General features: G+C 67.7%; 31 protein-coding genes and 2 pseudogenes. 23 read left to right on the forward strand and 10 right to left on the reverse strand.

Features of this window, described 5'->3' with window-relative positions; translation table 11 throughout:
- Positions 1-2,060 (reverse strand): HEAT repeat domain-containing protein (locus G6O54_RS27700; RefSeq protein ID WP_250847125.1); only part of this gene is annotated, 2,060 nt, incomplete at its 3' end.
- A 24-nt stretch (positions 2,061-2,084) separates the two neighbouring features.
- Here G6O54_RS27700 and G6O54_RS38105 point away from each other — a divergent pair.
- Positions 2,085-2,252, forward strand: coding sequence for a hypothetical protein (locus tag G6O54_RS38105; protein ID WP_250847127.1), 168 nt, complete (start codon positions 2,085-2,087; stop codon positions 2,250-2,252).
- A gap of 117 nt (positions 2,253-2,369) precedes the next feature.
- Here the strand turns inward: G6O54_RS38105 and G6O54_RS38935 are convergent.
- Positions 2,370-3,203: pseudogene (locus G6O54_RS38935) on the reverse strand (HEAT repeat domain-containing protein); the annotation flags it as partial.
- A 104-nt stretch (positions 3,204-3,307) separates the two neighbouring features.
- On the opposite strand from G6O54_RS38935, the gene G6O54_RS27705 reads away from it, so the two are divergent.
- Both G6O54_RS27705 and G6O54_RS27710 read left to right on the forward strand, forming a co-directional pair.
- Positions 3,308-4,465 carry a glycosyltransferase family 4 protein gene (locus tag G6O54_RS27705; protein WP_165230748.1) on the forward strand — a complete coding sequence of 386 codons (1,158 nt, stop codon included), beginning with the start codon at positions 3,308-3,310 and terminating at the stop codon, positions 4,463-4,465.
- 240 nt (positions 4,466-4,705) lie between these two features.
- Positions 4,706-5,728, forward strand: coding sequence for a hypothetical protein (locus tag G6O54_RS27710; protein WP_165230751.1), 1,023 nt, complete (start codon positions 4,706-4,708; stop codon positions 5,726-5,728).
- Positions 5,729-5,877: 149 nt separating this feature from the next.
- Here the strand turns inward: G6O54_RS27710 and G6O54_RS27715 are convergent, their stop codons facing one another.
- Entirely contained in the window at positions 5,878-6,300 is a 423-nt protein-coding gene (locus G6O54_RS27715) for a hypothetical protein (protein WP_165230754.1), read from the reverse strand.
- 43 nt (positions 6,301-6,343) lie between these two features.
- The gene (locus G6O54_RS27720) at positions 6,344-7,417 is read right to left on the reverse strand and encodes a DUF1559 domain-containing protein (RefSeq protein ID WP_165230826.1); all 1,074 of its coding nucleotides are present in this window, start codon (positions 7,415-7,417) and stop codon (positions 6,344-6,346) included.
- A gap of 1,110 nt (positions 7,418-8,527) precedes the next feature.
- On the opposite strand from G6O54_RS27720, the gene G6O54_RS27725 reads away from it, so the two are divergent.
- From G6O54_RS27725 to G6O54_RS27740, 4 genes are all read left to right on the forward strand, one after another.
- Complete coding sequence (locus G6O54_RS27725; protein ID WP_165230757.1) at positions 8,528-8,788, forward strand: hypothetical protein; 261 nt, start codon at positions 8,528-8,530, stop codon at positions 8,786-8,788.
- Positions 8,789-8,827: 39 nt separating this feature from the next.
- Positions 8,828-10,330, forward strand: coding sequence for a heavy metal-binding domain-containing protein (locus tag G6O54_RS27730; RefSeq protein WP_165230760.1), 1,503 nt, complete (start codon positions 8,828-8,830; stop codon positions 10,328-10,330).
- Positions 10,327-14,226, forward strand: coding sequence for an efflux RND transporter permease subunit (locus tag G6O54_RS27735; protein WP_165230762.1), 3,900 nt, complete (start codon positions 10,327-10,329; stop codon positions 14,224-14,226). Before G6O54_RS27730 ends, G6O54_RS27735 begins: the two co-directional genes overlap by 4 nt.
- A 66-nt stretch (positions 14,227-14,292) precedes the next feature.
- A complete protein-coding gene (locus G6O54_RS27740; RefSeq protein ID WP_165230765.1) occupies positions 14,293-15,327 on the forward strand; it encodes an aldo/keto reductase in 1,035 nt (344 codons plus the stop codon).
- A 66-nt stretch (positions 15,328-15,393) separates the two neighbouring features.
- Here G6O54_RS27740 and G6O54_RS27745 read toward each other — a convergent pair whose 3' ends face one another.
- The gene (locus G6O54_RS27745; RefSeq protein WP_165230768.1) at positions 15,394-16,842 is read right to left on the reverse strand and encodes a sigma-54-dependent transcriptional regulator; all 1,449 of its coding nucleotides are present in this window, start codon (positions 16,840-16,842) and stop codon (positions 15,394-15,396) included.
- Positions 16,843-17,010: 168 nt separating this feature from the next.
- Between G6O54_RS27745 and G6O54_RS27750 the strand changes: the two genes are divergently transcribed.
- Positions 17,011-20,916: a PAS domain S-box protein gene (locus tag G6O54_RS27750; protein ID WP_165230772.1), complete on the forward strand. Its 3,906-nt coding sequence runs from the start codon at positions 17,011-17,013 to the stop codon at positions 20,914-20,916.
- A gap of 113 nt (positions 20,917-21,029) precedes the next feature.
- Here G6O54_RS27750 and G6O54_RS27755 read toward each other — a convergent pair whose 3' ends face one another.
- The 4 genes from G6O54_RS27755 to G6O54_RS27770 all read right to left on the reverse strand — a co-directional run bounded on the left by G6O54_RS27755 (position 21,030) and on the right by G6O54_RS27770 (position 23,778).
- Entirely contained in the window at positions 21,030-21,836 is an 807-nt protein-coding gene (locus tag G6O54_RS27755) for a phosphatase PAP2 family protein (protein WP_165230774.1), read from the reverse strand.
- A 6-nt stretch (positions 21,837-21,842) separates the two neighbouring features.
- Positions 21,843-22,406, reverse strand: coding sequence for a CHAP domain-containing protein (locus G6O54_RS27760; protein WP_439650281.1), 564 nt, complete (start codon positions 22,404-22,406; stop codon positions 21,843-21,845).
- 79 nt (positions 22,407-22,485) lie between these two features.
- The gene (locus G6O54_RS27765) at positions 22,486-22,662 is read right to left on the reverse strand and encodes a hypothetical protein (RefSeq protein ID WP_165230780.1); all 177 of its coding nucleotides are present in this window, start codon (positions 22,660-22,662) and stop codon (positions 22,486-22,488) included.
- 162 nt (positions 22,663-22,824) lie between these two features.
- Complete coding sequence (locus G6O54_RS27770; RefSeq protein WP_165230783.1) at positions 22,825-23,778, reverse strand: L-lactate dehydrogenase; 954 nt, start codon at positions 23,776-23,778, stop codon at positions 22,825-22,827.
- A gap of 227 nt (positions 23,779-24,005) precedes the next feature.
- Here G6O54_RS27770 and G6O54_RS27775 point away from each other — a divergent pair, with 227 nt between their 5' ends.
- From G6O54_RS27775 to G6O54_RS27790, 4 genes are read left to right on the forward strand one after another with little or no spacing between them, the layout of a single operon-like run.
- A complete protein-coding gene (locus tag G6O54_RS27775; RefSeq protein ID WP_165230786.1) occupies positions 24,006-24,566 on the forward strand; it encodes a GNAT family N-acetyltransferase in 561 nt (186 codons plus the stop codon).
- Positions 24,567-24,585: 19 nt separating this feature from the next.
- The gene (gene hisC, locus G6O54_RS27780; RefSeq protein ID WP_165230789.1) at positions 24,586-25,629 is read left to right on the forward strand and encodes a histidinol-phosphate transaminase; all 1,044 of its coding nucleotides are present in this window, start codon (positions 24,586-24,588) and stop codon (positions 25,627-25,629) included.
- A 31-nt stretch (positions 25,630-25,660) separates the two neighbouring features.
- A complete protein-coding gene (gene hisB, locus G6O54_RS27785) occupies positions 25,661-26,257 on the forward strand; it encodes an imidazoleglycerol-phosphate dehydratase HisB (protein WP_165230791.1) in 597 nt (198 codons plus the stop codon).
- The gene (locus tag G6O54_RS27790) at positions 26,257-27,387 is read left to right on the forward strand and encodes a lysylphosphatidylglycerol synthase transmembrane domain-containing protein (RefSeq protein WP_250847124.1); all 1,131 of its coding nucleotides are present in this window, start codon (positions 26,257-26,259) and stop codon (positions 27,385-27,387) included. Before hisB ends, G6O54_RS27790 begins: the two co-directional genes overlap by 1 nt.
- A gap of 10 nt (positions 27,388-27,397) precedes the next feature.
- Here G6O54_RS27790 and G6O54_RS27795 read toward each other — a convergent pair whose 3' ends face one another.
- Positions 27,398-28,156 carry a CAP domain-containing protein gene (locus G6O54_RS27795; protein WP_165230794.1) on the reverse strand — a complete coding sequence of 253 codons (759 nt, stop codon included), beginning with the start codon at positions 28,154-28,156 and terminating at the stop codon, positions 27,398-27,400.
- A 187-nt stretch (positions 28,157-28,343) separates the two neighbouring features.
- Here G6O54_RS27795 and G6O54_RS38940 point away from each other — a divergent pair.
- The 11 genes and pseudogenes from G6O54_RS38940 to G6O54_RS27845 form a co-directional block, all read left to right on the forward strand.
- A pseudogene (locus G6O54_RS38940) lies at positions 28,344-28,631 on the forward strand (hypothetical protein); the annotation flags it as partial.
- A 39-nt stretch (positions 28,632-28,670) separates the two neighbouring features.
- A complete protein-coding gene (locus G6O54_RS27800) occupies positions 28,671-29,516 on the forward strand; it encodes a WD40 repeat domain-containing protein (RefSeq protein ID WP_165230797.1) in 846 nt (281 codons plus the stop codon).
- A 204-nt stretch (positions 29,517-29,720) separates the two neighbouring features.
- Positions 29,721-31,253 carry an amino acid permease gene (locus G6O54_RS27805; protein WP_165230800.1) on the forward strand — a complete coding sequence of 511 codons (1,533 nt, stop codon included), beginning with the start codon at positions 29,721-29,723 and terminating at the stop codon, positions 31,251-31,253.
- Positions 31,254-31,295: 42 nt separating this feature from the next.
- Positions 31,296-35,387 (forward strand): HEAT repeat domain-containing protein, encoded by a 4,092-nt coding sequence (locus G6O54_RS38580; protein WP_165230803.1) that lies wholly within the window; start codon positions 31,296-31,298, stop codon positions 35,385-35,387.
- Positions 35,388-35,738: 351 nt separating this feature from the next.
- Positions 35,739-36,035, forward strand: coding sequence for a hypothetical protein (locus G6O54_RS27815; protein WP_165230806.1), 297 nt, complete (start codon positions 35,739-35,741; stop codon positions 36,033-36,035).
- Between the two features lie 330 nt (positions 36,036-36,365).
- Positions 36,366-39,374, forward strand: coding sequence for a S8 family serine peptidase (locus G6O54_RS27820; RefSeq protein ID WP_165230809.1), 3,009 nt, complete (start codon positions 36,366-36,368; stop codon positions 39,372-39,374).
- A 49-nt stretch (positions 39,375-39,423) separates the two neighbouring features.
- Entirely contained in the window at positions 39,424-41,253 is a 1,830-nt protein-coding gene (locus G6O54_RS27825; RefSeq protein WP_165230812.1) for a UbiD family decarboxylase, read from the forward strand.
- A 127-nt stretch (positions 41,254-41,380) separates the two neighbouring features.
- Complete coding sequence (locus G6O54_RS27830) at positions 41,381-42,535, forward strand: YecA family protein (RefSeq protein WP_165230815.1); 1,155 nt, start codon at positions 41,381-41,383, stop codon at positions 42,533-42,535.
- A 74-nt stretch (positions 42,536-42,609) separates the two neighbouring features.
- Positions 42,610-43,926: a right-handed parallel beta-helix repeat-containing protein gene (locus G6O54_RS27835; RefSeq protein WP_205679063.1), complete on the forward strand. Its 1,317-nt coding sequence runs from the start codon at positions 42,610-42,612 to the stop codon at positions 43,924-43,926.
- A gap of 381 nt (positions 43,927-44,307) precedes the next feature.
- The gene (locus tag G6O54_RS27840) at positions 44,308-46,287 is read left to right on the forward strand and encodes an alpha-L-arabinofuranosidase family protein (RefSeq protein ID WP_165230821.1); all 1,980 of its coding nucleotides are present in this window, start codon (positions 44,308-44,310) and stop codon (positions 46,285-46,287) included.
- Between the two features lie 218 nt (positions 46,288-46,505).
- The gene (locus G6O54_RS27845; protein ID WP_165230824.1) at positions 46,506-48,320 is read left to right on the forward strand and encodes a sigma-70 family RNA polymerase sigma factor; all 1,815 of its coding nucleotides are present in this window, start codon (positions 46,506-46,508) and stop codon (positions 48,318-48,320) included.
- The last annotated feature ends 375 nt before the right edge of the window (positions 48,321-48,695 follow it).

A 48,695-nucleotide genomic window follows, 5' to 3' on the forward strand; every position in this document is an offset into this window, starting at 1 on the left:
GAGAGTTCGCCCAGGGCCCGGATCGCCTTGACGCGGACCGACGGGTTGAGATCGTCCGCGGCCCGGATCAATGCGGGTACGGCAGGGCGGGCCGCCTCGCCGAGCGAGCCGAGGGCATCCGCGGACCCTCTTCGGACGGGGCCGCCTTGCGAATCCTGGACCGATTCTTCCTGGTCGAAGGGAAGCCCGACCAGGTCGCCCGACTCGGCCAAGGTGTGGCGCAGGGCGGAGGCCGCGGACGTGGCCTTCTCTCCCAGCATTCTCAGGGCCTCGACGGCAGCCCGGCGCACCAGCGGATCGGCGTCAGTCGTCGCGTCGACCAATTCGGGAACCGCGAAGACCGAGGAGGGGGACTCCTGGAACCGGCCCACGCTCTCAGCCGCGATCGTTCGGAGCAGAGGTGCGGTGGCTGTTCCCGCGATCTGCGTGACCGGGAGCCCTATGGATCGATCGAACGGCCCGAAGTACCAGGATCCAGGGCTTAATCGCGAGGTTCGGTCGCGAACCACGAACCGCAGTTTCGCGATGGCCTGACCGTCGTAGGGCGGCTTCAGAGATGGCGAGTCGAGAGCGGAGGCCGCGGCCCATCGCACCTGTGTCACCGGGTCGTCGAGAAGGGCGATCAGTCGCCCCGTGAGCAACGGCACGGGTTCATCCCCGGGCTGCGTGCTTCGTGCTTGTTCGACCAGGTACGCCGCGACGGTACGGATCTCGGGGTCGGGACTGCGAAGTCCTTCCGCAAGCAGGGACGTCGAGTTGCCGGCGTCGTACTCCCTGAGATGGACACGAGAGCCGACTCGCAGCCGCATTCGGCCATGGACGTCCAGGACGAGTCGAGTCCGGGCCTTCGGGTCCCGCTCCAGTTCCGTCAATTGCATCAGGGCTGAGTTACGGAGCTCGTCGTCGGCCTCCAGATCCTCGACGAACCGGCGCAGGGCCGGCACGATGACGTCCGTTTTCAGGCCCTCGATGGGTGTCCTCGCATCATCGTGGACCAGCGTGAGCCTCTCGTTGCTGAGAAGTTCAACGATGGCCTTCCGCTGACTCTCGGGTGAAGTCGGATCTGCCAAACGTTCGCAAAACCAGCGAATCAGTGGCGGATCGAGTGACGAGAGTGCCTCGAAGGCCGCCGCACGCACGTTTGACCGCGGATCGTCGAGAAGGTCGACGAGCCGAGCGTAGGCCCTCGGGGCCTCCCGTGGACAAATACTCTCGATCGCGACTCGTGCGCGCCAGGGAATGAGCCGCTTCTCGGAGGACGTCTCACCGGCGTCATCGAGCCGCTCGAAGAGGGCGGGCAGTGCCTCCTCGGCGGCCTTGCCGAGATGGCCCAGCGCAGAGGCCGTGGCCTGACGAATGTTCGGAGCCTCGTCGCGCAGGCAACGAAGAAGTCTCGGCAGGTCCGCCGCATCGCCGGGCAGAACGGTCAGCGCCTCGAGCGCGCCGATTCGGACGCGGTTGTCGGTATCGTCAAGGGCAGCCCGGAGCGCCTCGCCGGCATGCGGGATGTTGACAAGCAAGGGATATAGGGGTTTCCTTGGGACGAAGCCGACGGGAATCGGCGAGGGAGGTCTTTTCTCCTCCGTCTCGGCCAACCTTGTCATGACCGCGGCACGGACTGCAGAGTCGTTGTCACCCAGTCGAGCGAGCAATTCACGAACCTCGGGCGCTGGACTGTCCGCCCAGGCCACCAGCGCCGCTCGGCGGACCGTGGGCTGCGGATCGTGGGCGCAGCGATCAAGGTCCATTGTGATGGTTTCATCCGTTCTGTGGTCGCGTGTCAGGGCCTCGATCGCGGCGACACGGACCGACACGTCGGCATCGAAGAGGAGCGGACGAATCTCGGGGTGCGGCTCGTCCATGGGCCATGGAGGTCGGCACAGGGCTCGAATGGCGTGCAGTCGCACTCGGGCGTCGGAGTCCTTCAGGGCCGCGAGTAGGGCTTGTTGGTGACCGGGTGAAAGTCGTGAGACCAGCGGGGTCATCCGGCCCAGTGCCTCCACGGCGTGGAGGCGGAGCACGGGATCGCGGTTCTTCGTCGCCGGGACAAGGCTGGGCACGGCGATCCGTGCGGAGTCGCCGAGATGGCCGATGGCGATCGCGGCGTCGATGCGACATTCCGCCTCGACAGGCTGGTGGACGAGCGCGGGCGCGGCGACGGCGCCCGCTTCGCGAAAGGCCGAGATCGCCTGCATCGCGAGTACCCGGTCGCGGCGGTTCGGCCGGTCGAGCCGGGCGACGAGGGCCTTTAGCGCGGGCGGTCCAATCGCCACGAGTGCCGCATGATAGCCGGCAGGCAAAGGGATTTCCGGATCTTGCCAGGGAGGCGGCTTGCGTCCGGACGGACGGGGATCGTCGGGCGGAGTCGCATCGGCGAGGGCATCGATCAGGGCTGGAATCGCCGCCGTCGCGCGAAAAGCCATCAGCTCGATGGCCCGTGCGGCAACTCCTCGCACCTTTGGATCCGGATCGCGAAGGGCCTGGACGAGCGGCTCGATTGCGGACTCTCCGCATCGAGCCAGCGCCCGCGCGGACTCCTCGCGTACCTCGCGCTCGGGCCGAAGACCAGCCTTGATCAGGAGCCCGATCGCCGTTGAGGACGAGGGTCCCAACCGCTGCAGGACCTTCACTCCGACGAGGAACCGCGTCGTCTCCTTCTCCTCCAGCATCAGCAACGCCGCAGGCAGCGCAGCCATTCCCGCGCCGTCCAGAAGCTCAACCCCGACGTCCTCAAGCCCATCCGGATCCTTGCGAACCGCGGCGACAATCGCCGAGATCAGCCGCGAGGGTTCGGCGGGGATTCGCTGCAGCGCCTCGGCCGCCTCCCGCCGCACGCGGCGATCGGGATCGTCAAGGCGCCCGAGCAGAGCATCGGATGCGGCCGAGGCGTCGGGGCCGATCTGGCGGAGCAGCTTCGCCGTCACCGCCCGGACGCGGGGCTCCGGATCTTCGATCGCCGCGATCAGGTCGGGAACAAGGGGGACGGCTCGCCAGCCGAGGCGGCTGATCTGGTGCAACGCGTCGAGCTTCGTCTTCAGGTCGCCGGTTCGGAGGTTCGCCACGGCGCGCGAGGTCGCGGCGTCCGCTGGTTCGTCTGCAACGGCCGGGAATGGGAAGAGACCGAACGCCGCGATAACAAGAGCAGGAAGCCAGGCCATCAGGAGTTTCATGCGGGCACCCGCTTGATAGCCTATTCTCGCCATCTTGCCTGGTCCAATCGGGGTTCGCGCCGGAGTGGAATGAAGCTATTCTCCTGACGTCAAGGGACTTCACACCATTCGATCGATCCGCGGACGGAGCCGCCACGATGCGCGTCCTGATTGTCACCTCGTTCCCGATCCCCGGCGAGTACGACGGCACGGCGATGCTGCCGATCAAGATCCTCAGGGCCCTCAGGAGTCGCGGCATCGAGGTCGCCGTGGCGTACCTGCGGCTCCGCCCCTCGAAGGGGCTGGCGACGGTCCGCGAGGACTTCGAGGGCACGCCCGTCTTCAACATCCCGCCCGTCGGCTGGGTGGGAGGCTCCGCGCTCCTGAAGATCGCCCGCGAATGGCCTTTCGACGTCGTCCACGCCCAGCACTACGGCGGAGCCACCCGGGCCTACGCCGCCTGCCGTCGGGGACGCTGGCCGCTCGTCTACGAGATCCACTCCCTCCTCGGCGAGGAGGTCGAGCGCGACCGCCTGGGCCGGGGACCGGTCTTCCGGACGTACATGGCCGTCGAGAAGAAGGTCTTCCGTCACGCCGCGCAGGTGATCGCGCTCGGCGAACCGGTCAAGCAGGTCGTCGTGGAGAAGAAAGGCGTGCCGGAGGAGCGGGTCAGTGTTATCTATCCCGGCATCGACCTGGGCGAATACGAGCGGCCCGGCGAGCCCGCGACGATCCCCGGCATCACCGCCCGACATGAGGTCATCATGTACGTGGGCAGCATCGTCCATCCCAACCAGGGCGTGCCGATCCTCGTCGAATCGCTGCCAAGGATCTTCGACGCCCGCCCCGATGCCCGCTGCGTCCTGGTCGGCGGGCCGGCCGATGCCGGCGATCGCTACCGAGCCCAGCTCGGCGAGCACGGCGACAAGCTGATCGTCCTCACCGGCCGCACGCCGGAGCAGGTCGTTGCGCTGACCCGTCGCGCCGACGTGCTCGTGCATCCTCGGCTCGCCTGCGTGGAGAATTACTCCGTCCAGAGCAAGCTCGCCGTCTATCTCGCGGCCGGGCGGCCGATCGTGGCCACCGACTTCGGCGATTACCGACAACTACTGGGCGACACCGGCGCGGGGCTCCTGACGGAGGTGGCCCCGGGTGCCATCGCGGACGGTATCCTCCGCGTCCTCTCCGATCCCACACTGGCCGCATCGCTCGCGGCCGCCTGTCCATCGGTTGCATGCGATCACTTCGCCATGGATCGCAACATCGATCGATACCTGAACGTCTACGACAGGGCCATGGTGGCCGGACCTCGCTGAAATCTCGCACGGATCGGCCAGGTTAGCAGACTTCGAGAAACTGTGCGGATTGAATCGGATATCCAGGCGTTGCCGGGAAAAGTGCGACGCGTCGATCAAGAGAAAAATATCGGACCTCCGATGAGTTCCTACGTTTCCTGAGATGCGGGGTGGGCCGGCGAGGAGAGCCACCGCCCCGTACGAAGGAGCCGACAGGGGGATCGAAGTCGATCCCCTGAATAGGATCAGGAGGATCCGCTCATGAATTTGCTTGTTCTTCTCGCGGCGTCGCTTGGACAGGTGATGCCGTCCGCTCCCGCACCGGCGGCCCCGGTGGCCGTCGCGCCCAGTACACTCGAGGCCGTGGCCGCCGATGCCGCTGCCCCCGATTTCCGATTCGCGGCACCTGCCACCCCCGCCGTCCCCGTCGCGGCCCCGTACGGCGCAGCCGCCGCCGAGTTTGCCGAGGCTCGTGGCCTGTTCGAGAGCGACCACGCCTTCGACGGCTTCGTCGGCCCGATGACCGATCCGATCCAGGCAAAGGACGCCCGTTCGCTCACCGAGGCCCGGTTCATCTTCCTGAGCAACTGGGCCCGCCCCGGTACGCCGGTGATCGGCCGAGGGACCTACCAGGTCTACGCCTTGCAGCTTCGCCTGGCCCTGACCGAGCGGCTGCAGCTCTTCGCCGACAAGGACGGGATCGTCCGCTTATCGCCCAATCCGGGGCGGTCTGTGACCGGCCTGGCCAACCTGGCCGCCGGTGCCAAGTACGTCTTCATCCGCGACGTCGAGAACCAGTTCCTCTTCAGCGGTGCCGTCCAGTACGAGGCCCCGACCGGCTACGCCAACATCTTCCAGAACCAGGGCTCCGGCCTGCTGGGCGTCTACGGCATCTTCGCCAAGCAGTTCGGCGACAGCTTCCACATCCAGGGGCAGTTCGGCCAGAACATCGCGATGCAGAATCAGCAGAACGGCTACTTCTACACCCACCTCCACACCGACTATCGCCTGGGCAAGTTCGTCCCCTTCTTCGAGGCCAACTGGTTCTACTACAACCAGAGCGCCCATTACCTGCCGGCATCGATCGGCATGGAAGGCGCGGGCTTCATCAATCTGGGGACGTCCGGGTTCACGGGTAACAGCATCGTCACCCTGGCCCCCGGCTTCAAGTACGACTTCAATCAGCACCTCGAGCTCGGGACCTGCTATCAGTTCCCGGTCAGCCCGGATCACAAGTCGCTCTACGGCGACCAGTTGATCGTCGACCTGATCCTCCGGTACTGATCGTCTCCGACGGAGAGGAACCTCGAGTCCGAGGCGGTGACGGGAATCCCGCGCCGCCATCGGCTCCTTCCATTTCCTGGCGGTACTCCAGGAACAGGTCGCCCGCGCGTGATGATTGGATGACAAGGCATGCGGTCGACCGTCGTCGATCAACGGCGCTTGCCCTGAGGCTTGGCCGTCGCGGGGGCATTGTCCATGTTGAGGGTGCGGTTGTAGTCCTCGTCGCGGAAGACGTGGATCGGGTCGAGACCCAGCACCATGTACTGGACCTTTCTTGGCCCCTTCGCGTCGGCGGTCGTCAGCTCGACGGTGAACGTGTGGGTCTCGGAGTCGGCCGAATCGGAGTCCACCAAATAGCCCACCAGCTTCGTGCCGGCCTTCCACTGGTAGTCGACGAAATCAACGGCGGGCTTTTCCTCTCTGAGCGGCGCGGCCGACCGGCCCGCCTTCCACGCCTCGAGGCCGAGCTCGAGCGACTTACGTGCCTGCTCGGCCGACGACAGCGGGGCGCTCGGGTTCCCGCATCCGCCCAGGGTGATCGTGATGAGTATCGCGGCAATCCTCGAGCGCATGGAACGTCCTCCCGTGAGACGTGAACGACGAAGCCTGACGGAGTCAGAACGAGTCCGAGGAGACCACTTCGCCCCCGTTCCGCGTCCCGATCGCGCGCCATGTGCCTAGCGACACGCTGTCCTTGATAAAACGGACCGAGCCGTCGCCCATCATCGCGTTGACACCGCCGGGATGGAGGCTGGAGGGCGGGACCTGCATGGGCATGTTGGCCATCGTTCCCGCGAATCCGACCCCGGCGCAGGTCTTGCCGTTGGGGACGCCGACGTGGTTGTACGACGTGCAGCACATCTCTCCCATCACCCAACTCATCCCCTGCCGACGCGTAAGCCGGGTCGTGGTCTGGGGGCTGAGCGCCTCGCAGTTGTTGTGAGTCGGCTCATAGCCGGAGGGCGACGGGGTGATCGTGCCGGACATGATGAGCGAATCCGACCGCGCGTTGTTGTCGTTCCTGTCCGATCCGCGGATCTTCTCGCTGAAGAAGGCGGTGTTGGTGAGGCCGTCCGTGATGCTGGCCAGCTTGACCGCACTCAGGTAGTAGAAGACCCCCGAGGGCTTGGCGAACGGGTCGGGGACATCCGTCGGGAGCGACTCGCTCATGTCGCAGGCCCAGGAGTTCAGGTTTCCAAGGTAGTTATTCCCCCCGGGCCACAGACCCAGGAGCGTCTCGTTCCCGTCCGAAGGGCAGAGGAAGGTAGAGACCTGCGTCAGCGAGCACGTCTGGTTCTCGCGGTTGGGATTCTGATAGGGGGGCATGAAGGGGACGTCGCCCGCCATCCCGGGCGTCTCGGGGGGAAGGCTGAAGTTGATCGCATTGAACAGGTTTCCCTGCTCGAGGTACATGAGGAGCTGACTGTGTACCGACCATCGAGCATAGGCCGCCGCGCCGGGAAGGACGCTCACGTAGTTCTTCCCCTTGCCGAAGGGAAGGACCTGGTACGTGGACACGTAGTTATGCGTGGCGATTCCGATCTGCTTGAGGTTGTTCACGCACTGAGATCGACGGGCGGCCTCGCGCGCGGATTGCACGGCGGGCAGCAGGAGCGCGATCAGGATCGCGATGATGGCGATGACGACGAGCAGCTCGATCAGCGTGAAGCCACGGCGCCGACGAATCATGCGGATATCCTCCCTCTCCTTCGAGAGTCGAAAGGGCGAAGCGGATGGATGGATGAAGATTCAGATGGACGGATCGTTGTGCCATTCGAACGGACGCGCACGGCCGAAACCACGATACGACGATGCAACCGCCGCGGGAGACCCGCAACGGGGCTGTTTCCCAGAGGAGCCGAGAGGGCCCGCCGCAGGCGATTCGAGTAGCCGGAATCTCCCTCCGGACCGCACGCATTCCGAGAGTTGGCGACGTTTCCCAGGTGCCCGCCGATGCGCCGGCCGGGGTCCGCGTTCCGCTCAGCACGCGGCCTTCGGCGGGGGGTCGACTTCTGCGGCTCGTAAGGTCGAATGGAAGGATGGGCTGGGCCGGATCAGCCAGAGAGGGATTTCCGAGCGGGAACGGGCCGGGATCGAATCGCAGGCATCGATCCGACTCGATGCCTCCGGGATCGGAAGCGGCGGGGGCTGATCGGATGGCACGGAGCAATGGGGCCCGTCGCACCTCAAGGGTGGCCCCCAGGGCGCATCATCGAGGAGCTCGATCGAATTTCGCACCGTGGGCGTGATTCGTTGCAAGGTCTGGACGTGAGGGATGGCCAGATGGCTACCGCACCCGGCTCGGACCGAGGCGGGCAATCCCGCGAAAGCGAGAAGGATCAGGAGTGAGAAGGCACGGGATCGTGGATCACGATGCCCGGACGGCAAGGGATTCATCCCGCGAGGAGTCTCGATTATCATCGTCCGGGACGAACGCGCATCCCCGCGTGCGCGCGCCCCGAATCGCGGCCAGGAGAAGATGGAATAAATCTACCAGTTCGGATCGGGACCGCACAAGGTCCCATTCGCGCGGTCAAGTCGGGGAGCCTGCGAATGGGAACTCCCAAGCCGATCGCTGGACGCGGAAGCGAGACGCTCGCCCCGATCGTTCCGGCGGCCCGGTTCCTATCATGCTGCCTTACCGCCGTGGCACTGATCGGCTGTCAGGCCCGGCCTCCGACGCAACTCAACCTAGTTCCCGATTCCACGACGGCGCAATGGGCCGTGGAGCGTGCGCTGGAATTCTGGAAAGAAGGGCGACCTACCGGCGCGGTCGAGCCCACCGAGCCTCGCATTCAGGTGGTCGATTCGAACCGAGAGGCGGAGCAGAGGCTGGTAGAATACCAGATCCTGGCGCAGACCTCCTCGTCACGCAATCGGACGCTCAGCGTCCGGGTGCGATTGGAGAATCCGGCCGAGGAGTCGATCGTCCGCTTCCTGGTCATGGGTGCCGACCCGATCCTGGTCTTCCGCCAGGAGGATTACGACCTCATGATGCACTGGGAACACAAGATGGATCCGGAGGCGGAGGAGCCCGTGCCGCTGAAGGGGCCGCAATAAGACGGCCCGGCGGATCGCGTCCGGGGATCGGAGACAATCGTGACGACAAGGTCCCCAACCGAGCTCGGGTCGGCGGAGAGGCCGCGGGCCGAGGCCTCGAATGACCTCGCGGCTCGTGCGCTCCGCATGGCCGGCTGGTCGGCGAGGGCGGCGTGGGTCCGGGCGCGATTCCTGATCGCCCTGGCCGTGGCCTTCGTGGTCGTCGGCCGGTGGGACGTCCTGCGGACTTACTGGGACCGCTGGACCGCCCCGGCGGCCCGAGAAGCCGCGATGGGGGCGGTTTCCGCCGACACCGAGTATTTCTGCCCGATGGAGCCCGGCGTCGTTTCCGACTGGCCGGCAAAGTGCCCGATCTGCCACATGACGCTGGTCCGTCGCAAGAAGGGGGACATGGGCCCCCTCCCCAGCGGCGTGATCGCCCGCGTGCAGCTCTCTCCCGAACGGATCTTGCTGGCAGGCGTGCGCGTGGCCCCCGTCCGCTATGCGCCGCTCGCGCGATCGATTCGCCTTGTGGGGCCGATGCCGCCGGATCGGCCGCCGCGGCGGCTGGCGGCGCAGACAAGTCCGGAGGAAGCCTCGTGGTTGCGGCCCGGACTCGAGGCCGAGATCGTGCCCGAGCCGCCGGACGGATTGCCTGCAAGGAAGGCGATCATCGCCGCGGTCGAGGACAACGAGCGGGTGACCTTCGACATCCCCGACTGGGTCGGGCCGATCCCTCGACTGGCCTCGGCCACCGTGAGGATCCCGATGGCCGGCCGCGAGCCGTTCCTTTCCATGCCCCGTGGCGCCCCCTCGATTCGGGCCGGCGACCCGAGGACGATCTACGTCTGCGGCGAGCATCCCGCGTCGACGGCGCTCGAGGCGGGCCGCTGCCCCCAGGACGGCAATTCGCTCATGCGGACCCCGCTTGCCTCCAACCAGAAGGTCGGATGGTGGTGTCCGATGCACCCCGAGATTCGGGCCGACGCGGCCGGCGGCGAGTGCGTCCAGTGCGGCGGCATGAAGCTCGTGCCCCGCGTCGTCAGCTACTCCCCCCCCGGCATGGTCCTGTCCGTGCCGGAATCGGCCGTGATCGACACGGGCCTGCGCCGGATCGTCTACGTCGAGAGCATGCCGGGGATGTTCGACGGGATCGAGGTCCAGCTCGGCCCCCGCTGCGGCTCGTCCTTTCCGGTGGTCCGTGGTCTCGAGGAAGGCATGCGTGTCGCGGAGGCCGGCGCGTTCCTCGTCGACGCCGAGACGCGGCTCAATCCGGGCCTGGCCGTCGCCTACCTGGGGGCGAACCGAGGCCGGACGACCGCCGCCGAGGAACCCGTCGAGCTGGGCGCCCTCTCGCCGCCCGATCGGGCCCTGGTCCTCGCTCAGAAGACCTGCCCCGTGACCAAGAAGCCCCTGGGAAGCATGGGCAGCCCCGTCCGGGTCGAGGTGAATGGGCAGGTCGTCTTCGTCTGCTGCTCAGGATGCACCGGTGCGCTCGAGGCGAGCCCGGAGAAGTACCTGGCCCGGCCGTCCTCGCCCCCTCATCCCGCGCATCCCCAATGACCGATCGCATCATCGAATTCTCGATCCGCCGGCGAGGCACGGTCATCCTCATCAGCCTGGCCCTCGCCGTCGCGGGCGCGGCGGCGGTTCGCTCGACGCCCATCGATGCGATCCCGGATCTTTCCGAGGACGGCGTGATCGTCTTCGCCGACTGGCCGGGCCACGCCCCGCGAGAGGTCGAGGACCAGGTGACCTATCCGCTGACTCGAGAGCTGCAGGGGCTCCGGGGTGTCCAGTCGGTGCGGTCCTCGAGCGACTTCGGCTCGACGACCATCCACGTCATCCTCGACGGCGGGGCCACGCTGACCGAGGGCCGACGCGAGGTCGGCGAGCGCCTGGTGCGGGCCGGCCCGTCCTTGCCGACGGGGGTCATCCCCAGGCTCGGGCCGGACTCCCCGGCGACCGGGCAGATCTTCTGGTACAGCGTCGAAGGCCAGGGGCAGGATCTCGGCCGGCTTCGCGCCATCCAGGACTGGTATGTCAAGCCGCAGCTCGGGTCCGTCCCGGGGGTGGCCGAGGTCGCGAGCGTCGGAGGTTATCCCATCGAGTACGCGGTCTCGGTGGACCCGCTCCGCCTGCGAGCGCTCGGTGTGACGCTCCGCGACGTGGAGTCGGCCGTGGCCCGCTCGAACTCGTCCGTCGGCGGCCATGCCATCCAGAAGGGAAATGCGGAGTACCTCGTCAGCGCGACGGGCTGGCTGGGGGGAGGCCGGGAGGATTCGTCCGCGGCGGTGGTCCGGGACCTGGGGGCGGTTGTCCTCCCCGCCCCGGGGGGCAAGGCCGTTCGACTTGCCGAGGTCGCCGACATCACCGTCGCTCCCGGCCCCCGGCGCGGGATCCTCGAGAAGGACGGCAACGAAATCACGGGCGGCGTGATCCTCATGGCCTCGGGGGAGAATCCTCTGGAGGTGACCCGGAGGATCGAGGAGCGAATCCACGAGATCGAGCCGGGACTCCCGCGGGGGGTGACGATCGTTCCCTTCTACGATCGGACCCCGCTCATCGAGGGCGCGATCAGCTCGGTCCGAGGCACGATCCTGGAGGCGATGCTCACGGCGACGGCCTGCGTCGTCCTCGTCCTCCTCCACATCCGAACCTCATTCGTGATCGCGCTGACCTTGCCGCTGGCCGTCCTCGGCTCATTCCTGGCGATGGCCATCCTGAGATGGATCGGCGTGCTCGAGGTGCAGGCGAACATCATGAGCCTGGCCGGAATCGCCATCTCGATCGGCGTCCTCGTGGACTCCTCGGTCGTGATGGCGGAGAACGTGATGCACCGTCTCCGCGAGCGGTTCGGCGATTCCCCGGCAAGGGGTGACCTCCGAGGGGTCATCCTGCCGGCCTGTCGCGAGGTGGGCCGGCCGATCTTCTTCTCGGTCCTGATCATGATCCTCTCGTTCCTGCCGGTCTTCTCCCTGGGCGGCATCGAGGGCAAGATGTTCCGTCCCCTGGCTCTCACCAAGACGCTCGCCCTGGCCACGGTCGCGGTGCTGTCGGTGACGCTGGTTCCGGCCCTCTGCACGATCTTCATTCGCGGGCGGCTTCGCGGCGAGACCTCTAGCCCGCTGGTGCGGGGCGTGATCGAGGTCTATCGCCCCGTGCTCGCCTACCTCCTCGACGCTCCGGGGGGGATCGCCTGGATCATCGGCCTGACCTTCGTGGTGGGGCTGGCCCCGATCGGGAGTCGCCCCCTCCTGCTCGGCTGCCTGGCCGCGTCGGTCCTCGCCGTCGGGATCGTCGTGAAGGGCCGCGTCGCCCGGGTCGCGGCGATGCTCTCGCTGACGGCCGTGGCGCTGGCGGCCGAGTCGGGGATGACCCCGATCTCTCGCGAATTCCTCGTCCCGCTGGACGAGGGGATGATCATGGACATGCCCATCACGGTCCCGCGAGCCTCGGTCGCGGAGTCGGCCGACGACCTCAAGGCCCGCGACATGATCCTCTGCCGGTTCCCCGAGGTGGACATGGTCGTGGGCAAGGCCGGCCGCGCGGAAACCCCCACCGACCCGGCGCCGATGGACATGATCGAGACCATGGTCAATTTCCGTCCCAGGGAGCTGTGGCCGCGCCGATCGCTCGACGCGGCGGACGCCAACCGCATGGGCGCGAAGGTCCTCGGACGGCTCATCGCCGACGGCCTAATCCATCCCCCGGCCGCCCGCTCGGCCACCGTCGAGGAATGCGTCTCCGAAATCATGCCTCGGGTGGACGCTCAGTTGCGCGAGTTCGCCTACCTCAGGAACGTCGAGTTCCAGCGCGAGTCGGCCGCCGCACTCGGGTCGGCTTCCCACGGCGGCCCCTCGGCCGGCTCATTGAGACTCTGGCGCGAGCACGTTCAACACCTCGACGCGGAGCTCATCGAGCGGGCCGCGGAGGTCTTCACGAGGCTGGCCGTGGAGGACCTGCTCTTGCGGGTCGGGTCCATCGATCCGGGGATCGCCGCCGCCATCGAGCGGATCCGCGAGCACCGCGCGCGTCCGGCGACGGTCGTCGTTCCTCACCACGCGGGGGGCTCGCATGCGATGAGTCGACCGCTTCGGGCCCCCGACCTGCCGCCGATCCCGCAGCTCGAACCGATCCAGGACGAGCTCGCCACGGAGCTTCGGCCCGGCCTCGTGCTGTGGCGAAAGCAGCCGTCGGATCTGGTCGGATTCCGCGGCGAACTCGACCGAGCGGTGCAGGTGCCCGGATGGTCGAACATCTGGACGATGCCGATCCAGAACCGCGTCGACATGCTGGCCACCGGCGTGAATACCGCGATCGGCGTCCGGGTCCTGGGGCGCAGCCTGGACGAGGTGGTGGAGACCTCGGAGGCGATCGCGGCGGTCCTCAAAGGTGTCCCGGGCGCGGCCGACGTCGTGGCCGATCCGATTCGTGGCAAGGGGTATCTGGAGATCCGCCCCGACCGCCAGAAGGCCGCCCAACGGGAGGTCAGCGTCGGCGACATGACCGACGCGATCGAGATCGCCCTCGGCGGACGAGTCGTCACGACGACCGTCGAAGGTCGCGAGCGTCACGGGGTCCGAATCCGCTATGCGCGTGACTTTCGCGAGGACGAGGCCTCCGCGCGGAAGATCCTCGTCCCGGCCGTCAATCGCGATCCGAACGGCTCTCCCCGATTCGTGCCCCTGGAGGAGGTGGCGGACATTCGGATCGCCGACGGGCCCGCGACCATCAAGGGAGAGGACGGCCGGCTCCGGAATTACGTCCGCCTCAACGTGAAGGGGCGGGGCGCGGTCGATTTCGTGGAGGAGGCCCGCCGGATCGTCGCGGAGAAGGTCGCCATACCCACGGGCGTTTCCGTGAGCTGGACGGGTCAGTTCGAACACGAGATCCACGCCCGCAGGACCCTGGGGCTCATGCTGCCCGCCGTGCTGGTTGTCATCCTGGGAATCCTCTACTGGACCTACCACGACCTGGTTGACGCCGCCCTGATGCTGCTGGCGGTCCCCGGGGCGATCGCGGGCGGGGTCTTCTTCCAGTGGCTCCTCGGTTTCCCATTCTCCGTCACGGTCTGGATCGGTTATCTCGCCTGCTTCGGGATGGCCACGTCGACGGGGATCATCATGCTCGTCTACCTCAGGGAGGCGGTTGCGGCCCGGGGAGGGCTCGCGGGGATGACCGTGGACGACCTGCGGGGGGCGGTCATCGAGGGCGCCGTCCATCGGCTCCGCCCCAAGCTCCTGACCGAAGGGACCACCATCCTCGGCCTGGCGCCGATCCTCTGGGCCGACGGCCCGGGCGCCGACGTCATCCGGCCCATGGCCGCACCGGTCCTGGGAGGGCTCCTGATCGCGGACGAGGTCATCGATCTGCTCTTGCCGATCCTCTTCTTCCACGTCCGGCGCCGACGCCTGGAACGACTCGATGGCACGGTCACGGCCCAGCCGGCACATTGATTGCTCTGACGCAGGGCCTCCCGGACCGGAACGGACCTCGAACCACATCGATCGGAGATTGCGACCATGGAGTTTCGACAGCTTGGCGGTTCGGGCCTGAAGGTTCCCGTCCTGACCCTTGGGACCGGGACCTTCGGCGGCGGCACGAAGTTCTTCAAGGCCTGGGGGGAGACCAACGTTGCCGAGGCCACCCGCATGGTGGACCTGTGCCTGGAGTCCGGCGTCACCATGTTCGACTCCGCCGACATCTACTCGGACGGCCTGGCGGAGGAGGTGCTCGGGCAGGCGATCAAGGGGCGCCGCGACGAGGTCCTGATCTCCACCAAGGGGACGTTCCGCCACGGCAAGGGTGCCAACGACGTCGGTTCGTCCCGATGGCATCTGACGAGGGCCGTCGAGGGGAGCTTGAAACGGCTCGGCACCGACCGAATCGACCTCTACCAGCTCCACGGCTTCGACGCCCTGACGCCGGCGGAGGAGGTCATGGGAACGCTCGATGACCTGGTCCGCGCGGGCAAGATCCTCTATGTCGGGTGCTCGAACTTCTCCGGCTGGCACCTGATGAAGTCCCTGGCGGTCTCGGATCGACACGGCTGGACGCGCCACGTCGCCCATCAGGTCTACTACTCGCTCATCGGTCGCGACTACGAGTGGGAGCTGATGCCCCTGGCCCTGGATCAGAAGGTCGGCGCGGTCGTCTGGAGTCCCCTCGGCTGGGGACGGCTCACGGGCAAGATCCGCCGCGGTCAGCCCCTGCCGAAGACGAGCCGACTCCACGAAACCGCCCAGCTCGGCCCGCCCGTCCCGGACGAGTACCTCTACCGAGTCGTCGATGCCCTCGACGCCGTCGCGCGCGAGACCGGAAAGCTGATCCCCCAGGTCGCGCTCAACTGGCTGCTCCAGCGTCCCACCGTCTCCACGGTCATCATCGGCGCCAGGGACGAGGAGCAACTGAAGCAGAACCTCGGCGCGGTGGGCTGGAACCTCACGCCCGAGCAGGTGGCGACGCTGGATGCCGCCAGCAAGGTCACGCTCGCGTATCCCTACTGGCATCAGAAGGGGTTTGCCGAACGGAATCCGTTCGCGGTCGACCAGGGCTGAGCGACGGCGCCCGCGGGGTCGGGCATCGGCAAGGCGGGGCACGATCCGCGCGGGGGCTGGGCAAGCTTACCCGCCCCCGTCCTCCTCGTCCGTCGAGGGATGGTCCGCGGGGTGGATGCCGAGCTGGCGGAGTTTCTGCCTTAGCGTCTGGCGGGCGATCCCCAGGAAAAGAGCCGCCTGGTGCTGGCTCCCCCGGGCGAATTCCATGGCCCGTGGGAGCAGGATCCGATCGAGCTGCCGGTGGAGCTCCGAGTAGAGGTCCCGATCGTCGGGAGAGAACTCGCCGAGGAGCTGCACGTTGAGCGCACCGCCGCGGATGACCGCCGGCCTCGAGGCCTCCTCCGTCCGATTGAGCGAGGCCGGCAGGAACTGCTCGAGCAGGATCGGCCCGCTGGCCTGGAGCAGGGCCTGCTTCAGCACGCTCTGGAGCTCCCGGATGTTGCCCGGCCAGGTGTGGCTCCGGAGTCGCTCGAGCGCCTCCGGCGCCACGTCGCGGACCTCGCGCCCGAGCTGGGGATTCAGCCGCCGGAGGAAGTACCGGACGAGCAGCTCGAGGTCCTCTCCCCGCTCCCGGAGCGGCGGCAGTTGGATCGTGAAGACGCCGAGCCTGTAGTACAGGTCGGGGCGGAATTTCCCGTCGGTCGACCAGGTCTTGAGGTCCCGATGCGTCGCCGCCAGCAGGCGGACGTCGGTGGAGACGGTCTCATTCCCGCCGACCCGCTCGAAGACCTGATCCTGGATCAGGCGGAGCACCTTGGCCTGAAGGGCCAGGGGCATGTCGCCGATCTCGTCGAGCAGCAACGTACCGCCGTTGCACTGCTCGAACTTGCCGATCCGGCGGCGATCGGCGCTGGTGAACGCGCCCTTCTCGTGGCCGAAGAGCTCGCTCTCCAGCAGCGTCTCCGGGATCGCCGCGCAGTTGAGGGTCAGGAAGGGGGCCCGCGCCCGCAAGCTGTGCTGGTAGATGGCGCGGGCCACCAGCTCCTTGCCGGTCCCGCTCTCGCCGGTGATCAGCACCGGCACGTCCTGCGATGCCACGCGGCCGATCGCCTTGTAGACCTCGATCATCGCCGGGCAACTCCCCACGATGACCCCCTCGGCGTCGAGCTCCGCGCCCCGCTCGGCGATGATCGCCGGCTCCCGCATCCTGCGGCCGACCTCCACGGCCCCTTCGATCACCTTGCGGATCTGGTGCAGGTCGATCGGCTTCAGGAGGTAGTCGTAGGCCCCGTGCTTCATGGCCTCGATGGCCGCGTCGGCCTTCCGGGCCATGGTCACGAAGATCACGGGGATGCGGGCGTCGCCGCGTCGGATCGCGTCGTAGACCTCCAGCCCGGATCGATCCGGGAGGCGGAGGTCCAGCAGGATCACGTCCGGGGCGTCGCGACCGGCCTTCAGGATCCCCTCGGCCCCCGTCCGTGCCTCGTCCAGCGAGTGATCCGGGGGCGGGAAGACCCGCCGGATCTGCCGGGCGATCAACTCGGGATCGTCGTCGATCAGGAGGAGGTGAGCCACGTCCTGCCCCACGGAGGTTAGGCCGCTTTCGAGCGGCCCTGATGGTTTGGTATTGTATTCGCTAGGAGGTCCGTGAGGAACCCGCGACCGCGGCCGGCCATGTCGCGCGGGATCGGCCGAGTCCCCCCGCGCCGCCCCTGACGTTGTGGTCGAAGCCTCGAGGTCGGAATGCACGACACACCGCGATCGACCTGGCGTGCCTACGGCCTGGCGATCCTCGCACCGCTGATCCTCGTCGCGATCCGCTGGCCCCTCTGGCCGATCCTCGGCAACCGACTGCCCAACCTCTGGTTCCTGCCCGCGATCATCCTAGCCGCCTACGCGGGCTCGATGCGGGGTGGCCTGATCGCCACGGTCGTCAGCGGCATCGCCTCCGCCTTCTTCATCCTCAGCCCGCGCTACGCCCTGGTCGGCAAGGACGGAGAGGACCTGATCGCGCTGGCCTATTTCATCGTCATCGGCGCCATCCTCAGCAGCATCATCGGCTCGCTCCACGAGACCCGTCGCAAGCTGGTGGCGCGGGAGCAGGAGCGGGCCGTGGCCACCGTGCGAGAGACCGAGGACCGCTTCTGCCGCATGGCCGAGACGATCCGCGAGGTCTTCTGGCTCTGGGACCCCCAGCGGAGCTTCTCTTACGTGAGCCCGGGCTACGAGGCCATCTGGGGACGGTCGTGCCAGAGCCTCCGCGAGCATCCCAGGTCCTGGCTCGCCGGCGTCCACCGCGACGATCGCGAGCGGCTCATGAAAGGCATCCGGGCCTGGCGGTGCGGCTCGTTCACGGACCAGGAGTTCCGCGTCATCCGGCCCGACGGCTCCCTCCGCCATGTTCGCAGCCGGGCCTATCGAATCTGCGGACACGAGGGCCGGAACTCCAAGCTGGCCGGGATCGCCGAGGACGTCACGGAGCGGAACCAGGCGATCGAGGCCCTGCGGGTGGAGCGGCACCTGCTCCACACCCTGATGGACAACCTCCCGGACTCCATCTACTTCAAGGACGACGCGGGCCGTTTCCTCCGCATCAACCGGGCGCTCGGCGCGTGCTTCGACCTGGCGGACCCGTCGGCGGCGGTGGGCAAGAGCGACTTCGACTTCTTCGCGGAGGAGCACGCCCGCCCGGCGCTCGAGGATGAGCGGAGGATCCTCGCCACCGGCCAGGCCATCGTGAACAAGGAGGAGAACGAGCTCTTCCGAGACGGCACGACCCGGTGGGTCTCCACCACCAAGATGCCCTACCGGAACGCCCTGGGGCAGGTGATCGGCACCTTCGGCGTGGCCCGCGACATCTCCGCGGTCAAGGCGGCGGAAGAGGCGGTTCGGCTCAGCGAGCGGCGGCTGCGGACCCTCGCCGAGTCCCTCCCCCAGCTCGTCTGGACGGCCCTCCCCGACGGCTCCTGCGACACCTTCAGCACCCAGTGGACCCAGCTCACGGGGAAGCCGCAGGAAGAGCTCCTGGGCTGGCGATGGATGGAGGTCCTGCACCCCGACGACCGCGAGCCCACTCGCCGACACTGGGAGGAGGCGCTCGCCGGACGGGCCCCGTATGACGTGGAATATCGCATCCGCGACCGCGAGGGCCTTTACCGATGGTTCAAGACCCGCGGCGTGCCGATGCGCGACGCCGATGGCCGGATCACCCGGTGGCTCGGAACCTGCACCGACGTGACCGAGGGGAAGCAGCTCGAGGGCGACCTGCGGCGGGCCAATGCGCGGCTCGACCTGGCGATGCGCGGCTCCAACGTGGGCATCTGGGAGATCGACCTGTCGGCGGGCGGTTACGAGGGGGGCAAGGTTCGCTACCTGAACGTCTTCGAGCAACTCGGCCGCGCCGACGGCCCGTCGGAAACCGATTTCGCCTCCTGGAAGGCGCTCTGGCATCCCGAGGACCGGGATGCGATGGAGGCCGTCCTCCGCTCCTGCCTCGAGGGGAAAGCCAGGGAGTCCCGCGGCGAGGGGCGGATCCGGCACGGAGACGGGACCTACCACTGGATGCTCCTCCGCGGCACGGTGGCAAGGGACGGCGACGGGAACGTCGACCGCCTCTCCGGCGTGCTCGTAGACGTGGACGACCTGAAGTCCGCCGAGGCGGCCCTACGCGAGAGCGAGATCCGGTTCCGAGGCACGTTCGAGAATGCGGCGGTCGGCATCGCGCACCTGGACCTGGGGGGACGCTGGCTCCGCGTCAACGAGATCCTCTGCGAGATCCTCAACTACGACCGCGAGGAGCTGGCTCGCCGGACCTTCTGGGACGTGACCCATCCCGGCGACCTGGAGGGGGAGCTCAGCGCCTTCGCCGCGCTGGTGCGCGGCGAGAGCCCCTGCTATTCGCTCGAGAGCCGATACCTGAGGAAAGGAGGAGGCACGGTCTGGGTGGACCTCAGCGTCTCGCTCCAGCGCGATTCGGCCGGCGAGCCGGCCTACGCGATCGCGGTCATCGAGGACATCTCGGAGAGGAAGGCGCTCGAGGTTGAGCTCCGTCGCGCCAAGGAGGCGGCCGAGGGGGCCAGCCAGGCCAAGGATGAGTTCCTCGCCAACGTCAGCCACGAGATCCGGACCCCCCTCAATGCGATCCTCGGGATGACGGAGCTGGTGCTGGATGCCCCCCTTTCCGACGATCAGCGCGAGTGCCTGGGCGCGGCCCGGTCGGCGGCGGAGAGCCTGTTGGGGATCGTCAACGACCTCCTGGACTTCGCCAAGATCGAGGCCGGCAAGGTGGAGCTCGACCATTCGGGGTTCGCCATGCGGGCCACGGTCGGCGACGCCCTCAGGGTGCTGGCCGCCCGTGCGACCATGAAGGGGCTGGACCTCCGCCTCGACGTCGAGGAGGGCGTCCCGGACGCGTTGCTCGGCGACGCCGGCCGGCTCCGCCAGGTGCTCATCAACCTGGTGGGAAATGCCGTCAAGTTCACGGAGGCCGGCAGGGTCACGGTCCGCATCGGCACGATTCCGTCGAGTCGAAAGCCTGCCCACGATGATCACGTCCACCTCAAGTTCGAGGTGATCGACACCGGTATCGGCATCCCGCGCGAGGCCCAGGAGCGGATCTTCCGCGCCTTCGAGCAGCAGGACACGTCGACCACCCGACGATTCGGGGGGACGGGCCTGGGACTCTCGATCGCCTCACGCCTGACCTCCCTCATGGGCGGCAAGCTCACGGTCGAGAGCGAGCCGGGCCGCGGCAGCACCTTCCGCTTCACGCTCCCGTTCGACCGGCCGAGGAACCTTGAAGGGCGGCGGCACCTTGCCGGAGCCGGGGCGACGTCGCCGGCTCTCGCCCGGTCCTCGTTGCGGATCCTGGTGGCGGAGGACGACGAGTTCAACTCGCGATACCTCGACCGGCTCCTGACGCGCCGCGGGCATTCCGTCCGCCAGGCCGGCAACGGCCGCGAGGCGCTCGAGCTGGCCCTCGAACGCCCCGGCGAGTTCGACCTCATGCTGCTCGACGTCCACATGCCCGAGCTCGACGGCTTCCACGTCATCCGGGCGATCCGGGAGCGAGAAGCCGCCGCCGGGGGGCACCTCCCGGTGATCGGCTTGACGGCAAGGTCGCGGCGAGAAGACCGCGACCTCTGCCTGGCGAGCGGGATGGATGAGTACCTGTCCAAGCCCATCAGGACCGACGACCTGTTCCGCGCCATCGACCGGTCGCGAGAGGCCGGACGCGGACGGTCAACGGCCGTGCCCCATCCCTCGGGCATCAGCTCGGTCCTCTCGCCGGGCCCACTCCTTTCGGCCTGCGGCGAGGACCAGGCGTTGCTCGACGAGATGTGCCGTTTCTTCCAGGAGGCCGCGCCCGCCCGCCTGGAGGAGCTGACGGCGTCCATCCGGCGGAACGACGCGGCGGCGATTCGCGAGGTCGCGCATCGGATCGCCGGCATGGTTTCCGCCTTTTCATCGCCCGCCGGCGACCTCGCCTGCCGGATCGAGGAAGAGGCGGCCGAGGGCCGGATTGACGGCTCGCGCGCCGCGGCGGATCGACTCGGGACGATGTTCCGCGAGATCCTGGCCGGCGTGGACGGATTGACCGTGGAATCGCTCGAGCAGCGGGCGGGCATCGGGACGAAAATTCATGATTGACGCGACCGGGTCGGGACGGAGACCGGGGTCCCTGGACGGGGGGGCCGCGCCGGCCTGACGGACTTCAGGAACGGCCTCTTTCGGGTCATCCCCAAGCCTCCTTCCGGCCCCGCTCATCCCAATCGCCGGCTCGAAGCGTCCTGCATACTGGCGCTTTCCACTCCATCCGGAGACGGTCCAATATCGGTCCGGGAGACGGAGCGATCCGACTGCTGATTCGTCGGTATCCTCTGCCGCCGAATCAGTAGCCAGACGGCCACCATCCACGTCACGCCCGCGGCCCAACCCGCGAGCACATCCGTCGGGTAATGGACGCCCAGATAGATCCGCGTCAGGCCGACGACGAGTGTGAGGAAGAACGCCAGGACCAGGAAATAGGCGCGTAGGCGTGCGCTCGTCATCAACCTCGACAGGATGAGGCCGATCGTCAGGTAGACGACGGCGGAGTTCATCGTGTGCCCGCTGGGGAAGCTCGAGAAGTAGGCCGTCGCCAGGCGAAGCGAGGGATCGGGCCGGGGCCGGTTGAAGACGGCCTTGAGCGCCACACTTGCCAGCAGGCCGCCGATGGTGGCCGGAAATAGGATGGCCAGCGCGAACCGTTCCCGCCGAATCCAGAGATAGCCCGCCACCGCGCCGACCACGAGGGTCAGGATCGAGATGCTCCCGAGCGAGGTCAGGTCCCGGACCGCATCCTCGAACCAGATCGGACCGATGGGCCGGCTCGGGTCGTCCGGATGCCTCAAGCGGAGGATCAACCAGTCGTCGAACCGCCGCGTGGACCCCTCGGCAACTCCGTCCGCGATCTCCAGAAAGCCCCAGACGGCGAGCATCCCGACGAGGAGCGCGGCCAGCATCAGCCAGTCTGCCGCCGCCAGGCGAGCCCGCAACGAGTGGACGTGCTTACGGACAATTTGGCCCACGTTCCACTACCTTTCGTCGTCCCTCGCGGGGGTCGATCTCCGTGCGCGGGGACGATCCTGCGCCTGGTCCTCTGGCACAATTTCCGCCGCCGGACGGTACGCGCGAAGAGTCCCGGATCGCATGGTGGCGAGCTCGAGCGAGCCTTCCTTGACGAGTCGCCGCGTCTCCTCGTCCTCGCCGTCCACACCGGTGTTCTGGTGCAGGATCGTCAGGACGCACCTCGAGCCTTTCCCCTGCACCTTGACGACGATCGCCGTGTGGTGGGGGAACGTCAGCGTCTGAGTGAGGATCGCACCGTCGGCGCGACGGCGCCGCTTGAAGAAGACGACGTCCTCGAACTGGAGGATATCGCCGGGCTGGACTTCCTTCAGCGACGGGACCTCGTCTCCCCAGATGCCGCGCCTCGCGTCCGGGCGTCTCGCACCGGATCGGCGAAGGGCCTGCACCGCCAGCGTGGTGCACTCGCCGTCGCCCACCTTCTTCCCGAGCTGGGACCGTGCATATTCCACGACCCGATCCGAGACCGACGGCGAGTCTGTCAGGAAGAGAACGAGAAGAAGAGTGAACATGAACTCGCCCGGAGCCTGGAGCCGTCAAGCGGGGATCTGGCCGGCGTTCGCGAGCCCCCGGGCGCCAGATGGCAATTCGTCAGCACGCCGCGAAGGCGGCCGGCGCGACGCCCGGAGACTCCGTATTCTCAAGAGTATCACAGACGATCCCGGCGATCAGCCAGATCAGGGAGACACCGCGTTCGTCGGCCTCTCGCTCGAGATGGCTGAGCAGGTCGCGAGAGAGGGTCACTCGAATCTCGGGCTTCGTGCTCATGGAAATCGACCTCGAAAGGGCTTCCGGTTCTGTTGCCGCCCAATCTCCTTGCAATTTACATGCCGCACTCGAACCGCCGTCCAGGCCCTCTTCTTGACGAGATCTCGCGATGTAACGGGCGGCGACGACGCGGATGCAGGCATCGTTGCTGCGAAATCCCGCTCACGCTCGGACCGACTCGTACATCTCCCTGAGGATCGAGGCGGACTTGCGGAGGAGCTCGATCTCGGCGGGGCTGATGGGGCTTTGGAGAACGGTCTCGGCGCCCCCGTGGCCGACGATGGTGGGGAGGCTCAGCGAGATGCCGTCGATGCCGAAGAGTCCCCGGATCGGGCTGCAGACGGTGAGGACGGTCTGTTCGTTCCGCAGGACGGCCTCCACGACGGTGCGGAGGGCGAGGCCGATGGCGTAGTATGTCGACTTCTTGCGCTGGATGATCTCGTAGGCCGCGTCTCGTGTCTGTTCGTAGATCCGCTGCATGACCGTTGCGTCGGCACGCCGGCCGTCCCGGCCCAGGAAATCGGCGATCGGGATGCCGGCGATCTTGGCCATGCTCCAGGCCGGCACCGCGCTGTCGCCGTGCTCGCCGAGGATGTAGGCGTGGACGCTCTGCGGGTTGATGTCGAAGTAGTCGCCGATCAGGAATCGGAACCGGGCCGTGTCGAGCGTGGTCCCGGAGCCGAAGACATGGCCCGGGGGAAGTCCGGCGACCTCCGCGGCGATCTCGGTGAGCACGTCGACGGGGTTGGTCGCGACCAGGATCGTCCCCCTGGGATTGGCGGCCACGACCTTCGGCACGATGTCCCGGATGACCCCCGCATTCTTCTGGATCAGCTCCAGCCGCGTCTGGCCCGGTCGCTGGTTGGCCCCGGCCGTGATCACCGTCAGGTCGCAGCCGGCGAGCAGGTCGTAGCCGCCGGCCCGGATCCGCATCGGGCTGACGAACGGCATGCCGTGGTTGAGGTCCATCGCCTCGCCCTCGGCACGGGCCTCATCCGCGTCGATCAGGATCAACTCGTTGGCCACGCCCGACTGCATGAGCGCGTAAGCGAATGACGCTCCGACCATCCCCGTTCCCACGAGGCCAACCTTGTTGCGAGGCGGCAATCCGGTCATGTCCTGGGTCCCATCGGGAGGTGGTGGTCGATTCGCCGGCCACTATACGCCTCCGAACGACTCGACGGGAAGTCCGCATCGATCCCTCGCCGGCTCCAATTTGTCCCGGCGCCCGGTGACCTCGCCGCCGAGGAGCCGGTATGATGGCACCGCGTCCGAACGGCTCCGTCAGGCTCGTGGTCGTCGCTCGCACTCCTGGCCGCCCATCCGAAGAGGAAACCCGCGCGATGGACCTCGATGTTCCCGATCCGGTTTCGCCGGGGGTGCCCGATTTCGCGATCCGCCCCGCGCGGATCGAGGACGCGGAGGCCCTGGTGAACCTCGTCCGCGAGCTGGCTGTCTATGAGAAGCTCGAGGAATTCGCCGTCGCGACGCCCGAGTCGTTCCGCCGCAACCTCTTCGGATCCCGGCCCTACGCGGAGACGTTCGTGGCCGAGGTGGGGGGCGTCGTCGTCGGGCTGGCGATGGCCTTCCCGACCTTCTCCACCTTCCGGGCCCAGCCCGGGTTGTACCTGGAGGACCTTTACGTCCAGCCCGCCCACCGCGGCCGTGGGATCGGCAAGGCCCTGCTCGCGACCCTGGCCAAATTGACCCGCGACCGCGGGTTTGGCAGGCTGGAATGGTCGGTCCTCGACTGGAACGCCCCCTCGATCGGCTTCTACCGATCGCTCGGGGCGCGGCCAATGGACGAGTGGACCATCTACCGGATCGACGACGCAGCCCTCGAACGCCTGGCGACGACGGCGCCGCCGATCGCTCGAGGCGAAGAAGGCCATCGGGCCGATTGATACGAAGGATGACTTCGGAATGAACGCCTCGCTCCAGCCGCACATCCTGGACCTCGCGGGCTACGTGCCCGGCGAGCAGCCCCAGGGGGGCGGTTTCATCAAGCTGAACACGAATGAGAACCCCTATCCGCCTTCTCCGCGGGTGATCTCGGCCCTCGCCGACGCGATCGGGGATCGGTTGCGGCTCTACCCCGATCCCCTCGCCACCGAGTTCCGCCGCGCCGCCGCGGATCTCCACGGCGTCTCGCCGGACATGATCATGGCCGGCAATGGCTCCGACGACATCCTGACCATCCTCACGCGGGCCTTCGTGGGCGTGGGGGAGATCGCCGCGTATCCGACCCCGAGCTATCTCCTCTACTCGACCCTGATCCGGATTCAGGACGGCCGGGAGCACGTGGTCCCGTTCTCCGCCGACTGGAAGCTTCGCCCGGCGGACGTCGCTCGTGCCGGGCTCAAGCTCGTCTACCTGGCCAACCCCAATAGCCCATCCGGCACGGCGCTCTCGCGGGGCGAGGTTGCCGACCTGGCGGCCGCCCTCCCCTGCCCGCTCGTCGTCGATGAGGCCTACGGCGACTTCGCGGACGAGCACGCCATCCCCCTGGTCCGCGATTTCCCCAACGTGATCGTCACGCGGACCTTCAGCAAGGGTTACAGCCTGGCGGGGATCCGACTCGGTTACCTGATCGCCCGGCCCGAGATCGTCGAGCAGCTCGTCAAGGTGAAGGATTCCTACAATTGCGACGCCCTGAGCCTGGTCGCCGGCACGGCCGCGCTCCGGGACCAGGACTATCACGACCGGATGCGCGACCGGGTGGTCGCGACGAGAAGCCGCCTGACCGCCGCCCTGCGCAAGATGGGCTACTCCGTGCCCGACAGCCAGGCCAACTTCGTCTGGGCCACCGGCGGGCCGCCGGCCGAGCCGACCTTCGCCCGATTGAAGGAGCGGAAGATCCTCGTCCGCCTGATGAAGTATGAGGGAATGGAGCCGGGCCTGCGGATCAGCATCGGGACCGACGCGGAGATCGACCGCCTGCTGGAGGTCTGGAACGAGACGGCCTGACCGAAACGTGTGACCAATAGGATCGACTGCCTTGAACGAAGTCCAACGTACCGCGGAGATCGTCCGCAAGACCCGCGAGACCGACATCCGCCTGACGCTCGACCTGGACGGCCAGGGCCGGTCCGAGATCGCCTCGGGCGTGGGGTTCCTGGACCACATGCTCGAGCTCTTCGCCCGGCACGCCCTCGTCGACCTGACGGTCGCCTGCAAGGGCGATACGCAGGTGGACGACCACCACTCCACCGAGGACGTCGGCCTCTGCCTGGGACAGGCCATCGACCGGGCCCTGGGCAACCGGGCCGGGATCCGCCGATACGGACACGCGATCCTGCCGATGGACGAGACCCTGGTCACCTGCGCGGTGGACCTGGGAGGCCGGCCCTTTTTCGCCTGGGACGCGACGTTCCCGACCGCGAAGGTCGGCACCTTCGACACCGAGCTCGTCGTCGATTTCTGGCAGGCGGTCTGCACCCAGGGTCGGATGAACCTGCACGTCTTGCTCCACTACGGGCGGAACTCGCACCACATCAGCGAGGCGATCTTCAAGGGGCTGGCGCGGGCGATCCGCCACGCGGCGGAGCCGGACCCGAGGTCGGCCGAGATCCCCTCGACGAAAGGCGTGCTCTGATGCCCGAGGACCTGAGCGGGATGTTCGAAGCGACGAGCCTGCCGCTCGGGGACGACGTCCCCGGCCCGGTCGAACCGGAGAGGCGGCCGGGACGTTCCCATCTCGGGTCGGCGATCAACGCCGGCCTGGTCGTCCTGGCCTTCGCGCTGCTGGGCCTGGTCCTCTGGCGGAATCGCGAGAAGATCTCGCAGGTCTTCTCCCACCCGCTCGACTATCGCCTCCTGGGCCTCGGGATCCTGATCTTCCAGCTCAGCCTGATCGTCACCTACGTTCGCTGGTATCTGCTCGTCCGCGTGATCGAGCCGCGATTCAAGCTCCGGTCGACGATGCTGCTGGGCTCCATCGGCTATGTCTTCAATCAAGTGATCCCCGGCGCGGTCGGCGGCGACCTGATCAAGGCCGCCTATCTGGTCCGCATGCACATCCGCAAGACGCAAGCCGTGGCCTCCATGATCATCGATCGGATTGTCGGCCTGATCGGGCTGTTCGTCCTGGCGACCATCGCGGGCGCCGTGTTCTGGGGCTCGGCCCCGGTCGAGATCCGCCGCCTGATCGTCGCGGCCTGGATCGCCACCGGGGCGGGCTTCCTGCTCCTGGTCGCGGTCCTTTTCGGCGTCTTCACGCGAATGGCCCGCTCACGCACTTCGGAAGGCGAGGCGCAAGGCCACGGCAAGCTCGCGGGCATCGCGACGGAGCTCAGGTCGATGTCATCGACCTACCGGACCCGGCTGGACGTGGTCGCGGCCGGCATTCTCCTCTCGATGATCGGACACTCGTTGAACGTCCTGGCCTTCTACCTGATGAGCCGGATGCTCTTCCTCGACAGCCTGCCCACCACGCTCGGGCAGCACTTCCTGATGGTCCCCCTGACGCTCTTCACGATGGTCGTCCCGCTGCCGTTCGGCGCGCTCGGCCTCAGCGAGGGTGTCAGCGACCAGATCGGCAACCTCGTGGACCACCCCGGCGGCGCGCTCGCCATGCTCGGCTTCCGGGTCCTGATGTATGCCTGCGGGCTGATCAGCGCGTGCGTCTACCTGGCGAACATCCGCGAGGTGAAGGGGCTGTCCGCCGAGGCCCATCACCTCGAAGAGGAGATCGAGGACGGGACCGTCGGTGACGAGGTCCCGTAAGACCCCGATCCTAGCCGGCCTTGCGGATGGCGAGCAGCTTGCCGTCCTTCTTGCCGACGACGTAGCGGTCACCCTTCGCGGGCTCGAAGGACTCCGCCTTGCCCACCGACTCCTTCCAGCCGAACTTCAGCGTCCCGGGCCGGCAGAGTTCATGGGTCCTCGTGTACCGCGGCTCCAGGGTGAAGTGCTCGCCGTCGAGCTCATATTCGAACGCCTCTCCGGCCTCGTTGGCGACCTCGAAGGAGGAGGCCGCCGACCGCGGCCGCGCGAAGACCTGGACCGCGTAATACCTGCCCGACTTCTCTCCGTGTGCGACCGCCATGCCGGCCTCGGTGGCGTCCGGGTCGAGCATGTTCTTGCGATGACCCGGGGAGTTCTTCCAGTTCTCCACGAAGCCCTTCGCCAGGGCCTCGGTTTCGAAGCCCTCCGAGTTGAACTCGTAGGCGATGTTCTCCGCCAGGACGCAGAATTCATATTCGTGCTTCTTGACGCGTTCGCCCGGGTTGCTCCCGTCGGCCTCGTGGCCGTACTTGTCGTCCTCGGCCATGAACCGGGCGAAGTCCCGGGCCGTCGCCGTCAGCTTGTCATCTCGCTTCAGTTCCCCCTTCCCCTGCTCCTTGCGAAAGCCGTTGGTCTCCTTCAGCAGGAGTTTCGCGACCTGATCCAGGTCGGGCTTATTCGCCGGCTCGTCGAAGTCCCCCGCGCGAGCCGATACATGGGCGCCTTCAGAGAGCACGAGCACCGCCGCGAGCAAGGACGTCGTCAGCATGGGGACTGTTCTCCGAAATCGAGAAGGGTGAGGTGCCGCTGCCAGACGACGGAATGGAGGATCGACCGTTGCGGATCTGCTACACTTGCGAGCGGCAGGGGCCTCCGCCATGACGGCCCCGCCGAACCCAACTCAGCGACGTGGGGGTAGCGTGAGCCCTCCGGAATCGACGCCAGCCACAAGTCGAATGATACCATCTGCGCCGATTGCTGTCGTCATCACCCTCGAACGCCGCCGGTCGGCACGCGGGTCTGGAAACTCACTCGCCAGGCTCGTGCTCCTGATAGGAGTCCCGCTGCTCGGTTGCGTCCCGGCCGAGGAGGCCGGCCCGGTCGCGACCGTTCGCAAGGCTGATCCCGAGCCCCGGCAACGGCTGCTGACTCTCGACCTCGGTGAGGACGGTACGAGAGTCTTTGCCTTCTCTCCCGACGGCTCGAGAATCGCTACGGCATCCCGGCGCGGGACGATTCGGGAATGGGATCTCGCCTCGGGTGCAATCGTCCGCGAGGCGGCCGTGGGGATCTGGCTCCCGACGTCGCTGGCCTACTCTCCCGATGGTTCGACCGCCGCGATCGGACTTCACCGCGAAGCGATCGACGCGACCACGGCAGGCGACGGGCCCCGGGATCGATGGGGGATCGGCCTGATCGACTGGTGCCGTCAGGCCGTTCGGACGGTGATCTCCGATAGGTTCCATGAAGGGGCACGCCTCGCCTTCACGCCGGATGGCAAGACGCTGATCTCCTCGCACATGGGAGGGATCTTACTCCTCGACCCGTCCAGCGAACGAAGGACCGAGATTGCGTCCGACGAGTTGCGGACGGCGAACGGCGAGCCCCTGCCCTTCGTCGAGCACATGGTGATGCCGACGCACGGCGATGGAATACTCATCGGTGACGACCGCTGGCTCGTGGCGCTGGACCTCGCCACCCACAAGCCTAACAGGTCATTCCGCCTGGGAGGCGATTCGCTCTACGCATTGTCATCCGACCCCGATGGCTCGACTCTCGTCTCGGCGGGCCGTGACCATCGTGTGATACTTCGTGACGGCATCACCGGCGCCGTTCGGGCGATCCTATGCGGGGAGAATCATGGGCAAGATTTCCATCGTGTGCTCGACGCCCGATTTGCGGGTCGGCAGATCATCACGGCGCACCTCGATCGCAGTGTGAGATTCTGGGATCCGGACGGACGCCGACTCATCCGGACCGTCGTGTTGCCGATCGACGACCATTGGGCCACCATATCCATGCGGATCGCCCCGGACGGAGGCTCCGTCGCGGTCGTCGGCTCGGTTCTGGAGGACGGGATTCGATACGAGGAGCCGGGCTGTCGAGTCATCCTCGTCATCCGGCTCTGAAGCGAAGGTGACGCGTCGGGGAAACTCAGCCCGAGTCCGATCCGACGATCGCATCCCTTTACCCCCTCGCGCGGAATGTCGTACTGTGGCTACCTACGTCCCCGACCCGCCGCGATGCGTACGACGCCGCATCGCCGCTCCGGTCCGCCTCGATCGAGGCCGCCGGCTGGGCTGCGCTCGGGGATGCAGCACAGGATTCGCGGAATGCCACGTCTGTTCGCGCAGTTGTTTCAGCGCAAGCCCGTCGGCGAGCTCATCAAGGAGCTGGACTCGGGGGATCGGCTCCATCGGCGGCTCGGGCCCTTCGAGCTCATGGCGCTGGGCGTCGGCGCGACGATCGGCGTCGGGTTGTACGTCTCGACGGGGGAGGTGGCGCGTGAATTCGCCGGGCCGTCGATCATGGTCTCGTTGCTGCTGGCCGCGGTGGGCTGCGGCTTCGCCGCGCTCTGCTACTCCGAGCTCGCCAGCATGGTCCCGGTCGCCGGCAGCGCCTATACGTATGCCTATGCGACTCTCGGCGAGCTCGTCGCCTGGATCATCGGCTGGGACCTGATCCTGGAGTATGCCATCGGCTCCTGCTACGTCGCCAACGGCTGGTCCAACTACTTCGATTCTCTGCTCCGGAATGCCTTCCACCTCCACCTGGATCCTCGATTGCTGTCGCCGCCCTGGGACTTCGACTTCGCCACCAGGAGCTTCGTCCAGAAGATGGTGACGCTTCAGGATGGAACTCAGGCCCTGGCCTGGTTCAACCTGCCTGCGGTCCTCATCACGGCGATCATCACGGCCATCCTGGTCGTGGGGATCAAGGAGAGCGCAGGGTTCAACGCGGGCATGGTGCTGGTCAACGTGGCCGTCGTCCTCACGGTGATCGGGGTCGGGTCGTTCTACGTCAACTCCGACAACTGGCAGCCGTTCCTCCACAAGGATACGGGGATGAGCGGGATCGCCCTGGGCGCCGCCCGGATCTTCATCGCCTACATCGGGTTCGACTCGATCTCGACGCATGCCGAGGAAGCCCGGAGGCCGCAGCGGGACCTGGCGCTCGGCATCCTTGGCGCGCTCGTGGTCTGCACCGTCCTCTTCGTCGGTACGGCGGCCGTGCTGACGGGCATGATCCCCTATCAGCAAATCTCGCAGTCCGCGCCGCTGGCCTCCGCGCTCCAGTCCAAGGGGCTCCTCTTCGCGGGCGGGCTCGTGACGGTCGGGATTCTCGCGGGGATGACGACCTCGCTCCTGGTCGGCAACCTCAGCCAGGCGCGGGTGCTGATGGCCATGGCCCGCGACGGCCTCCTCCCCACCTCGTTTTTCGCCGAGGTCCACCCACGCTTCAAGACGCCCTGGAAATCGACGATCCTGGTCGGCGTGATCGTGGCCCTGGGCGGGGCTCTCGCGCCCCTCGGCTTCCTCGCGGATCTGGTGAGCATCGGCACCCTCTTCGCCTTCGTCATCGTATCCGCCGCGGTCTGGATCCTCCGCGCGACCGACCCCGACGTCCCGCGCCCGTTCCGCGTCCCCTACGCCCCGTTCGTCTCGATCATGGGCGTGCTGGTCAACGGCGGCCTGATGTTCTGGCTGGGCCGGGACAACTGGATCCGCCTCCTCGCCTGGCTGGCCGTCGGGCTCTGCATCTACTTCCTGTACAGCCGGAGGCACTCGCTGCTTGGCCATCGGCTCAGGGAGCCGCAAGCGAGCTTGTTGCGGGAGGAACTCCCCGAACCCGCGATGCCCGATTGATCCGCCTCCCGGGGGAGCGAACAATACCCCGCGAAGCACCCCATGACGTCACCACGCGCGATCTCGATGATGGTCCTCTTCGGACTCTTGCCGACCGTCTCCCCGGCGGCAGATCCCGGCGACCGCATGCCGCTCTCGGTGCGGCCCGGGGAGACGATCGAACGCTCGCTGGGGAGAGTCTCGGCAGGGCACACCTACCGGTTCGGGGCCTCGATCCGGGCCCCGGCCGATCCCGTGGAAGGCACGCGGGTTCAGCTCCGCCTCGCGGGGACGGTCGCCCTGGACAAGGTCCTCCACGCGGGCGATCCCGACGTTTCGATCCACGTCCGGCCCCGAGGCGAAGGCGATGCGGCGCTTCGGATCCGTCGGACGGCTCCTGGGGATCGTCCCGCGCTGGAACTCGGCGTGGATTGGGGAGAAGTCCCGCTCACCGAGGCCGAACGTCCCGCCATCGAGGCCGAGCCCAACAACTCCTGGCAGGAGGCGAACCGTCTCGACCTCGGCCGTGACGTCTACGGCAGCGGCGACGACGTCGATTACCTGGCCAGCTCGCTCGACGGGAAATCTGGCCTCGACTGGTTTCGATTCGAGATCGCCGGCGACCGGCCGGTCCTCGCCTCGTTTCACCTGGATCTCCTCGATCGCGACGTCTCGGCCAATCTCCGGCTCCATTCGATCGACCCGAGGACGAATTCCCCGGTGCCCTATCTCCCGGGCAAGGACCCGATGGAGATCATTCACGATCGTGAGAAGGCGAGATACTCGATCCACATCACGCGGACGTTGACGAGAGGGACGTACTACCTCGAGGTCAACGCGAATCACCCGTCCTACATCCTTCGCACCCGGACAATGTCCGTGCCCCCGTACGAGGATCCCGGGCAGGCGGTCGAGGCCGGTCTGCATTACATCCTCGGCGCGGGGGATGCGTGGTTCGCGCAGGTCCCGCGGGCCGGAAGCATCGACGCCCGCGTCGACAACATCCACGACACCGGCACGCGCTGCACGGCCTGCCACGCCGCGAGCTTCCCGCTCGAGGCCGGCCTCGTGGCCCATCGGAATGGGTATCCGATCCGCGACAGGGAAGCCTTCCAGTATCTCGCGGACCGCCTGGCCTCGTCGGTTACGCCCCTCTACGGACCGGACGGGCTCTACTGGCAGCGATACATCGCGTCGCCGCTCCAGAGCCAGGGTTCGCAGGGAGGGATTCTCGCCGATATCGACCGCGAAATCACGGGCGAGGATTCACCGGCCGTGCTCCGATTCGCCCCCTTCCTGAAGGCCGCCTGGCTGGATCGGAGGGAGCTGCCCGAGGACGAGGCGAATGCCGTCGTCCCCGTCGACAGCAAGTTCGGTGCGGCCTGGCGGGACTGGAGGGTCCTGAAGGAGGCCGCGCGTCGGACCGGCCGCAAGGACTACGCGGAGGCGGCTTCGAACCTCGCGGCGGTGGTCGGCAGCCAGCGGTCGGACCTCCGCGCGGAGAACCTCCAGGACCGCATCAACCGACTCATCGCCTGGTCGCTCATGGATCGCGACGGCAACGCCGCCAAGATCCGCCGCGAATCGAACCGGCTGATCGCCCTCCAGAATCCCGACGGCGGCTGGCACGAGTCGTCGGACGGCCCTGGCCCGAGCGCCGTCTATGCGACCGGCCAGCTCGTCGACGCCCTCATGACCGCCGGATTCCGCGCGGATCACCCGGCGATCGCGCGGGCACTCCGCTACCTCCTCTCGCAGCAAGGCGACTTCGGTGGCTGGTTCCAGACGGAGACGCACGAGAACTTCCGCACGCCCATGCGAGAGACGCTCTACGCCGTGACGGCCCTGGCGCGGGGATTTCCCGCCGCGGGCGGTCCCGGCAAGTCGTGGGGGAACCGCAGCGGCGGGGCCGCGCGGCTTCCGCGAGACGCCTCGGTCGTCGGGACGCTCGATGCACTGGAAGATCTCTGGGACGTGCCCACGGAAGAGCGAGCCAGGTTCGCCCGAGAGATCGCGAGGTCCCTCGACCATCCCGATCCGATGGTCCGAGCTTCCGCGGCCGCCTGCCTGGGCCGGCTCGGGTGCGCCGAGTCGTCCGCGCCGCTGGCCCGGTCGCTGGGCGATCCTTCCAAGCTGGTCTGGCGTGCCGCCGCCTGGGCGATCCGCCGGATCGGCAACCGGGGCGGAGGGATCGACGCCATCCGCGCCGCGTTGACCTCGCCCGACCCGGCGACTCGCCGCGGGGCGGCGAGGATCTTCGCCTACCAGCTCGCCGGGCTCGATGAGCGCGTGGACCTCGGAACGACGCTGCTCGATCGGACCGGCGACGGCGACCTCCTGACGCGTCTCCACGCCGTCAAGTCCCTCCGCCAGTGGTTCTATCGCACGAACGACGACCGGCTCCGGCGCCGGATCGTCGCGACCTTCCTCGCCCGGATGGGAGAGGCCCTCGATCCGGTCACGCGCAAGAACCTGGTGGAGGGACTCTACATCGTGCTCGACGAGAACCTGGGCGGAGGGATCAGCCTCCAGCGGAGCATCGCGGTCCTCCCCCCCGAATTTCGCAACCGGATCCTGGCGGCCAGGGTCGAGGTCGAGCGAGAGGCCCTCCTGACGCCGATCCTGGCGGCACTCGAGGGGGGCGACGCGCGGCAGCGATCCGCCCTCCTCGCGGCGTTCGACGGGTCGTTCCTGGGCGGCCGCGGCTACGCACGGCAGCCCGAATCCGCGCTCGACATCGGCAACGACCGGGAGTTCGGATTCCTGTACGAGATCCCGGCCCGGGAGCTCGATCGGGCTTTCCAGGCCCTGCTCGCCGATCCGGGGCTGGATCCGGTCTCGAGGCGGCGGCGCATCGAGCTGTCGGCGTTCTTCAAGCTCCCCGCGAGGACGACCGATGGAGTGATCCAGACTCGGATCCTCGACACCCTCGAGGACGAGGACTCCTCGGTTCGCGAGGCCGCGCGCGGAGTCGTCTCACGCGACCTCGCCCTCACCGGCGCGGAGGACGATGCGAAGCGGATGGCCAGGCTCCTGGCGTTCCTGAAGTCGGGGAACTCCGCCGAGTCTCGCGCCGCGGTGATCGCCGCCATCGGACGGAACTTGCGATTGGGGAGTCTCCCGGAGATTCGAGACGCGATCCGCGCGATGGCGAACGATCCGTCGGTCGCCGCCGATCTGCTGCCGATGATCGGGCGAGCGGATTTCAGCCGCGACGAACGACTGGGGATCATCGATCGGGCCTGGCCCCGGGCCTCGAAACAGCAGAGGCTCGACTCGCTCGATGTCCTCTTCAGCCAGCCGGACCCGCCGGACCGTGCCGAGCCCGAGGCGATGGGGCTGTCGATCCTCCGCCGCGCCTCGGTCGACGCGTCCCCCGAGGTCCGGGAGCACGCCCTGGAGGCCGTGGGCCGCCTCCGGACGCTCAGGGGAGGGCCGGCGGGGACGCGGCTCATGCTCGGGGCGCTGGCCGACGATACGCCGGAAATCCGACGGTTGGGCCTGGTGCTGACGTCGTCCTCCACCGCGTTCTGGGACCTCCCCGACGCGCAGGAGCACCTTTGCCGCCTGCTCCTCGATCCCGATGCGATGGTCCGGTCCGATGCGCTCGACCTGGCCCGGCACCATCGCCTCGCCGCTCGGTTCCCGGCCATCGCCCGCCGCGTGAAGGCCGTCTCGGCCGACCCGGCGCTCGCGGACAGGGCGCTCTCGATGCTTCGCGCAGCCGGCGCCGATCCCGCCCGCATCGAGGCGGACGTCAATCTCGCGGCGAGCCCCCCTCCGGACCTGGAGACCTTTCGCCTCCGGATCAATCCCCTGCTCTACCGGCCGTCGGCGGACGGCCAGTCCTGTGCAAGCTGCCACGGCAGCCACGCCGTGCTTCGGATCGTGCCGCCCAGGGACGGGGGGGGACCGGACGCGGAAGGGCTGATGATCAACTATCGTTCCGTGCTCAAGGTGATCAATCCGGGCCGGCCGGAATCCAGCCTGTTCGTCCGCAAGCCGCGAAGTCCCGCCGGTGTCGGGCTCCCGGATTCGGCCAGCCCGACGGGCATGACGCATGCGGGCGGCCGTCGCTGGGACGGCGAGGACGAGTCGATTTCCGGGTCGATCCTGGACTGGATACGAAACACGACCGGCACGAAACGGCCATGACGGCGGGGAGCCGCACGGTCGAAATCTCGTCAATTCGCGACGGACTCTGAATTCCTGTAGACGGAATCATGAAGAGTTCTTATGATTCGCCTCATGCTCGTCCCGGCGCACACCTCATTGCCCGGGTCGGGTCAGTGAAGGGCTCTTCCCTCCCAGATCCCCGGGACTCGGCCTTCCCTCCCGGTCCGGTTCCGCATTTAAACGCTATCCCCCGCCACCGATCCCGGGCGTTTGCAGGGCCGCGGGATGGACTCACCACGGGCTTCGTTGCGTCCCCGTGCGGCGGGCAGGCGACAGAAGTGACGCGTCGGGCCTCTCGTTACATCGCATCGAGACTTGGGAGCCGATGGGATGACCGATTTCTGGCTGCTGGACCGGATCCGGGCACGAGTCTTCGTCGTCGATCTTCCGGGCCTGACCCGTAGCCGAGAGCGTTTTCTGATCAGGAGCTGCTGGCGGCTGGCGGTGAGGGCCCGACGCGCAGGGATTCCCTTCGGTACGGTCTGGGGTCAGATCGGCAACGTCGCCAATCTCACGATCCAGAGGATGCGAACCGAGCAGGAACGAGAGACCTTCTCGGCGATCATGCAGCGCCTTCGCATGGAGCTTTCCGACGCGTACCGCATGCCCGTTCGAAAAGCCGGTTGACCGATCCGAGCTCGACCGCAATCGCATGATCTGCGCTCGGCCATAGATAACTGGAGTCGCCGCTTCCAAAGGATAGATTTGCTTGCATGTCCTTCGGTGCATCTCATCCGCCTCCCCTCCCGGCCACGAGTCGGTGCGAGAAGGCCGTCGCGGAGCGACGGCAATTTGGTGGAATCGGGTTGAAAGTACGGCCAGCGCAGGCGAACATGGCTGGTCCTGATCGCCTCGTCTCAACCCCGAATCCACCAGAATTCAAGACCACGCACCACCAACGATGAGCGGCTCCGGTCGAGCCTCGGCCGGAAACGGTCGACACCGAAGAGGTCTTTCATGCGCCTGCCACGACGGCTCGTCATCGATCGCACTTGCAGGAGAGGATGGCGGTCGTCGTCTGATCGCCCTGTCGCGAGATCCCTCATCCTGAACCTCGATGCCCTGGAGCGGCGGGAGCTGCTGACCGCAAGCTCCAGCTCGGCGTATCCGCTGCTCGTGCAGCTCGACACCCTGCCGGCCGCGACCCTCACGGCGTGGCTGGCGGACAAGGACGTCTCCGTGTCCCAGTCCGGCCTGCCGCAGGTCATGAAGGTGACGGGCCCTGATGACGTCCTGACTCGGATGTCATCCTGGCTTGCCGGGACCCGGGGCCTCGGGTACGTGGAACGGGCGAGTGCGCTGAGCATCGATCAGTCGGCCAACGACCCGTCCTTCGCCAATGGCTCGATGTGGGGGCTCAGCGGCACCTATGGCATCGGCGCGACCACGGCCTGGGATACGACCACCGGGGCCACGTCGGTCGTCGTCGCCGACCTCGACACCGGGGCGGATTACAATCATCCCGACCTCTATCAGAATATCTGGATCAACCAGCAGGAGATCCCCGCGACTCGACTCGCGAACCTGAAGGACTTCGACGGCGATGGGCTGATCACCTTCTACGACCTGAATTACACGGCCGCGGACGGGTCGCACCCGGACCAGGGAGCCGGCAAGATCACGGACATCAACGGCGACGGCCGGATCGACGCATCCGACATCCTGGCGCCGATGCAGAAGAATGCCGACGGAACCGACAAGGGCCTGGGGGGGTGGGCCGACGGCGTCTCGCAGGACGGAGACACCAGCCACCTCGACGACCTCGTCGGCTGGAACTTCGTGAACAACACCAACGATCCCTTCGACGACAACGGCCACGGCACGCACACGGCGGGGACCATCGGTGCGATCGGGAATAACGGCACGGGCGTGACCGGGATCAACTGGCGGGTCCAGATCATGCCCCTCAAGTTCCTGGACTCCACCGGCAACGGGTCGGACTTCGCCGCCGCGTCGGCCCTCCAGTATGCCGCCGACCATGGGGCCAGGATCTCGAACAACAGCTACGGCGGCGGCGATGGGGGTTCCATCCTGAGCACGGCGATCACGTACGCCGCCGGCAAGGGGGACGTCTTCGTGGCCGCCGCCGGGAATTCCGGCGCGAATACCGACGTCACGCCGAACTACCCGTCGGGCTACTCCAACGACAACATCATCTCCGTGGCCGCGATCGGGAGCGACGGCACGCTCGCGAGCTTCTCGAACTATGGCGCGACGAGCGTCGACATCGCCGCCCCGGGAGTCGGCATCCTCAGCACCTACCCGAATTCTCGCTACGCCAGCATGAGCGGCACGTCCATGGCGACTCCGCACGTCGCGGGCACCGCGGCGCTCCTGCTGGCCCTCCATCCGACCTGGACGTACTCCCAGATCATCCAGCGAATCCTCACCACGACGACGGCCGACTCCGCCGTCGTCGGCAAGACCGTGACCGGGGGGATCCTCAATGCAGGGGCGGCCCTGACCGACCCGTCCGCCGGCAGGGCCACGTATACGTCCACCGACACGACGACGAGCGGGAACTGGCAGGGGACCTACGGCCAGGATGGCTACTCGTTCCCCGCCGGCTCGACCTCCTACCCGTCGTACGCCACGGTGAGCGTCCCGGGCTCTTACCTCTACACCTGGGCCGGCTCGACGACCGACACCAGGGCCCCACTCCTACCCGGCTCGACGAACCGCAAGGCGTCGACCTGGTACAGCCCCACCACATTCAGCTTCGACGTGACCATCAGCGATGGACTCCTCCATCCCATCAGCCTCTACGCCCTCGACTGGGATGGACTCGGCCGCGCCGAGCAGATCCAGGTCGTCGACGTGAACAGCGGCAAGGTCCTCGACACCCGCACCATCTCCGGGTTCCAGAACGGGGTCTACCTGACCTGGAAGGTCTCCGGCCACGTCCAGTTCCGGGTCACTCGCACGGCGGGATCCAACGCCGTCATCGGCGGCCTCTTCTTCGGATACGTGCCCAAGGGGGGAGGCAGCGCCGCATTCTCCTCCTCGGACGCGACGACATCGGGGAACTGGCAGGGGAGCTTCGGGCAGGACGGTTACTCCTTCCCGAACGGTGTCTCCGCCCTGCCGACCTATGCCACGGCCAGCGTCGCCGGCACTTACCTCTACACCTGGGCCAGCTCGACGACCGACGCCAGGGCCCCGCTCATGCCGGGCTCGAACAATCGCGTCGCCGCCACCTGGTACAGCCCGACTTCGTTCACCCTCGACGTCTCGATCTCCGACGGCCTGGCCCATTCCGTCAGCCTCTACGCCCTCGACTGGGACAAGGCGGGTCGCGCCGAGCAGGTCCAGGTCGTCGACCCGACCACCGGCTCGGTCCTCGACACCCGCACCATCTCCGGGTTCCAGAACGGGGTCTACCTGACCTGGAAAGTCTCCGGCCACGTCCAGTTCCGGGTCATTCGCACCGCCGGGCCCAACGCCGTCATCGGCGGCCTCTTCTTCGGTTCGGGAGGCACCGCCGCCGCATTCTCATCAACGGATGCGACGACATCCGGGAGCTGGCAGGGGACCTACGGCAAGGACGGCTACTCCTTCCCGAACGGGGTGCTCTCTCTCCCGTCCTATACCACGGCCGGCGTCGCCTCTGCATACATCTACACCTGGGCCGCCTCGACGACCGACACCAGGGCCCCGCTCATGCCGGGCTCGAACAATCGCGTCGCCGCCACCTGGTACAGCCCGACTTCGTTCACCCTCGACGTCTCGATCTCCGACGGCCTGGCCCATTCCGTCAGCCTCTACGCCCTCGACTGGGACAAGGCGGGTCGCGCCGAGCAGGTCCAGGTCGTCGACCCGACCACCGGCTCGGTCCTCGACACCCGCACCATCTCCGGGTTCCAGAACGGGGTCTACCTGACCTGGAAGGTCTCCGGCCACGTCCAGTTCCGGGTCACTCGCACCGCCGGGCCCAACGCCGTCATCGGCGGCCTCTTCTTCGGTTGAGGCTTGCGGCGGCCGGGCGGAGTTTGCTCACCCGAGGGTGTCTCTTGATATGGGATATCGGTCGCTCGCCGAGTGCCTTCAGGATCTGAGACGGGCCGGGCAGCTCGTCGTGATCGAGGAAGAGGTCGACCCCTGCCTGGTGCTCGCGGCCATCCAACGGCGAGTGTATCAGGCGGGGGGGCCCGCGATCCTCCATCGTCGCGTCCGGGGCTCGCCGTTCCCCGCCGTGAGCAACCTCTTCGGCACGATGGACCGGGCCCGATTCCTCTTCCGAGACACCCTGGATGCCGTCCGCCAGCTCGTCGAGCTGAAGGCGGATCCGGCCGCGGCGGCCCGCTCCCCCTGGAAGTTCCGCGCAGTCCCGCGGACTCTCTGGAGCCTCCGCCCGCGAATCGTGAAACATGGCCCGATCCTCGACGGCCTCACGACGGTCCTCGACCTCCCGGCGGTCAAGTCCTGGCCCGGCGACGGCGGCCCTTTCGTCACCCTGCCCCAGGTCTACACCGAGGACCCCGACCGCCCGGGACTTTCTCATGCGAACCTCGGCATGTATCGAGTTCAGCTCTCCGGCAATCGCTACGAGCCGGGCCGGGAGGTTGGTCTCCACTACCAGATCCACAGGGGGATCGGCATCCATCACGCCGCCGCGATCCGCCGGGGAGAGCCGCTGCAGGTGAACATCATCGTCGGCGGCCCTCCGGCCCTGGCGGTCGCCGCCGTGATGCCCCTGCCCGAGGGGCTCTCCGAGCTGATGTTCGCCGGTGCGCTCGGCGGACGCCGGCCCGCGATGGTCCGGGTCCCAGGCGGCCTGCCGATGCCGGCCGAGGCCGACTTCGTCATCCGCGGCACGATCGATCCGGACGCCCGGAAGCCGGAAGGTCCCTTCGGCGACCACCTGGGGTATTACAGCCTGGCCCATGACTTCCCCTTCGTCCGCGTCGAGGCGGTCCACCACCGCCGAGGCGCCGTCTGGCCGTTCACGACGGTCGGGCGCCCTCCCCAGGAAGACACGACCTTCGGGGCGCTCATCCACGAGCTGACGGGCCCGATCATCCCCACGGTCGTCCCCGGGGCCCGCGCCGTCCACGCGGTCGACGACGCCGGCGTGCACCCTCTGCTCCTGGCGATCGCCAGCGAACGATACGTCCCCTACGCCGCGGTCCGCCGGCCCCAGGAGATCCTTACCGTCGCCAACGCCATCCTCGGCCAGGGCCAGCTCTCCCTGGCGAAATACCTCCTGATCGCCGCGGAGGAGGATGACCCGACGCTCGCCATCCACGACATCGCGGCATTCTTGCGGCATCTCCTCGAGCGGATCGACTGGGCCGAGGACCTGCACTTCCAGACCCGAACGACCATCGACACGCTCGATTACTCGGGCCACGGCCTCAACGCCGGCTCGAAGGTCGTGATGGCCGCCGCCGGGCCGCGGCGCCGGGAGCTACCCGGTGAACTCCCACCGTCGCTGCGATTGCCCGACGGCTTCGGCGGACCACGCGTCGCCCTGCCCGGCGTCCTGGTCGTCGGGGGCCCGGCCTTCACCCCAACGAACGATCACGTTCGCACCTTCTGCCGGGAGCATGACCCGGACGACCCGATCCGTCGCTTCCCCCTGATCGTGATCGCGGACGACAGCGAGTTCACCGCGCGGAACCTCCGGAACTTCCTCTGGGTCACGTTCACCCGGTCCAATCCCGCCGCCGACATCGACGGCATCGACGCCTTCACCGAGCAGAAACACTGGGGCTGCCGCGGCCCGCTCGTCATCGACGCACGGTCCAAGCCGCACCATGCCCCCCCGCTCGTCGAGGATCCCGACGTCGAGCGGAAGGTGGACGCTCTCGCCGCGCCCGGGGGTCCGCTGCACGGCATCTTCTGACTCTCGTCCGCCGACCGCGAGCGATCCCACCGTGGCCCTCCCGCGCCCCCGGTGGATGTCCCTCCGGCCCCGGATCCGGTAACATTCGTATCCGGATCCCCTTGACCATGGAGCCGACGAGCCTCGAATGCCACCCGAGACGAACGAAAATCGACCGAGCCACGAGGACCACGCGATCCTCCCTCCGGCCCCGGAAATCCCCGCGGAGGACCATCCCTCGGGTCTCGTCGCGGACATGATCGAGGCGGGCGCATGGCCCGCCCCCGCCCTGCTCCGGAGGCTCCTCGAGTCGGGCGACCGCGCCGTCGGGCCGCTCCTCGACCTCCTGAGGAACCCGCCGGACGGCGATCACGATTGCCCGTCCGTCTGGTACGCGATGGGACTCCTGGGCATGCTCCATCCGCCCGAGGCGCTGGCCGCCTTCCTCGAGCTCGCGAGGACGTGCTGGGACGACCTCTGCAACGAGGCCGCCGTCGCCGCCGCCGCCTACGGCAAGGACGCCTTCCAGCCCCTGCTCGACGCCGTCCGGGACCCGGCCGCTCGCGGATACCGACGAGTCGCCTTGATCCAGGGCGCGTTCCTCGCGGCCGGGACCGATTCGAACCTGCTGGCCCAGGTGGGCGACGCGGTCCGCGCGATCTTCCGCCAGGTCGCCGACGAGGCCCGCGCCGACAGGCAATTCGACGACGAGCTCCTCTCCGACGCGGAGAAGGCCGGCCGGGCCGATCACGCCACCGACCTCCACGATCAACCCATCGAGGAGATCGACGACGACGACATCCTCCAGCCCTCCGACCCCGCCGAGGCGACCTCCGCCGCCGGCCTGGAGCCCGACGACGAGGCAGCGAACGAGCTCCTCCCCGCCGAGGAGCTCGGATACCTCGTCGGTTCCCTGCACAACCATCTCGGCGCCGCGGCGCGACCGCTGCTGAAGGCGGCCTTCGACGAGGGGCTCGTCGACCTGGACCTGGCCGAGCCCGAGCTCCTCGACGAGGAGCCCCATCCGCCCGTTCTTCCCGACCCGAATCGGTGGCTCGGCGATTACTCCACGGAATATCAACTCCGGGAGAAGGTCGAGGCGTTGAAGAAATCGGCGCCGGTGAAGAAGCCAGTCTGGACGGCCCCGCCGCTCGAAGGGACGACCCCCGAGCCGCAACCTCGGCTCGATCCCGTCGCCCCGATCCGGAATACCGGCCCCCGCGTCGGCCGCAACGACCCATGCTGGTGCGGGAGCGGCAAGAAGTACAAGAAATGTCACCTCGGCCGGGACGGCGGAGACTGACCGGAACCCTCGCGAGGACGATCCCGATGGGAATTCTCGAGCCAAAGCGGCAGCCCCTGAGCCGACGTCGATTCGTGCGTTCCATCCTGGCCGGCGCGGGGCTCCCGGCGGCCGGGAGAGTCCTCGCCGGGGCCGATGAGGTCCCTCCGGCCCTCCCGGCCGGCCCGCGGGCCATCGCCGGCGATCGGGTCGAGCCCGACTGGCGGGAGCTCGATTCCATCTCGGTCGGCAACACGAAGGGGGACCTGATCGGGGCCGGCGAGAAGGTCCTCCAGGCCGCCGTGGACCGGGTCGCCGCGCGGGGCGGAGGGACGGTCCGCATCCTCCCCGGGACCTACCGACTGCGGAACTCCGTCTACGTCCCCTCGCGAATCCGCCTGGTCGGCTCCGGTCCCGATTCGATCCTGATCAAGGAACCGAGCGTCAGGACCGGCCTGGCCGCGAGTGCCGACTGGTACGACCAGGAGATCACGCTCCGCGACCCGCGCGGATTCCAGGTTGGCGACGGCATCTGCCTTCGAGCCAGGAACCCCAGCACGGGCGGGCCCGTGGTCATCAAGCGAACCCTCGTCGCGCGATCCGGCAACCGCTTCAAGCTCGACCGTGCCCTCCGCGAGAACCTCTGGCTCGAGAAGGGCGATCCCACCGCCGCCACGCTCTTTCCGCTGCTCTCGCTGGAGAACGCCTCGGACATCGTGATCGAGGGCCTCACGCTCGACGGCAACCGCACGTCGAACGAAAACCTGGACGGCAACTATGCGGGCTGCATCTTCGCCCAGGACTGCGCGCGGCTGACCTTCCGCCGCGTCCTGGCACGCAACAACAACGGCGACGGCCTCTCGTGGCAGATCTGCCACGACGTCATCGCGGAGGACTGCACGAGCGAGGACCACGCCGGCCTCGGCCTCCATCCCGGCTCCGGCTCCCAGCGGCCGATCATCCGCGGCAATACCGTCCGCCGCTGCGAGATCGGCGTCTTCTTCTGCTGGGGCGTCCGCCACGGCCTCGCCGAGCGGAACACGATCGAGGACATCCGCACCGCCGGCGTCTCGCTCGGGCACCGCGACACCGACAATCTCGTCCGGGACAACCAGATCGTCCGCAGCGGCCGGGTCGGCGTCCTCTTCCGCGACGAGAGCCTCGAATTCGCCGCCCACCGCAACCGGATCGAGAACAATCGGATCGTCGACAGCGGGCCGGCCGACGGCATCGGCGTCGACATCCAGGGCCAGACCCAGGGCATCACGATCGCCGCCAACGAGATCCGCGAGACCCGCGGCCCGATGACCCGCACCGGCATCCGGATCGGCACCTCCGCCCGCGACATCACCCTGAGCGGGAACCGACTCCAGGGCTACGCCCGCGACCTGGCCGACATGCGGAGAGCATGAAGGCAAATTTAGCCACAGAAAGCAAGAAGAGAAATTTAGCCACATATAAACACTTATAAACACAGATAGATAAATTCGGCGAATTGAGTTCGGGCAGGAATTCAGAAAAGGAAGAAGGGTGAGGCGAGTCCGGTGGCGGAAGCACTCCCCTCCCGATTCTTCGCCTCGAGGATGGCCACGGCGGAGTCCGCGGCCGGCGCAATCGGAGAGGCCCAACCCAACTCTTCCTATCTCATCCGTGTTTATCTGTTTTAATCTGTGGCTAAATTCCCCTTCCTTCCCTCTCGGTGGCTTCCCACCGGGTTGCTTCGCCGACGGTCGGCGCTATACTCGGCGGATGGATCGCTCGATCGACACGAGTCCCGTCGAAGGGAGGGAACGATGCACCATCAACATCCGAGGGTCCGATTCATCCTTTCCCTGGCTTTCGTGCTGGGGCTCGCCTCCCGGGGGGTCGGGGCTGATCAGCCCGCCCCCCTTGTGGTGAAGGTCGAGGCCTCTCGCACGGGGGCGGAAATCAACCCCTTCATCTACGGGCAGTTCATCGAGCACCTCGGGCGCTGCATCTACGGCGGGATCTGGGCCGAGATGCTCGAGGACCGCAAGTTCTACTACCCGGTGACCGGTCGCTACGCGCCCTACACGAGCTTGCAGAACACGAGGTTCCCGGTCGTGGGTTCTTCGCCCTGGGAGATCGCCGGCGCCACGGACCAGGTGACGATGGTCACGGATCATCCGTTCGTCGGCCGCCACACCCCGCGGATCCAGCCGGGAGCCGCAATCGTCCAGAACGACCTGGGTGTGGTGGCGAATCGCGAGTACGTGGGATATCTCTGGGCGAGGTCCGAGGGCGGGCCGGCCACCATCCACGTGACACTCTCCTGGGGTGGCGATCCCCACGCGGGGATGCAGTCGGTCGAGATCAAGGACGTCGGGCCGGAGTACGCGAAGTACGCGTTCTCGTTCCGCGCGGGCGATACGGTGGATAGCGCCCGCTTCGAGGTGATCGCCACGGGTCATCCCGTGAGGCTCGGCACGGTCTCGCTCATGCCGGCCGACAACGTCCGCGGCCTGCGGGCCGACACGCTGGCCCTGTTGAAGCAGCTCGGCGGCACGATGTACCGCTGGCCCGGCGGCAACTTCGTGAGCGGCTACGACTGGCGGGACGGCCTTGGCGACCGCGATCGCCGCCCCCCGCGCAAGAATCCGGCCTGGACCGGCGTCGAGCACAACGACTTCGGCCTGCATGAGTTCCTCGACTTCTGCCGGGAGGTCGGCGCCGAGCCGGTCATCGCGGTAAATACCGGCTTCGGCGACGAACACTCCGCGGCCCTCGAAGTCGAATACTGCAACCGCGGATCCGACACCGCGGGGGGGGCCATGCGGGCGAAGAACGGCGTGGAGAGACCATTCGGCGTGCGATACTGGTGCGTCGGGAACGAGATGTGGGGCCCCTGGCAGCTCGGGTTCATGCAGCTCTCGCACTACACCCAGAAACACAACCTCGTGGCCGATGCGATGTGGCGAGTCGATCCGTCGTTGAAGCTCATCGGCAGCGGCCAGCTCGGCCACAAGAATCCGAAGTACGACCCGGATGAGAAGCGCGGCTGGTCCGAGGGCATGCTCGCCGAATGTTCCTCGCGGATGAACCTCATCTCCGAGCACTTCTACTGCGACAAGAAGCCCGATCTCGTCGAGCATACCCGCCAGATCGCCGTCGAGATCCGGAAGAAGGCCGAGGGCGAGCGTCGGGCGCAGGAGCGGCTCGGCCTGGCGGGCGAGAAGCGGATCCCGATCGCCATGGACGAGTGGAACTACTGGGGCGGTGATGCCGCCTACGGCGAGGCGGGCTGCACGTATGATCTCGCCGACGCCCTGGGGATCGCCGCGGGCCTGCACGAGTTCTTCCGCAATTCCGACATCATCTCCATGGCCCACTACGCCCAGACCGTCAACGTCCTCGGCTGCATCAAGACCACGAAGACCACCGCCTTCCTCGACGCCACGGCCCTCCCCCTGATGCTCTACCGCCGCCGGTTCGGCACGATCCCCGTCGCCGTGAGTGGCGTGCCCGAGTCCGAGGGCCTCGACGTCGCCGCCGCCTGGACCGCCGATCGCCGGGCACTGACGATCGGGGTGGTGAACGCCTCCAAGCAGCCGCGGACCATCAGGCTCGAAGTGGCGGGCGCCAATCCGTCCTCGGCCGGGAAGTCCTGGGTCATCTCGGGGAACGATGCTGGCCTCAAGAACAGCCCCGGAAAGCCCGGATTGCTGGCGATCGCGGAGCAAGGACTCACATTCGACGGCTCCATCGAGGTTGCTCCGTTGTCGATCAAGCTGGTGCAGCTCCCGGTGAATTGAAGCGGCGCGTGGGCCAGAAGGGCAACCCATGCCGTGGCCGTTGCGGCGAGCGACGCAGGGAGCCGAAACGGCCACGGCGAACCGCAATATTGCGATATCGCTTCCTGGAACTTTTCCGCTTCCTGGATGATTCCGCTCCCGGTCTCCGAAGAAGTCGGATTGGAACTTCGCCCTCGTTACACTACTGGCGAGGACCCAATCCAGGGCACTCGGAGGCCATGCCTGTGTCGAGCGCGAGCAGCGACGTCCTGGGACCGATTCGCACACTCTTCGAGGCCGGCTCGGCGATCGGCATCCCGGACGGCGTCCTGCTGGAGCGATTCCTGGCCGGGCCGCGCGAGGCGGCGGAGATCGCGTTCACGGCCCTGGTGGAGCGGCACGGGCCGATGGTCCTTCGCGTCTGCCGGTCGGTCCTGAACGAACCGCACGACGCCGAGGACGCGTTCCAGGCCACGTTCCTGGTCCTCGCCCGCCGGGCCGGCTCGATCCGCAAGCGGGGATCGCTCGCGAGCTGGCTCCACGGCGCGGCGGCCCGGACCGCCGGCTGCGCCCGGGCCGCCGCGGCCAGGCGAAGGCGGCACGAACAGGCTGCGGCCGAGCGGGCGGAGATCGAGGTCGTTTACGAACCGGCCAACGACAGGGCCGGCGTCCTCCACGAGGAGCTTGAACGGCTTCCCGAGCGGCTCCGCGCTCCGATCCTCCTCTGCCACCTGGAGGGCCTCTCCCACGAGCAGGCCGCCGAGGCCCTGTCGTGGCCGGTCGGCACCGTCCGCAGTCGCCTTTCTCGCGGCCGCGACCAGCTCCGCGGCCGCCTCGTCCGGCGGGGCGTCGCGCCGGCAATTGCCGGGGTCTGGGCCGCGGATCAGGCCATCGCCGCCGCGGTCGTCCCCTCGCTCGTCGTCGCCACGGCCCGCGCCGCGGCCGTCCGGGCAACCTCCCCATGGAAGACGGCTGGGATGGTCCCACCGTCAGTGTTGGTCCTCGTCGAGGGAGCGCAGAACGCCATGCTCGTGACCCGAATCAAACTCGCCGCGATCGCCTGTTCGGGCCTCGTGGCCGGGACCTTCGCCCTGGCCCGGCCATCGGGCCAGGGTCCAACGCGTGAGCCGCAGCCGAGGATCCCCGTCGTGGCCGCCGTGGCCCGGGACGACCCGAGGCCCAGCCTCCCGCAAGAAACGCCCCTGGCCGCGTCGGATGAGCTGGAGTCGGATGAGGAGGTCCGGCTGCGGATGGACATCGAACGGATGGCCGACGAGGCGCAGGAGTATCGCAGGCTCGCCCGTGCGGAGTTTCAGCACACATTCGACTCCGACCCGGAGAAGGCGTCGAAGGCCAGCGATCGCTACCGGTCGCTGTGCGAGACCATCCAGACGCACTGCGTCACGATGGCGTCCGGGCGTCGCCAGCTCGCCAAGGTCCGCAAACAACGGCTCGAGGCCGCAAAGGCGGAGGCGGCCAGAGAACCAGTCGCCTCACCTCGGGTCGAACCGAAGTCCGAAGTCCTCACCCCCCCGGCGCCGGCACCACGCATCGGCTCGGTCGAAATCTATGCGATCCTCCGAGGCTATGAAAAGGTCAAGATCAAGTCCGACGAGCTCAAGTCCGCCGCGACCGACCGCAAGGCCGAGCTCATGAAACTCAAGGTCGAGACGCAAGGCGAAGAGGTGTTGCTGACCAAGCTTGTCCCCGGCACCGTCGACTTCAAGACGCATGAGAACCGGGTCGCCGAGCTGAAAGCCAAGCTCGACGCCGGCCGTGAGAAGCTCGAGCACGATTTCGCCGTGCAAGAGGCCCGAATCCTGGCATCCTTCCTGGAGGAGATCGAACGAGCGGTGGCGGAGGTTGCAAAAGCGAAGGGCCTGAACTACGTCCTGAAAGTCACGCCCGGTCCCGCAAACGCCTCCGACCCCGCCCAGGTCCAGGAAGCCACCAATCGCTCGATCCTCTACGCCGATCCCGCGAATGACCTTACCGGGGAGGTCATCCGTAAGTTGAACCGGGAATTCGAGGGCAAGACCAAGCAGGCAAAGTGACACTCCGGCAAGCTCGTCTCAGTTCCCCGGGTCAATCGTGACCCGGGGCTGTTTTTGTTTCTGACAGGTTTCGCTCCGTCGTGCGAGGAGCCTCGCCCTGGCATTTCCCCCGCCCTCCCTGCCTTAGCTATCCTCTCAAGACAGCGTCTTCAACAGACCTGCCTTCTCGACGGATCGACTCCGCAAGTTCACCTCCGGTGCTGGCCCCGGGTGGCTGTGGTGGAGCGAAGCGACCCCACGGCCAGCGGGCCTTCGCTGCCCGCACAGGCCGGCTTCGTGCCACGCTGATCCCGTGGTGTTGCCTGCGGCTCCGCCACAAAAAACGGGCCGGTGCCCGGCCTCCCAATGGCCCGCGAAGCTGGCGCGTGGGGAGCC

It is taken from the genome of Aquisphaera insulae, assembly GCF_011064615.1.
GTDB lineage: Bacteria > Planctomycetota > Planctomycetia > Isosphaerales > Isosphaeraceae > Aquisphaera > Aquisphaera insulae.

Excerpts from the sequence above, each read along its gene's own strand:
- G6O54_RS38105 (WP_250847127.1), top strand. The coding sequence starts at position 2,085 with ATGGCCGATGGCGATCGCGGCGTCGATGCGACATTCCGCCTCGACAGG.
- G6O54_RS27705 (WP_165230748.1), top strand. The coding sequence starts at position 3,308 with ATGCGCGTCCTGATTGTCACCTCGTTCCCGATCCCCGGCGAGTACGAC.
- G6O54_RS27710 (WP_165230751.1), top strand. The coding sequence starts at position 4,706 with ATGAATTTGCTTGTTCTTCTCGCGGCGTCGCTTGGACAGGTGATGCCG.
- G6O54_RS27715 (WP_165230754.1), bottom strand. The coding sequence starts at position 6,300 with ATGCGCTCGAGGATTGCCGCGATACTCATCACGATCACCCTGGGCGGA.
- G6O54_RS27720 (WP_165230826.1), bottom strand. The coding sequence starts at position 7,417 with ATGATTCGTCGGCGCCGTGGCTTCACGCTGATCGAGCTGCTCGTCGTC.
- G6O54_RS27735 (WP_165230762.1), top strand. The coding sequence starts at position 10,327 with ATGACCGATCGCATCATCGAATTCTCGATCCGCCGGCGAGGCACGGTC.
- G6O54_RS27740 (WP_165230765.1), top strand. The coding sequence starts at position 14,293 with ATGGAGTTTCGACAGCTTGGCGGTTCGGGCCTGAAGGTTCCCGTCCTG.
- G6O54_RS27750 (WP_165230772.1), top strand. The coding sequence starts at position 17,011 with ATGCACGACACACCGCGATCGACCTGGCGTGCCTACGGCCTGGCGATC.
- G6O54_RS27760 (WP_439650281.1), bottom strand. The coding sequence starts at position 22,406 with ATGTTCACTCTTCTTCTCGTTCTCTTCCTGACAGACTCGCCGTCGGTC.
- G6O54_RS27765 (WP_165230780.1), bottom strand. The coding sequence starts at position 22,662 with ATGAGCACGAAGCCCGAGATTCGAGTGACCCTCTCTCGCGACCTGCTC.
- G6O54_RS27770 (WP_165230783.1), bottom strand. The coding sequence starts at position 23,778 with ATGACCGGATTGCCGCCTCGCAACAAGGTTGGCCTCGTGGGAACGGGG.
- G6O54_RS27775 (WP_165230786.1), top strand. The coding sequence starts at position 24,006 with ATGGACCTCGATGTTCCCGATCCGGTTTCGCCGGGGGTGCCCGATTTC.
- hisC (WP_165230789.1), top strand. The coding sequence starts at position 24,586 with ATGAACGCCTCGCTCCAGCCGCACATCCTGGACCTCGCGGGCTACGTG.
- G6O54_RS27790 (WP_250847124.1), top strand. The coding sequence starts at position 26,257 with ATGCCCGAGGACCTGAGCGGGATGTTCGAAGCGACGAGCCTGCCGCTC.
- G6O54_RS27795 (WP_165230794.1), bottom strand. The coding sequence starts at position 28,156 with ATGCTGACGACGTCCTTGCTCGCGGCGGTGCTCGTGCTCTCTGAAGGC.
- G6O54_RS27805 (WP_165230800.1), top strand. The coding sequence starts at position 29,721 with ATGCCACGTCTGTTCGCGCAGTTGTTTCAGCGCAAGCCCGTCGGCGAG.
- G6O54_RS38580 (WP_165230803.1), top strand. The coding sequence starts at position 31,296 with ATGACGTCACCACGCGCGATCTCGATGATGGTCCTCTTCGGACTCTTG.
- G6O54_RS27815 (WP_165230806.1), top strand. The coding sequence starts at position 35,739 with ATGACCGATTTCTGGCTGCTGGACCGGATCCGGGCACGAGTCTTCGTC.
- G6O54_RS27820 (WP_165230809.1), top strand. The coding sequence starts at position 36,366 with ATGCGCCTGCCACGACGGCTCGTCATCGATCGCACTTGCAGGAGAGGA.
- G6O54_RS27825 (WP_165230812.1), top strand. The coding sequence starts at position 39,424 with ATGGGATATCGGTCGCTCGCCGAGTGCCTTCAGGATCTGAGACGGGCC.
- G6O54_RS27830 (WP_165230815.1), top strand. The coding sequence starts at position 41,381 with ATGCCACCCGAGACGAACGAAAATCGACCGAGCCACGAGGACCACGCG.
- G6O54_RS27840 (WP_165230821.1), top strand. The coding sequence starts at position 44,308 with ATGCACCATCAACATCCGAGGGTCCGATTCATCCTTTCCCTGGCTTTC.
- G6O54_RS27845 (WP_165230824.1), top strand. The coding sequence starts at position 46,506 with ATGCCTGTGTCGAGCGCGAGCAGCGACGTCCTGGGACCGATTCGCACA.